Consider the following 56572-nt stretch of genomic DNA (forward strand, 5'->3'; position numbering starts at 1 on the left):
GACCAGGCCCGACGGCCCCGCGATACGCGGGAGCCGTCGGTCCGAGGGGTCACGAAGCGGGTTCGCTCCGGAACCGGAGAGGGGGGACAAGGTCTCAGCCCTCCGAGGGGGCGAGGCGCTCCAGCTCCGCCTCGGTCGACTTGAGCAGGTCGTTCCAGGACGCCTCGAACTTCTCGACGCCCTCGTCCTCCAGCAGCTGCACCACGTCGTCGTACGAGATGCCGAGCTTCTCGACCGCGTCGAGTTCCGCGCGGGCCTGCTCGTAGGTGCCGGCGATGGTGTTGCCGGTGATCCCGCCGTGGTCGTCGGTGGCCTGCAGGGTGGCCTCCGGCATGGTGTTCACCGTGTTCGGCGCCACCAGGTCGTCGACGTACAGGGTGTCCTTGTACGCCGGGTCCTTCACGCCGGTCGAGGCCCACAGCGGACGCTGCTTGTTGGCGCCCGCGCGCTCCAGCGCCGTCCAGCGGTCGCCCGCGAAGACCTCCTCGTACGCCTGGTAGGCGAGCCGGGCGTTGGCGAGGGCCGCCTTGCCGCGCGCGGCCTTGGCCTCGTCGGTGCCCAGCGCGTCCAGGCGCTTGTCGATCTCGGTGTCCACGCGGGACACGAAGAAGGACGCCACCGAGTGGATCAGGGAGAGGTCGAGGCCCTTCTCACGGGCCTTCTCCAGACCCGCCAGATAGGCGTCCATGACCTCGCGGTAGCGCTCCAGCGAGAAGATCAGCGTGACGTTGACGCTGATGCCGTTGCCGATGACCTCGGTGATCGCCGGCAGACCCGCCCGGGTCGCCGGGATCTTGATCAGGGTGTTGGGGCGGTCGACCAGCCAGGCCAGCTGCTTGGCCTCGGCGACCGTCGCCCGGGTCTCGTGCGCCAGGCGCGGGTCGACCTCGATGGACACCCGGCCGTCCTGGCCGCCGGTGGCCTCGTAGACCGGGCGCAGGATGTCGGCGGCGTCCCGGACGTCCGCCGTCGTGATCATGCGGATGGCCTCGTCGACGGTGACCTTGCGGGCCGCGAGGTCGGCGAGCTGCTGCTCGTAGCCGTCACCGCCGCTGATCGCCTTCTGGAAGATCGACGGGTTGGTGGTGACGCCCACGACGTGCTGCTGGTCGATCAGCTCGGCGAGGTTGCCCGAGGTGATCCGCTTGCGCGACAGGTCGTCCAGCCAGATCGCGACGCCTTCTTCGGAGAGGCGCTTCAGTGCGTCTGTCATGGAAAATGCATCTCCTACGTGTCGTGTATGGGCGTCAGCGCTGGGCGCCGGCGAGGGATTCCCGCGCCTTCGCGGCCACGTTCTCGGCAGTGAAGCCGTACTCGCGGAAGAGGACCTTGCCGTCGGCCGAAGCACCGAAGTGCTCCAGGGAAACGATGCGGCCGGCGTCCCCGACGTACTTGTGCCAGGTCAGACCGATACCGGCCTCGACCGAGACACGGGCCTTCACCGACGGCGGCAGGACGTCGTCCCGGTACGCCTGGTCCTGCTCCTCGAACCACTCCACGGACGGCATGGAGACCACCCGGGTCGGCACGCCGTCGGCCTCGAGCTGCTCGCGCGCCTCGACGGCGACGTGCACCTCGGAACCGGTCGCGATCAGGATCACCTCGGGCGCCCCGGTGGACGCCTCGAACAGGACGTAACCGCCCTTGGCGGTGTCCTCGTTGGGCTCGTACGTCGGCACACCCTGGCGGGTCAGCGCCAGACCGTGCGGGGCGCCCTTGCCGAAGACCTTGGTCCAGCGCCGCAGGATCTCGCGCCAGGCGATCGCGGTCTCGTTGGCGTCGGCCGGGCGGACCACGTTCAGGCCCGGGATGGCGCGCAGCGAGGCGAGGTGCTCGATCGGCTGGTGGGTGGGGCCGTCCTCGCCGAGACCGATGGAGTCGTGGGTCCACACGTAGGTCACCGGCAGGTGCATCAGCGCGGACAGGCGTACGGCGTTGCGCATGTAGTCGGAGAACACGAGGAACGTGCCGCCGTAGATGCGGGTGTTGCCGTGCAGCGCGATGCCGTTCATCTCCGCGGCCATGGAGTGCTCGCGGATGCCGAAGTGGATCGTGCGGCCGTAGGGGTTCGCCTCGGGCAGCGGGTTGTCCGCGGGCAGGAACGACGACGTCTTGTCGATCGTGGTGTTGTTGGAGCCCGCGAGGTCGGCCGAGCCGCCCCACAGCTCCGGGATCACCGCGCCGAGGGTCTGGAGCACCTTGCCGGACGCGGCACGGGTGGCGACGCCCTTGCCGGGCTCGAAGACCGGGAGCTTCTCCTCCCAGCCGGCCGGCAGCTCGCCCGCGGCGATGCGGTCGAACTCGGCGGCGCGCTCGGCGTTGTTGTCGCGCCAGAGCTGGAAGGACTTCTCCCACTCGGCCTTCGCCTGGGCGCCGCGCTCCAGGGCGCCGCGGGTGTGGGCGATGACCTCGTCGGCGACCTCGAAGGTCTGCTCCGGGTCGAAGCCCAGGACGCGCTTGGTGGCCGCGACCTCGTCGTCACCGAGCGCCGAGCCGTGCGCGGCCTCGGTGTTCTGCGCGTTGGGGGCGGGCCAGGCGATGATCGAGCGCATCGCGATGAAGGACGGCTTGTCCGTCACCTGCTTCGCGGCCTCGATCGCGTTGTACAGGGCGTGCGGGTCGAGGTCGCCGTCCGGCTTGGGGGCGACCCGCTGCACGTGCCAGCCGTACGCCTCGTAGCGCTTGACCGTGTCCTCGGAGACGGCCGTCTCGGTGTCGCCCTCGATCGAGATGTGGTTGTCGTCCCACAGCAGGACCAGGTTGCCGAGCTTCTGGTGGCCGGCCATCGAGGACGCCTCGGCGGAGATGCCCTCCTGGAGGCAGCCGTCACCCGCGATGACGTACACGAAGTGGTCGAAGGGCGACTCGCCCTGAGCGGCCTCGGGGTCGAACAGACCGCGCTCGTAGCGGGCGGCCATCGCCATGCCCACCGCGTTGGCGACACCCTGGCCCAGCGGGCCCGTCGTCGTCTCCACGCCCGTGGTGTGACCGTACTCGGGGTGACCCGGGGTCTTCGAACCCCACGTACGGAAGCTCTTCAGGTCGTCCAGCTCCAGGCCGAAACCGGCCAGGTACAGCTGGGTGTAGAGGGTCAGGGACGAATGGCCCGCGGACAGCACGAAGCGGTCGCGGCCGACCCAGTCGGCGTCCGCCGGGTCGTGCCGCATCACCTTCTGGAAGAGGGTGTAGGCGGCGGGGGCCAGGCTCATCGCCGTACCGGGATGGCCGTTGCCGACCTTCTGTACGGCATCGGCGGCCAGGACGCGGGCGGTGTCCACGGCCCGCTGGTCCCATTCGGTCCACTCGAGGTCTGTGGTGGTCGGCTTGGTGCTCACCCTGGGTCAGGGCTCCTCTCCACATGTCGAATACCGGCTTCTTCGGGCGCGCGCCCACCGGCTGCCGGGGCACTGGATGTGCACCGGCCGCTGTCGAGCCTACCCCCGTAAGGACGTGCGTTTTTTCGAGTCATTCCAGACTGCCGGGCCGTGCCGGGATCCGCCTCCCGACTGGCCCGTTCCGCATTCAGCACATGAATACGGAGCCGCTCATCTGACTGCTCAATCGAGCCTCAGTGCGACCTTTGAGCGACCGCCGGGCCGACCCCTCGCGCCGCTGGTGGCGGGCCCCTCCCAACACGACCCCACCCCCACGAAGGCCGGGGTATGGGCAACGTCTACAGTGGCGTGGTACGCGTGAGCCTTTACCCGCCATTCACATCGGGAGGCTCGCTGGGAGTCTCTGTCAGGGGTGTGCGTGACGGCCGTTGAATCCCGTCCAGTGGGGATCGTCGGGACGAGCCAGAGCCCGAGCCGGCGGCCGTTCGGGGCCCGGGTCAAGGCGTTCGTGGCGCTGACCAAGCCGCGGATCATCGAGCTGCTGCTGATCACCACCGTTCCGGTGATGTTCCTGGCGCAGCAGGGTGTGCCCGACCTCGGCCTGGTGCTCCTGACCTGCCTCGGCGGCTATCTGTCCGCGGGTGGCGCCAACGCGCTGAACATGTACATCGACCGTGACATCGACGCGCTGATGGACCGCACCTCGCAGCGTCCGCTGGTGACCGGGATGGTCAGCCCGCGTGAATGTCTCGCCTTCGGTATCACCCTCGCGGTGGTGTCCACGCTGTTGTTCGGGCTGACCGTCAACTGGCTGTCGGCCTGGCTCGCCCTCGGCGCGCTCCTCTTCTACGTCGTCGTCTACACGATGATCCTCAAGCGCCGTACCTCGCAGAACATCGTGTGGGGCGGCATCGCCGGCTGCATGCCGGTCCTGATCGGCTGGTCCTCGGTCACGAACTCCCTGTCGTGGGCGCCGGTCGTCCTCTTCCTCGTCATGTTCTTCTGGACGCCGCCGCACTACTGGCCGCTGTCCATGAAGGTGAAGGACGACTACGCGCGCGTGGGCGTGCCGATGCTGCCGGTCATCGCCTCCAACAAGGTGGTCGCCAAGCAGATCGTGATCTACAGCTGGGTGATGGTCGCCGTCTCGCTCGCGCTCACCCCGCTGGGCTACACCGGCTGGTTCTACACCGCGGTCGCGCTGGTGGCGGGCGGCTGGTGGCTCTGGGAGGCGCACGCCCTGCACGCCCGTGCCAAGGCCGAGGTCCGCGGCGCCAAGCTGAAGGAGATGCGGCTGTTCCACTGGTCCATCACCTATGTGTCGCTGCTGTTCGTGGCGGTGGCCGTGGACCCCTTCCTGCGGTAGTTCCCCCGCTCCGTACGGCATGCCGGCCGGGGTGCGTGGTCAAGGCCACGCACCCCGGCCGTCGCCGTTCGATCTACCCGTCGGTAGCATCCTGGCCATGGCAGACACGCAGCAGGTTGACGCGAAGGACGGGCGCCGGGTCGCCCGGCTGGCGAAGCAGATCGGCGCCTTCTCCCGGCAGCACGGCGGGGCCGAGGGCCAGGTCGCGTACATCGGGGAGCGCGGCGCCCGGATCGTGCTCGTCGGCGAGGACGGCGGCTGGGGCGACCTCGTGGCCCCCTCCGTCGAGATCGCCCGGAAGGCCGTGGAGAAGGCCGGGATCACGGTCCACGAGTCCTTCGACGGGGAGTTCGCGGCGAAGGTGACGACCGGCCCGTACGAATGGACCCGCATGGCCGGAATCCAGCTCGGCGGTCCGAAGAACGGCTGAAGCCGCCCCGCCAGCAACACCTGACACCCGGTTCACCCGTTAGGACCTGAAGGAGTACGCGGTCCGCCTCACGGGAGTCCCGATGATCGAAACGCCGTCCTTGGTGGACCAGTACTGCCACGGCGTCCTGAGAACGGAACTGGGCCTCGGCACGTTCGAGGCCCAGTTGGCCCGCACCGAGGGCCCGCCCGCCCCGGGCACGACGCTGTTCGACACCCAGACCGGGTTCGCCGTACGCCGTTGGTGCCCCCCGCTGCTGGGCCTGGAACCGCACTGTGCGCCCGCCCGCTATCTCGCCCGCCGCCGTGAACTCGGCGTACTGGAAACGGGCCGGCGGCTGCTGCGCGGCAGCGGCATCACCACGTACCTCGTGGACACCGGGCTGCCCGGCGACCTCACCGGACCCGGTGAGCTGGGCTCCGCGGGAGCCGCCGAGGCCCGCGAGATCGTACGCCTGGAACTCCTCGCCGAGCAGGTCGCCGACACCTCCGGCACCGTCGAGTCCTTTCTCGCCAACCTCGCCGAGTCGGTCCACGGGGCCGCCGCCGAGGCCGTCGCCTTCACCTCCGTCGCGGGCGTCCGGCACGGCCTGGCGCTCGCGCCCGAACCGCCCGGGCCCGGAGAGGTGCGCGGCGCCGCGGGCCGCTGGCTGGCCGGACGCCGGGTCGGCGGCGAGCTGAGCGACCCGGTGCTGCTGCGGCACCTGCTGTGGATCGCCGTCGCCTCCGGCCTGCCGCTCCAGCTGCACGCGGGGCTCGGCGAGAGCGGCCTGCGCATCGACCGCACCGATCCCGTGCTCCTGACGGACTTCGTGCGCGCCACGGCCGGCCTGGGCACGGACCTCGTACTGCTGCACGCCTACCCCTACCACCGGCACGCCGCCCACCTGGCCGGGGTCTTCCCGCATGTGTACGCCGACTCCGGTGCCGCGCTGGTGCGCACCGGTGCCCGGGCCGCGAACGTCCTCGCGGAGACCCTGGAACTGGCTCCCTTCGGCAAGATCCTCTTCTCCAGCGGGGGGCAGCGGCTGCCCGAGCTCCACGTGGTCGGCGCCCGCCTCTTCCGCGAGGCGCTGGCCCGGGTGCTGGGCGGCTGGGTCGCCGAGGGCGCCTGGTCCCTGACGGACGCCCAGCGCGTGGCGGGCCTGATCGCGGCGGGCAACGCACGACGGGTGTACGGGCTGGACTGAGACGCACAGACTGGGCGCATGACACGCCGTACGGACGCCTTACTGGACCGTTTCCTCGCCGGGCTCGCGGCGCTGGACCCCACCGCCGTCTGGGCCCACGGTTCGCTCGCCGGGGGCGACTACCAGGAGGGCCGCAGCGATCTGGACCTGGTCGCGGTCCTGGCGGGGCCCGTCACACCGCGCGCGGTGTGGGCCCTGGCCCGGCTGCACGCCCGGCTGCGCGGCGAGCCGCTCGCCCCGCTGCTGCACTGCACCTATCTCACCCCCGGCACGGCGGCCGGACCTGAGCGGCGACACCTCACCTGGGCGCACGGCGAACTGTTCCGGCGGCCGGTCACCCCCGTGACCCGGCGTGAACTGCACGACTTCGGCCGGGTCCTGCGAGGGCGGGCGCCGCGCGCGGTCCTCCCGCCCGTACCTGACCGTGAACTCGACGACTTCGTCGTCCGTGACCAGCGGGAGTTCTGGCGGCCCCACGTGGACCGGGCGGCGCTGTGGCGGCAGGACGTCTGGGTCGACCTGGGCCTGCTGACCTTCGCCCGGGCCACCGCCGTCCTGCGGGACGGCCGGCTGATCTCCAAGCGGGAGGCGCTGGACCTGCTGCCCGGCCTCGGGGCGCCCGCCGAGGTCGTCGAGGACATCGCCGCGCGCCGCTACGACGACCGGCGCGCCGCCCCGCCCGGGGCGGCCTGGACCGAGCGCAGGGCGGGGCTGACCCGCGCCTGGCTGGCCCCCGCGATCGACGCTCTGGTGACGGCGTACCGCTGACCCGGGCGTCGGGCGTCGGGCGTCAGGCGCGGGACCCGGCCGTCACCTCGGCCGCGGGCTCCGGCAGCCGGACCGCCGGCCCGGGGCGTTCGCGCAGGGCCAGCAGCACGCGCAGGACCGCGATCCACACCAGCGCCGAGCCGAACATGTGCAGGCCGACCAGCACCTCGGGAAGGTTCGTGAAGTACTGGACGTAACCGATCACGCCCTGGGCGAGCAGGACCAGGAACAGGTCCCGGGTGCGGTCCAGGGGGCCCTTGGGGGAGTCGACCGCCTTGAGGACGAACCACAGGGCGAAGGTCAGCGACACCACGATCCAGGCCAGCACGGCGTGCACCTTGCTGACCGTCTCCCAGTCGAGCGGCATCCGCGCGACCTCGCTGGAGTCGCCCGCGTGCGGGCCCGCGCCGGTCACCACCGTGCCGACCAGGATCAGCAGCACCGAGGCCGCGACCAGGAACCACACCAGCTGCCGGACGGCCCCGCCGACCAGCGGACGGGGCTCCCCGTCGCCCTCGCGCGTGCGCTGCCACATCACCGTGGCCACCGCGATCAGGGCCGACGTGGCCACGAAGTGCGCGGCGACCGTGTACGGGTTGAGGCCCACGAGGACCACGATCCCGCCGAGCACCGCGTTGCTCATCACGATCCAGAACTGCGCCCAGCCCAGCCGGGTCAGCCCCCGGCGGTGGGGCGCGGTGGAGCGCGCGGCGATGATCGCCCAGCCGACGGCCGCGCACAGCACGTACGTCAGCATGCGGTTGCCGAACTCGATGGCGCCGTGCAGGCCCATCTCGCTGGTCGCCGTGAGCGAGTCGGTGGTGCACTTGGGCCAGGTCGGGCAGCCGAGACCGGAGCCCGTGAGCCGTACGGCACCACCGGTGACCACGATGAGCACCGACATCACGAGGGCGCTGAGGGCCGCGCGCTCGACCGTCCGGGGTTCCGGGGTCCAGCGGGCGGCGATGAAGGCGAGCGGGTTGCGCACGGCCGCGAGGGCGTCGGCGCGGGTCACGTTTGGCACGCCGTCCATCGTAGGGGGCCGCTTGTGCACGCTTTCACGAGGGGTCCCCGCAGGTCCCCGGCCGGTCCCGGGGTGACCGGCCGGTTACTCCCGGCGGCAGAACCGGCCGGCTGCTCCCGGCGGAAGCGGCCGGCTACTCCCAGCGGAAGAACCGCCCCGCCGCCGCGAGCCCCACGACGGCCCACACCGCGAGGATCCCCAGATCGCCCCAGGGCATCCCGGCGCCGTGCTGGAGGACGTCCCGCAGGCCGTCGGAGAGGGCCGTGATCGGCAGCAGGCCGAGTACGTCCTGGGCCGCGGGCGGAAACTTGTCCAGCGGGACGATGACCCCGCCGCCCACCAGCAGCAGCAGGAAGACCAGGTTGGCCGCGGCCAGGGTCGCCTCCGCCTTCAGCGTGCCGGCCATCAGCAGACCGAGGCCCGAGAAGGCGGCCGTGCCCAGCACCAGGAGCAGCAGGACCGCGAGCGGGCCGCCCTGCGGGTCCCAGCCGAGCGCGAGGGCGATCGCCGTCAGCAGGATCACCTGGAGAACCTCGGTGACCAGCACCGACGCGGTCTTCGCGGTCATCAGCGCCCAGCGCGGGAGCGGAGAGGACGCCAGCCGCTTCAGGACGCCGTAGCGGCGCTCGAAGCCGGTCGCGATGGCCTGGCCGGTGAAGGCCGTGGACATGACCGCGAGCGCCAGGATGCCCGGGGCCAGGAAGTCCACCGCCTCGCCCGCGCCCGTGTCCACGATGTCCACGCTGCTGAACAGGGCCAGCAGCAGCGTCGGGATCACGACGGTGAGCAGCAGCTGCTCGCCGTTGCGCAGGAGCATCTTCGTCTCCAGCGCCGCCTGGGCCGCGATCATGCGGGCCAGGGGCGCCGCGCCCGGCCGGGGGGTGTAGGTACCGGTGGCGGTCACGCGCGCAGCTCCTTGCCGGTCAGCTCCAGAAAGACGTCTTCGAGGGTGTGCCGCTCCACCGAGATCCGGTCCGGCATCACCCCGTGCTGCGCGCACCACGAGGTGACCGTCGCCAGCAGCTGCGGGTCGACCTTGCCCGTCACCCGGTACGAGCCCGGGGTCAGCTCGGCGGCCGCGCTGTCGGCGGGCAGGGCCTTGAGCAGGGAGTTCACATCGAGACCGGGGCGGCCGATGAAGCGCAGGGTGTTCTCGGCGCCGCCGCGGCACAGCGCGTCCGGGGAGCCCTTGGCGATGACCCGGCCGCCGTCGATGATCGCCACGTCGTCGGCCAGTTGCTCGGCCTCGTCCATGTGGTGCGTGGTGAGGACGACCGAGACGCCGTCCGTGCGCAGGTCGCGGACCAGGTCCCAGGTGGCGCGGCGGGCCTGCGGGTCGAGACCGGCGGTGGGCTCGTCGAGGAACACCAGCTCCGGGCGGCCGACCACGGCCATCGCCAGCGCGAGGCGCTGCTGCTGGCCGCCGGACAGCCGCCGGTACGTCGTCCGGCCGCAGGAGCCGAGGCCGAGCCGCTCGATCAGGGCGTCCACGTCCAGCGGGTGGGCGTGCAGCTTCGCCACGTGCCGCAGCATCTCGTCGGCCCGCGCGCCGGAGTAGACGCCCCCGGACTGGAGCATCACCCCGATCCGGGGGCGCAGCTCGGCGGCCTGCCGGACGGGGTCGAGGCCGAGGACGCGCACGGTGCCGGAGTCCGGCCTGCGGTACCCCTCGCAGGTCTCGACGGTGGTCGTCTTCCCCGCGCCGTTGGGGCCGAGGACGGCGGTGACGCCCGCCCGTGCCGTCAGGTCCAGGCCGTCCACGGCGGTTTTCGTCCCGTACCGCTTCACCAGGGCCTGGACCAGGACGACGGGCTCAGTTCGCATGGCTCAAGAGTCTAGGTTCGCGTGACGGCGCTCCGACCGGCGGGTGCGGGAACCGGCCACCTGTGGGGGACCACCGGGGGTACTACGGGGGCTACGGGGCTCATGGGGCCTCCTGCGCCCCGGTCGGCGGTGTCCGACGGGCGGGGCGGGCAGACGGCGGTTCCTCCGCCCGTGACCGGTGCAGCGGCAGCCACCGCCGCGCGTAGGCCACGGCGTCCGCGACCGGGAACAGCCGCGCGTCGGCGGCGCCCACCGTCCCCCGTACGACCGGCCGGTCCCGTTCGAAGTCGTGGCCCAGCTCGTCGAAGCGGTCGGAGAGGATCGACACCTCGGTGACGACCTCCCAGCCGCCGCCGGGCGCGGGCCGGCCCACCTCGACGAGCGGGGACTCGATCCGGTACTCGGCCAGGTGGAAGCTGGTGCAGGTGTCGTATCCGGCGCCCAGCAGCAGCACCCGTGCGCCCCGCTCCTCCAGCCGGGCCAGCGGGCTGTGCTCGCCGAGCCGGCAGTCGGGGGCGTGGCCGTCGAGGATCTCCGCCGCGCGTGGGCCGAGCGCCGCGAACGACGTCTGGGGGTGCGCGCTGCGCAGGGCGCCGGGCCAGGTGCGGACGGTCTCGGGGATCACCCCGACGCCCCGGGTCGGGGTGACGAGGGGGTCGTAGGCGGGCATGGTGGCGCGGATCGTCTCCCACCACTCGCGCGGCACCGGCGGACTGCCCCACACCGCCGGGTCGGACAGGTCGCCCGACTGGGTGGGGACGACGAGGGTGCCGTGCGGGCCGAGGGCGTCGAGCAGGCCCTGGACGACCGCGACGGCGCCTCCGCAGACCCAGCCGAGTGAGCTGAGGGAGGAATGGACGAGGAGTGTTTCTCCCGGTTCGACACCCAGGGTCCGCAGCTCGGCCGCGAGGGTCTCGCGGGTGACAAGTGGGCCGGTGGGAGGGGGTGTGGGCATGGTTCCGCAGTGTCCCTGCCAGGCGCCTCGCAGGCCAGTGGATTACTTGCCTTCCTGATCGATCAAAGATCGTTTCCGCAGGTCAGATTAGGTATGCCTAAGTGACGCAGGGCACCGTCCCGCCGTCCGGTCGCGGCTTGCCTGCCTCTGAGGAATTACGCAACAATGGCGTTGTGAAAAACGTCGGCGAGGCTCGGGTGACCCCCGCGGGGGCGCCTCAGGACGAGCTCGCGACCGGAGAGCGCTCGACGCGCAACCGGGTCGCGCGCTCCATCCTGGACCACGGGCCGTCGACCGTGACCGAGCTGGCCGGGCGACTGGGGCTCACCCCCGCCGCCGTCCGCCGCCACCTCGACGCGCTGGTCGCCGACGACGTCGTTCAGGCCCGCGAGCAGCGGGTGTACGGAGCACGGACCCGCGGGCGCCCCGCCAAGGTCTTCGCCCTCACCGACTGCGGCCGGGACGCCTTCGACCAGTCCTACGACACGCTCGCCGCGGACGCCCTGCGCTGGATCCAGGAGCGCTTCGGCGGGGACGAGGCGGTCGTCGCCTTCGCCCGCGCGCGGATCGCCGAACAGGCCGCCGCGTACCGCGCGGCGATCGAGGCCGCGGAACCCGAGGAGCGCACCGAGGCCCTGGCCAGGGCCCTGAGTGCCGACGGGTACGCTGCAACGGCGCGCAGCGCGCCCCTCCCGCAGCACGGCGAGCAGCTCTGCCAGCACCACTGCCCCGTGGCGCATGTCGCCGAGAAGTTCCCGCAGCTCTGCGAGGCGGAGACCGAGATCTTCTCCCAGCTGCTCGGCACACACGTCCAGCGGCTGGCGACCATCGCCCACGGCGACGGCGTCTGCACGACGTTCATCCCCAAAGTTTCATCGACCACCCACAACACATCTGCAAGCACCGCCGGGAGGAACCCCGCATGACGCTCCCCATCGAGGAGACTGCCCACCCCGAGCTCGAGGGTCTGGGCAACTACGAATATGGCTGGGCCGACTCGGACGTGGCCGGTGCCTCTGCCAAGCGCGGCATCAACGAGGATGTCGTCAAGGACATCTCCGCCAAGAAGTCCGAGCCGGAGTGGATGACCAAGCTCCGCCTCAAGGGCCTGCGCCTGTTCGAGAAGAAGCCCATGCCGAACTGGGGCTCCGACCTCTCCGGCATCGACTTCGACAACATCAAGTACTTCGTGCGGTCCACGGAGAAGCAGGCGGAGTCCTGGGAGGACCTGCCCGAGGACATCAAGAACACCTACGACAAGCTGGGCATCCCGGAGGCCGAGAAGCAGCGCCTCGTGGCCGGTGTCGCCGCCCAGTACGAGTCCGAGGTCGTCTATCACCAGATCCGTGAGGACCTGGAGGAGCAGGGCGTCATCTTCCTCGACACCGACACCGCGCTGAAGGAGCACCCGGAGCTCTTCAAGGAGTACTTCGGCACCGTCATCCCGGTCGGCGACAACAAGTTCGCGTCGCTGAACACCGCGGTGTGGTCCGGCGGCTCCTTCATCTACGTGCCGAAGGGCGTGCACGTCGAGATCCCGCTCCAGGCCTACTTCCGGATCAACACCGAGAACATGGGCCAGTTCGAGCGGACCCTGATCATCGTCGACGAGGGTGCCTACGTGCACTACGTCGAGGGTTGTACGGCCCCGATCTACAAGTCGGACTCGCTGCACAGCGCCGTGGTCGAGATCATCGTCAAGAAGAACGCCCGCTGCCGCTACACGACCATCCAGAACTGGTCGAACAACGTCTACAACCTGGTCACCAAGCGCGCCGTCGCCTACGAGGGCGCGACCATGGAGTGGATCGACGGCAACATCGGCTCCAAGGTGACGATGAAGTACCCGGCCGTCTACCTGATGGGCGAGCACGCCAAGGGCGAGACCCTCTCCATCGCCTTCGCGGGCGAGGGCCAGCACCAGGACGCCGGCTCCAAGATGGTCCACATGGCGCCGAACACCTCGTCCAACATCGTGTCGAAGTCCGTGGCGCGCGGTGGCGGCCGCACCTCCTACCGCGGTCTCGTCGAGATCGGCGAGGGCGCCCACGGCTCGAAGTCCAACGTGCTGTGCGACGCGCTGCTCGTGGACACCATCTCGCGCTCCGACACGTACCCCTACGTGGACGTCCGCGAGGACGACGTGTCCATGGGCCACGAGGCGACCGTCTCCAAGGTCTCCGAGGACCAGCTCTTCTACCTGATGAGCCGCGGTCTGAGCGAGTTCGAGGCGATGGCCATGATCGTGCGTGGCTTCGTCGAGCCCATCGCGAAGGAGCTGCCGATGGAGTACGCGCTGGAGCTCAACCGGCTGATCGAGCTGCAGATGGAAGGCGCGGTCGGCTAACCACCGCTCCGTCCCCCATCAAGCCCCTTACGTAACGGAAAGCGAGCATTACGACAGCCATGGCTGAGGCTCAGAACGCCCCCACTCTCGGATCCGCTCGAGCGGGGGGACCCCCACCCGCGGGGTCGACCACCGCGGGCGCGATCGCGGTCGCCGCAGAGTCGACCGTCGCCACGCGCATGAGCGCGCCCCCGTCCTTCGACGTGGCGGACTTCCCGGTTCCGCACGGCCGCGAGGAGGAGTGGCGGTTCACTCCGCTGGAGCGCCTGCGCGGGCTGCACGACGGCACCGCCGTCGCCACCGGCGGCGGACTCAAGGTCGCCGTCGACGCCCCCGAGGGCGTCGTCGTCGAGACCGTCGACCGCGACGACGCCCGCCTCGGCCGGGCCGGCACCCCCGTGGACCGGATCGCCGCCCAGGCCTACTCCGCCTTCGAGAAGGCCGGCGTGATCACCGTCCCCAAGGAGACGGTCCTCACCGAGCCGATCCGGGTCGCCGTGCACGGCGAGGGCGGCACCGCCTTCGCCCACCAGGTGATCGAGCTGGGCGCCTTCGCCGAGGCCGTCGTCGTCATCGACCACACCGGTGACGCCGTGCTCGCCGCCAACGTCGACTACGTCCTGGGCGACGGCGCCAAGCTCACCGTCGTCTCCGTCCAGGACTGGGACGACAAGGCCGTGCACGTGGCCCAGCACAACGCCCTCGTCGGCCGCGACGCCACCTTCAAGTCCGTCGTGGTCACCTTCGGCGGCGACCTCGTACGCCTGCACCCGCGCGTGGCCTACGCCGGCACCGGCGGCGAGGCCGAGCTGTTCGGCCTCTACTTCACCGACGCCGGCCAGCACCAGGAGCACCGCCTGCTGGTCGACCACAACGTCCCGCACTGCAAGTCCAACGTCGTGTACAAGGGCGCCCTCCAGGGCGAGGACGCGCACGCCGTGTGGATCGGTGACGTGCTGATCGAGGCCAAGGCCGAGGGCACCGACACCTACGAGATGAACCGCAACCTGGTCCTCACGGACGGCGCGCGCGTCGACTCGGTGCCGAACCTGGAGATCGAGACCGGCGAGATCGTCGGCGCCGGCCACGCCTCCGCCACCGGCCGCTTCGACGACGAGCAGCTCTTCTACCTGATGGCCCGCGGCATCCCGGCCGACGAGGCCCGCCGCCTGGTGGTCCGCGGCTTCTTCGCCGAACTGGTCCAGCAGATCGGTGTCGACGACATCGAGGAGCGCCTGATCGCCAGGATCGAGACCGAGCTGGAGACCGTGTCAGGATCGGGTCGATGACCTTCGTACGCGCCTGTGGCCTGAGCGAGCTGGAGGAGGACACCCCGAAAAGGGTGGAACTCGACGGCACGCCGGTCTCGGTCGTGCAGACCGAGGGGGAGGTGTTCGCCATCCACGACATCTGCTCCCACGCGAACGTCTCGCTCTCCGAGGGCGAGGTGGAGGACTGCCAGATCGAGTGCTGGCTGCACGGCTCCGCGTTCGACCTGCGCACCGGCAAACCGTCCGGCCTTCCCGCGACGCGCCCCGTCCCCGTTTACCCCGTAAAGATCGAAGGGGACGACGTGCTCGTCTCCCTCACCCAGGAGTCCTGAGGCCACCATGGCAACGCTTGAAATCCGAGACCTGCACGTCACCGTCGAGGCCGACAACGCCACGAAGGAGATCCTCAAGGGCGTCGACCTGACCGTGAAGCAGGGCGAGACGCACGCCATCATGGGCCCCAACGGCTCCGGCAAGTCGACCCTCGCCTACTCCCTCGCGGGTCACCCGAAGTACACGATCACCGGCGGCACCGTGCTGCTCGACGGCGAGGACGTCCTGGAGATGTCCGTCGACGAGCGCGCCCGCGCGGGCCTGTTCCTGGCGATGCAGTACCCGGTCGAGGTCCCCGGCGTCTCGGTCTCCAACTTCCTGCGCACCTCCGCCACCGCCATCCGCGGCGAGGCCCCCAAGCTGCGTACCTGGGTGAAGGAGGTCAAGGAGGCCATGGCGCGGCTGAACATGGACCCCTCCTTCGCCGAGCGCAACGTCAACGAGGGCTTCTCCGGCGGTGAGAAGAAGCGCCACGAGATCCTTCAGCTGGAGCTGCTGAAGCCGAAGGTCGCGATCCTCGACGAGACCGACTCCGGCCTGGACGTCGACGCCCTGCGCATCGTCTCCGAGGGTGTCAACCGCGTCCGCGAGACAGGCGAGGTGGGCACCCTGCTCATCACGCACTACACGCGCATCCTGCGCTACATCAAGCCCGACTTCGTCCACGTCTTCTCCGGCGGCCGTATCGTCGAGTCCGGTGGCGCCGAGCTCGCGGACAAGCTGGAGAACGAGGGCTACGAGGCTTACACGAAGGGTGGCGTATCCGCGTGACACAGCTGCCGGGCCTCCTCGACACCGAGGCGCTCCGCAAGGACTTCCCGATCCTCGACCGGGTCCTGCACGACGGCAAGAAGCTCGTGTACCTGGACAACGCGGCGACCTCGCAGACGCCGCGCCAGGTCATCGACGTGCTCTCCGAGTACTACGAGCAGCACAACGCCAATGTCCACCGCGGCGTGCACGTTCTCGCCGAGGAGGCCACGGCGCTGTACGAGGGCGCGCGTGACAAGGTCGCGGAGTTCATCAACGCGCCCAGCCGCGACGAGGTGATCTTCACCAAGAACGCGTCGGAGTCGCTGAACCTCGTGGCGAACATGCTGGGCTGGGCCGACGAGCCCTACCGTGTGGACTCCGATACCGAGATCGTCATCACCGAGATGGAGCACCACTCCAACATCGTGCCGTGGCAGCTGCTCGCGCAGCGCACCGGCGCGAAGCTGAAGTGGTTCGGCCTCACGGACGACGGCCGTCTCGACCTCTCCGACATCGAGCAGGTCATCACGGAGAAGACGAAGATCGTCTCCTTCGTGCTGGTGTCGAACATCCTCGGCACGGTCAACCCGGTCGAGGCGATAGTCCGCCGTGCCCAGGAGGTCGGCGCGCTGGTCTGCATCGACGCCTCCCAGGCCGCTCCCCACATGCCGATGGACGTCCAGGCCCTCCAGGCCGACTTCGTGGCCTTCACCGGCCACAAGATGTGCGGCCCGACCGGCATCGGCGTCCTGTGGGGCCGCCAGGAGCTGCTCGAGGACCTGCCGCCGTTCCTCGGCGGCGGCGAGATGATCGAGACCGTGTCGATGCACTCCTCGACCTACGCGCCCGCCCCCCACAAGTTCGAGGCGGGCACGCCCCCGATCGCCCAGGCGGTCGGGCTGGGAGCGGCGATCGACTACCTGCAGTCGATCGGCATGGACAAGATCCTCGCCCATGAGCACGCGCTCACCGAGTACGCGGTGAAGAGGCTCGGCGAGGTCCCGGACCTGCGCATCATCGGCCCGGCCACGGCCGAGGACCGCGGTGCGGCGATCTCCTTCACGCTCGGCGACATCCACCCGCACGACGTGGGCCAGGTCCTCGACGAGCAGGGCATCGCGGTCCGCGTCGGCCACCACTGCGCGCGGCCCGTCTGCCTGCGGTACGGAATTCCCGCGACCACGCGAGCGTCGTTCTATCTGTACTCCACGCCGTCCGAGATCGACGCACTGGTCGAGGGCCTGGAGCACGTACGGAACTTCTTCGGCTGAGGGGCTGGCTGAGATCGTGAAGCTGGATTCGATGTACCAGGAAGTCATCCTGGACCACTACAAGCACCCGCACGGGCGGGGCTTGCGGGATGGCGACGCCGAGGTGCACCACGTCAACCCGACCTGCGGTGACGAGATCACCCTGCGCGTGAAGTACGACGGCACGAAGATCGAGGACGTCTCGTACGAGGGCCAGGGCTGCTCGATCAGCCAGGCGAGCGCGTCCGTGCTGAACGACCTCCTGGTCGGCAAGAGCCTGTCCGAGGCGCAGCGGATCCAGGAGACCTTCCTGGAGCTGATGCAGTCCAAGGGCAGGATCGAGCCCGACGACGCGATGGAGGAGGTGCTGGAGGACGCGGTCGCGTTCGCCGGCGTCTCCAAGTACCCGGCCCGGGTCAAGTGCGCCCTCCTCAGCTGGATGGCGTGGAAGGACGCGACGGCCCAGGCCCTGGGCGGAGCCGACGCCGAAAGGAAGACGGCATGAGCGAGACCGTTGAGATGAAGCCGGCCTCTGAGGAAGAGGTCCGCGAGGCGCTGTACGACGTCGTCGACCCCGAACTGGGTATCGACGTCGTCAACCTCGGCCTGATCTACGGCATTCACATCGACGACGCGAACATCGCGACGCTCGACATGACCCTGACCTCGGCGGCCTGCCCGCTGACGGACGTCATCGAGGACCAGGCCAAGTCCGCCACGGACGGCCTCGTCAACGAGCTGCGCATCAACTGGGTCTGGATGCCGCCGTGGGGTCCCGACAAGATCACGGACGACGGCCGCGAGCAGCTGCGGGCGCTCGGCTTCAACGTCTGAGAGTCCCTCGGACCGGATCTCCGGACGACACGAGAGCGGCGGCACCCTCGGGGTGCCGCCGCTCTCGTGTGCGTGGCCGCTCGGCCCGTTGCGCGCCGCCGCTCGGCGGCCGGCGCCCGGCCGCACGGCCGTCCGTCGTCAGTCCAGCCCGGCCACGAGCCGGAACGCGGAGTCCGCCCGGTACAGATCGCTGTGCTGGTACGTCTCCAGCCGGATCTGGAAGTCCTTGTGGCGGAGGAAGCGGCCCGGGTAGTTCACCGACTCCAGCATGACCGCGCCGGAGTAGGCGGAGGAGCGGGCGCAGAAGGTGGCGTCCTGCTTGAACAGCGAGGAGCCGTCGCTGCGTTCGGAGCGCAGGACGAAGTTGCGGTGGCGCAGGTACGTCCCGTCGGCCGTGGCGAAGGAGTAACAGGCGCTGTCGGCCAGGCCCTTGACCACGGTGAAGGTGGAGTCCTGGCGGGACTCCGAGCCGCGCACGCCGTCGAGCTTGACCAGCCCGCCGCTCACATGCCAGTACCGGTCCGGGTAGTTGACCGAGCGGACCGAGCGTTCCGTGGTGGCCGGCTCGGGGTCGGTCGGTTCCCCGGCCGGCGACGCGGCGGGCGAGGCCGAGGCGCGCGGTGTCGAACTCCCCTGGGGGCGGGGCGAGGAGCTGGCCGCGGACGCGGACGGGGAAGCGCTTTCCGTTTTTTCCTCGCCCTTCCCCTTCCCGTCCGAGGTGGACGTCCCGTTCGCGGAGGGGGTGGCGAAGGAGATGAGTCCGCCGTCGGTCTCGTCGTCCGACAGGGTCCGCCCGTCACGGGACTTCGACGCCTCGTCGACGGGCTTGTCGTTGATGGCGATCGCCGTCACGCAGGACACGATGGTGGCCACGGCGAGGGCACCGGCCAGCCAGAGCCGGCGGGTTCCGGGTGCCCGGGACGTGTCCGGGGCCCAGCCGTTCTCCCAGGGCTGTTCCTGGGGAGGCCGGGACTTGTCTATTGGCATGCGCTGTTCCTCCAGCGGCGGCTCTCGTGGGCGGCCGCGGCTGCGATGGCCCGGTGTATGAACGGTGAAACAGTAGTGGAAGCCGTGGCCTACGTTCAGCCGTTTGAGTGAGCGGTTTCCATAACACTTTCGTAGCCTCGGCACCCCCTCAACGAGGGTTCGGGCGACGGGAGTCGGGGCCGGACGCACAGCGGCGCCCGGTGATGTGTACGCTCGTACACATGGGATATCTGACGCTCGCCGGAGCCATCGCCGCCGAGGTGGCCGCGACGACCGCCATGAAGTACAGCGAAGGCTTCTCCAGACTCTGGCCCAGTGTGCTGACGGCCGTCGGCTACGTCGTCTCGTTCCTGCTCCTCGCCCAGACCCTCAAGTCCGTGGGCATCGGCACGGCCTACGCGATCTGGTCCGGCGCCGGCACCGCGACGATCGCCGTCCTCGGCCTGCTCCTCTTCGGCGAGGCCCTCACCCTGACCAAGATCGCCGGCATCGTGCTGATCGTCGGCGGCGTGGTGGTGCTGAATCTCGGCGGCGCGCACTGATGCCCCGCCGCTACGATCCCGAACGCCGCCAGCGGATCATCGACGCCGCCATCCGGGTCGTCGGGGAGAAGGGCCTGGCCGGCCTCAGCCATCGCACGGTGGCCGCCGAGGCGGACGTCCCCCTCGGCTCCACCACGTACCACTTCGCCACCCTCGACGACCTCCTCGTCGCGGCGCTCCGCCAGGCCAACGAGGGCTTCGCCAAGGTCCTGACGGCCCGCGGCGGCCTCTCCTCCCCGCACGCCGACCTCCCCACCGAACTGGCCGCCCTCCTCGGCGAATGGCTGGCCGGCGACCGCACCGGCGTGGAGCTGGAGTACGAGCTGTACCTCGCCGCCCTGCGCCGCCCCGCCCTGCGCCCGGTGGCCGCCGAGTGGGCCGACGACGCGGCCGCCCTCCTCTCCCACCGCACGGACCCCCGCACGGCCAGGGCCCTGGTGGCACTCATGGACGGCATCTGCCTCCAGGTCCTCCTGACGGACACGCCGTACGACGAGGAGTACGCCCGGGAGACGCTGAGCCGGCTGATTCCGGGGGCCGCAGGGGGCTGACGGCGTGGTGCGCATGTGGCGCTGATTCCGGGGGCCGCAGGGGGCTGACGGCGTGGTGCGCATGTGCCGCTGATCCCGCGGGCCGCACGGTGCCGACCGGCGCCGCCTCCGGTGCTCCCTCCGGCCCCCTCCGGTGCTCCCTCCGGCGGCCCCCGCCTTCAGGCCCCGGGAGGGCCGCGCCCGCCCTCCCCCTGGGGGACCGCCCCACGGCCCCGCAGGGCCGCGCCCGTCTCCTGAGACGCCCCCTCCGCTGGTTAGCCTCCGCACCCTTCGTCCGGTTAGGTTGCCCTCATGACCGATACGACTGCTCCTCGCACCACCGGCGCCGCGGCCGCCGGCCTCGCCACCCTCGCCGCCGACGGCACCGTTCTCGACACCTGGTTCCCCGCGCCCGAGCTCGTCGCCGAGCCCGGCCCGTCCGGCACCGAGCGGCTGAACGCCGAGAAGGCCGTGGAACTGCTCGGCGAGGGCGCGGCGAAGGCGATCGGCCCGGACGCCCGCCGTGGTGTGGAGGTCGTAGCGGTCCGCACGGTCATCGCCTCCCTCGACGAGAAGCCGATCGACGCCCACGACGTCTATCTCCGCCTGCACCTGCTCTCCCACCGCCTGGTGAAGCCGCACGGCCAGAGCCTGGACGGCATCTTCGGGCACCTGGCCAACGTCGCCTGGACCTCGCTCGGCCCGGTCGCCGTGGACGACGTCGAGAAGGTCCGCCTGAACGCCCGCGCCGAGGGCCTGCACCTCCAGGTGACGTCCATCGACAAGTTCCCGCGCATGACGGACTACGTGGCCCCCAAGGGCGTCCGGATCGCCGACGCCGACCGGGTCCGCCTCGGCGCGCACCTCGCCGAGGGCACGACCGTCATGCACGAGGGCTTCGTGAACTTCAACGCCGGCACGCTCGGCACGTCGATGGTCGAGGGCCGTATCTCGGCCGGCGTGGTCATCGGCGACGGCTCGGACATCGGCGGCGGCGCCTCCACCATGGGCACCCTCTCCGGCGGCGGCAACGTGATCATCGCCGTCGGCGAGCGCTGCCTCATCGGCGCCGAGGCGGGCGTCGGCATCGCGCTCGGCGACGAGTGCGTGGTGGAGGCCGGCCTGTACGTCACCGCGGGCACCCGCGTGACGATGCCCGACGGCCAGATCGTCAAGGCGCGCGAACTCTCCGGCGCCTCCAACATCCTCTTCCGCCGCAACTCGGTCACCGGCACGGTCGAGGCCCGCCCGAACAACGCGGTCTGGGGCGGCCTGAACGAGATCCTGCACAGCCACAACTGACCCTGGACGACCGGAGCGCCCTCCCGCACCCGTGTGGGAGGGCGCTTGTGTGTGGACCGGCGAGTGCCGGTTCGTGCGAGGGGTCGACGAGTACAGGAAGCTGAAGGCGGCGCGTCCGCTGTAGTTGCGCGCCGCGCACCGCCGACGCTGTGCCGGCACCGAGCTCGGCGCGGTCCTGGCGGCTGACCCGAGAGGGCCACTGCCCGGCCTGTCGCCGGTGCTGTCGGACCTCGGTGTCGGCGGCCTCTTCGAGGAGACTCAGGGCGTCGTTGTGGAACCGGCGTTCGGCTTCGCGGCACGGGGCGTCGAAGAAGGCTCGTCGGGCTTCGGCGAGGCCGCAGTGCAACAGGCCCATGGTCACGAACACGGCTTCCACTCCGTGACACCCGTTGTCCTCGAGGACTGCTGGAGCGTGTCGGTGTCGCCGGTCGTCCCCCAGACGGGCCGGGCGGTTTCCCGCATGGCGGCGATACGTGCCTGCCGGTCTGCGTCGAAGCTCACCGGGACCGCCTTCCGAGGGCTCCACAGGCCATCGCCCGGTCGGCGCCCGGCGCGATCGAGTTGCCGGGTCCGGCCCGTGGAAGTCGGTCGAAGTCGGTGGGGGAGGTGAGGCATAGCAGGGGCGGGTCGGGGGCGTCACACAAGGCACAGGGGTCGGGCACAGGGTCCGTTCCCGGGGGAAGTGAAGGTGACGATGGATGCCGAAGGGCTGGAAGGTTTCCGGGACTTCGTGGACAGCAGGTCGTCCGCGCTGCTGAGGACGGCCGTCCTGCTCAGTGGCGGGGACCGGCACGCCGGTGAGGACCTGCTCCAGAACGCCCTGGCCAAGGCGGCGGGCCGCTGGCACCGCATCGACGAGCCCGAGGCGTACGTCCGGCAGGTGCTCTACCGGCAGCAGATCAGCCGCTGGCGGCTGAAGTGGCCCCGGCGGGAGGTGAGCGTCGCCGAACCCCCGGAACGGGGGGCGGCCCCCGACGACTCCGCGGCCGCCGAGCTGCGCGTCGTGATGCGCGCGGCCCTGTCGCGGCTGACCGCCCGCCAGCGCACGGTGCTGGTGCTGCGCTACTTCGAGGATCTGCCGGAGGCCGACGTGGCACGGCTCCTGGGCTGCTCCGTGGGCACCGTCCGGTCCACCACCCACCGCTCCCTGGCCCGGCTGCGCTCCCTCGCGCCGGAGCTGGCCGCCCTCGGCCCCGCGGACGTCGAGCAGCAGTCGTCCCGTGACTACTCGCCCGTGGAGGTGCGTCCGTGAACGTCGACGAACTCGTGCGTGACTCCCTGCGCGAGCAGGCCGACGCGCAGGGACCCGCGGTGCCGGGACTCGCCGACCGCGTGCTGGGTCTGCGCCGGCGCCGCCGTACCCGCAGGATCGCCTCGATCGCGGCCGCGGCCGCCGCCGTGGTGGCCGTCGCCGTGGCGGTGCCGGCGCTGGAGTCCGGCGGCACGACCGACGTGCGCCCCGCGGACGTCACCCCGCCGAACCGGATCTCCGCGCACCCGGACCAGTCCCCGCCGCGCGACCTGATCGCCGCCGGCCGGACGGCGCTGGCCGCGTACTACGCGACGACCGTCGTCCCGCGGTCGGCGGACCGGGCGGTGTCGACGCGCACCTACTGGCTGCTGAACCCGACGACGAAGAAGTATGTGAAGACCACCAAGTGGTCGTGGGTCGCCGTCGCGCCGGGCCTGCGGACCGCCGCCGTCCTGGAGCAGGAGCTGCCCGTCCGCCGGATCGGCCTGCTCGACCTGGTCAGCGGTGAGGTCAAGCGCTGGATCCCGGTCGATCACGCGGTCGGCGGCCTGGCGTTCTCCCGCGACGGGCGGGAGCTGGTGGCGACGGCCTACGACCGCAATCCCGACCTGCGGGTCAAGTCGAGCGGCTCCGAGGGGTGGCAGGCGAACATGGAGCAGTCGTCCCGCACCGGCTTCTACGTGGTGGACGTCACCTCCGGGGCGAGCTCCTGGACCGGCATCGAGGCGGGCGGCGGCGACTTCGCCGTCGGCAACAGCCGCCAGGACTTCGCCTTCAGCCGCGACGGCAGCCGCGTCTGGGCCGGAACGCCCATGCAGCCGGGCTACGAGTACTACTCCCGCCAGGGCGACCCGGTCGAGCCGCCGGCCGGCGAGAAGTACGCGCAGTGGTACGTCGATGCCGGGCTCTCGCCCGACGGGAAGCGGCTCGCCGGCGACTTCGCGGGCAAGAAGTACAAGACGTCCTCCTGGATCCTCGACCCCCGCACCGGGAAGCCGCTCACCGAGACGCACGGCCAGCAGCTGCTCGCCTGGGCCGACGACTCCTCGCTGGTCGCCTGGGACATCGGCAAGGACGGCGACGAGTTCCACCAGCGGCTGGTGCTGGTGACGCCCGGCAGCGAGAAGGTCGTGGTCCTGAGCGACTTCCGTGCCACGGGGGACGACACGCTGGGACGCTGGGAGCCGGTCTTTGCGGACCGCTGACTGGCCCTCACCGGGCGCCTCCCGCCCGACGGCGGGTCAGGCGACCAGCCGCTCGTAGGCCGCCCGCAGCCCGTCGACCGTCTCCCGGTCGGCGGGCCGCAGCGGTGCCCGGACCGGACCGGCCGGCAGACCCAGGGCGCTCAGCAGCCCCTTGGCGGTGACGGTGCCGGGCAGCCCCGAGGCCATCATCGCCTCGATCAGTTCGGTGGCCCGGCGCTGGAGCGCGGCGGCTCCGCGGGTGTCCCCGGCGTCGAACAGGTCCAGCACGGCCCGGAGCGGGCCGGGGACCACGTTCGCGACCGTGCTGACGTACCCCGCCCCGCCGACGGCGTACAGCGCGAGGTTGTGCTCGTCGCAGCCCGCGTAGTAGGCGAGCCTGGTGCGCGCGATCACCTTCTGGGCGCCGAGGAAGTCGTAGGAGCAGTCCTTGACCGCCACGATCCGCGGGTGCTCGGCGAGCCGGATCAGCGTCTCCGGTTCGATCCGGGTCCCGGTGCGGCCGGGGATGTCGTACAGCATCACCGGCAGCCCGGAGGCGTCCGCGACCTCGCGGAAGTGGGCCTCCAGGGCGTCCTGCGGGGGCCGGCTGTAGTACGGGCTGACCACCAGCACCCCGTCCGCGCCGGCCTTCTCGGCGGAGCGGGCGAGTTCCACGGTGTGCCGGGTGTCGAAGGTGCCCACGCCCGCGACGACCGTCGCCCGGTCGCCCACCGCCTCCCGTACCGCGGCGACCAGTTCGGCCTTCTCGGTGTCCGAGGTGGTCGGGGACTCGCCGGTCGTCCCGGACAGCACCAGCCCGTCGCAGCCCGCTCCGACCAGCCGCCGCGCGAGCAGTCCCGCCCCGTCGAGGTCGAGCGCGCCCCCCTCGGTGAAGGGGGTGACCATCGCGCACAGGGCGCGGCCGAAGGGCGGGGGAGCGGAGGGCGTGTGTGTCATGGGAGTAGTCTCGGCCGCCCCATTGTGAAGCTCCACTTAAATCTTCTACGAGGTATGCGTAAGGAAAGCTGAGAAGTTGCCGCGATGCGCGGGGGTCGACCACCGAACACTCTGGTCTCCTGGACAAAAAAAGTTTTCGGTGAGAGCCTGGACGCATGCTGGACGTGACCGTGATCGAGGACCCCGAGGCCGCCGCCGTCTCCCTGGACCCGACAAGGGCCAGGCTGCTGGCCGAGCTGGCCGCCGGGCCCGCCTCGGCCGCCATGCTGGCCGGCAAGGTCGGACTGCCGCGGCAGAAGGTGAACTACCACCTGAAGGCCCTGGAGCGGCACGGCCTGGTCGAGCTGGCCGGCGAGCGCCGCAAGGGCAACGTCACCGAGCGGCTGATGCGCGCGACCGCCGCGTCGTACGTGATCTCGCCGCTCGCCCTCGCCGAGGTGCAGCCGGACCCGGACCGCTTCCGGGACCAGCTCTCCGCCCGCTGGCTGCTGGCGCTCGGCGCCCGGCTGGTGCGGGACGTCGGCTCGCTGATCACCGGCGCGGCCGAGGCCCGCAAACAGCTGGCGACCTTCGCGCTGGACGGCGAGGTCCGCTTCGCCTCGGCGGCCGAACGGGCCGCCTTCCTCCAGGAGTTGACGGTCGGCGTCAGCGCGCTCATCAGCAAGTACGACGCCCCCGATGCGCAGGGCGGCCGCGATCACCGGATCGTCGTCGCCGTACACCCCACGGTCAAGGACCAGCAGACCCCCGAACCGGACCAGTAGTCGCCAGGAGCCCGCCATGTCCAAGGAATTCGAGATCACCCGTGAGTTCGAGGTCGACGCCACTCCGGACGAGGTGTGGGAGGCGGTCACGCACGGCACCGGGGCGTACCTGTGGCCGATGGATCCCCCCGAGCCCCGGGTGGGCGGCGCCGCCGCCTTCGGCTCCACCGTCACCGCCTGGGACCCGCCGCGCCACCTCACCATCCGCAGCGAGGACGTCGGGTTCTCGGTCCAGAGCGTGAACCAGCTGGAGCACGTCATCGAGGCGCGCGACGGCGGCCGGCGCGCCTGGGTGCGGTACGTGCACAGCGGTGTCTTCACCGACGACTGGGACAACCAGTACGACGGCGCCGCCAAGCACACCGACTTCTATCTGCACACGCTGCGCGAGTACCTCACGCACTTCGCGCCCCGCCCGGTGACCTTCGCCTCGCTCGACGGACCCGAGGCGTCCACCGGCGCGGACGCCTTCGCCGCGGCCGGCCGGGCCCTCGGGCTCACCGACGGCGACGCCCGGGGCGCGGAGCTGACCGTCCACGGGCCGCAGGACTTCGACGCCGTACTGGACTACCGCGACCCGTACTTCATCGGGCTGCGGACCGACTCCGCCCTCATCCGGCTCTTCGGCCGCAACCACTGGGGCGCCCCGGTCGGCATCAGCGTCCACGACTTCGCCGCGGACGCCGACGCGAAGGCGACCGAGGGCGCCTGGCGGAACTGGCTGGACAAGGTGTACAGCCAGTTCCCCTAGGACCACTAGGGACCCCTAGGACCACTAGGGACCCCTAGGACCACTAGGGACCCCTAGGACCACTAGGGACCCCTAGGATCCCTAGGGCCCCTGGACCTCTAGGGCCCCTGGACCTCTAGGGCCCCCTGGGACCTCTAGGGCCCCTGGACCTCTAGGGCCCCCTGGGACCTCTAGGGCCCCTGGACCTCTAGGGCCCCCTGGGACCCCTAGGCCCCTGGATCCCCTAGGACTTCCCAGGGCAGGTCCCCTGCCCTGCTACGGCTCGAACCGCAGCACCTGCGGGTCGTGGTCGCTGATCTGGTCGTGGAACTCCGAGTTGATGTGCACGCTGTCGTACGCGAAGTCGCACGAGCGCCGGATCGACGGGCTGACCAGGATCTGGTCCAGCACCTGCTGGTTGCCCTGGTAGTCGTAGGAGTAACGCTCGCTCCTGGGCAGCGACTTGATCGCCGACCACAGTTCGCCGTCGCCCTCCAGGATCTTCGCGGTGCCGGAGAACTCGAAGTCGTTGATGTCGCCGAGAGCGACGACGTCCGCGTTCTTCTGCACGTCGAGGATGTCCTTGACGAACGCGTTGACCAGCGTCGCCTGCTGGTGGCGCTGGGTCTCGGAGCTGCGCGCCACCGGCTGGTACTGCGCGTGCAGCGACTGGTCGCCGCCCTTGGAGTTGAAGTGGTTGGCGATCACGAAGACCGTGCGGCCGCGGAAGGCGAACTCGCCGACCAGCGGCTTGCGGCTGGCGTTCCAGGCCGCGTTCGCCGGGTCTATCCGGCCCGGGGAGACCGTCAGGGCGGCCTTGCCGCGCTCCTTGGTCACGCCCGCGGCGGTCGTCGTGTCGCCGCCGGCGCGGTCGGTGAAGGAGACCCGCTCCGGGTTGAAGAGGAACACCTGGCGGATGTTGCCGCCCGGCTCGCCGCCGTCGGTGTTGTTCGCCGGGTCGATCGAACGCCAGTCGTACCGCGGGCCGCCCGCCGCGACGATCGCGTCGATCAGCTTGGTGACCGTGACGTCGGCGGCGGTCGTGCCGTCGTTCGTCGCGCCGTTGTTGTCCTGGATCTCCTCCAGGGAGACGATGTCGGGCGACTTCAGGTTGTTCACGATCGCGGAGGCGTGCTCCTCGAACGTGGCGTCGGACGGGTCGAGGTTCTCGACGTTGTACGTCGCGACCGCCAGCTCGCCCTTCTTCTGCTTCGCGGTCGTCTCCCGCTGGAGACCGGCGCTCTTCAGCGTGCCCAGCTGGTGGGCGACGAGGGTGTAGCCGCCGTACTGGTTGTAGTCCAGCGGGCCGGTGGTGGTGCCGCCCAGCACGTCACCGACGTTCGCGACGGGGAAGTCGGCGGTCGCGCCGAGCGACTGGACCTGGAGCCGGCCGGTGTTCTGCGAGGTGTACGAGCCGTACACCGTGCCGCCGCGCCGGCTCGCGTTCTCGTGCGGCTTCACCGTGACCCACAGCTCGCTGTAGGGGTCGGTGGCGGTGACCACACGGGCGTCGGCGACCTGGACGTCCATGCCCTCCAGGGACTCGTAGTAGTCCAGGGCGTACTTCTTCGGTTGCAGCGTCAGCGCGTTGACCGAGTTGGCCGCGGCCGCGTCGCCGTCCGGGGTGTACGCGGCCGGGACCGACCGGGCGTTCACGACGGTCGGCGCGGGGACGGCGTTGCCGCTGGAGACCACGGTCACCGTGGGCTTGGTGATCTCGGTGACCGACTGGTTGCCGGAGGCGGCGCCGCCCGGGACGAACTCGGTGACGGTGCCGGACACGGTGACCGCGTCACCGACCGCGACCTTCGGGACGGAGCTGGTGAAGACGAAGACGCCTTCGCTGGTGGCCGGGTCGGCGTCCGGGTTCGGATCCTGGATCCAGAAACCTCTGGAGCCGTACGTGCGTACGCCGGTGACGATTCCGGCCACATCCGTGACCGCCTGGCCGGCGTACGGGGACATCCGGGTCGTGCCCTGGATGTCATGGATGGCCACCGCGGCCGCGTGCGCGGGCGCGGTCAGGGCGACGGTGGACGCCGCGGAGCACACGGCGGCGACGGTGAGCGCGGCGAGGCGCGCGGACTTCTTGCTCGGCAACGGGATCCCTCCGGGGACATACGTGGGTGCCGGGACGAGGGTGGTGCGGGGAACGAGGGGCCGCGACCGGTGAGACGGTGGCGACGCGCGTAGAAAATACAGTGAACACATGTCCATCGAGTTTCTACGCGCGTCAATCTCCTGTGTGCTCCGGCCACTTGTCAAGGTTTCGGCCATGTACGGCTCCTGACGGAGACATGAACCGGGCGGCATGGGGCGATATCCGTCTAGGCTGAGTGGCCCGGTGCCCGAGTGGGACACGGGCACGACGCGCCCTAGGAGAACCAGCCCATGTCAGACAGCTCCCCCCTGCCGCCCGTGCGGCTGCACCCCGAAGCGGAGCTGGCGCGCGACGCGCTGTCCACGCCGTTGCTCTCCCGGGCCGCGCGACTCGCCCGCTGGGTCGGTCCGGACACCCGGGTCGACGCCGGGGGCGGGCTCGTGGAGGAGCAGTTGCCGGCCGCCGCCGAGGCGCTCGGGCTGACCGGGGACGACGCGGCCGCCTTCGCGAGCGAGGCCTGGCGGATCGCCGTGGACGCCGGGCTCGTCGAGATCGCCGACGAGGAGGCCGGCACCGTCACGGCCGGCGAGGACCTCGCCCTGCTCACCGGCGGCGCCCCGCACGACGTCCTCGCCGTCTGGCTCGCCGCGCTGGAGACGGTCGTCGCCGACGCGGCCGTACCCGACCTCGACGAACTGATGGACGCCATGGACGAGGGCGGCGAGGTCGACTTCTCCCGGCTGGACTGGGACCCCGAGGGCGAGGCCGAGTTCCTCGACGGCGTGCTCGGCAACCTCTACCTCCTCACCGCCAACGAGGACGGCCCCGGCGACGGCCCCGTGCCGCTCCCCGCGCTCGCCGCCTCGATGATCGTCCCCGGGGACATGGGGGAGCCCACCAACGACGTCCTGGAGCAGGTCTCCGACGCGATGATGCGCCTCGACGACCAGTTCCGGCTGCTGGAGCCGATCGGCCTGGTCGCCTACCAGCCCGTCGACGAGGCGCTGCTGGCCGACCCCGAGGAGGAGCCCGCCGCGGCCCCGGTCGACGAGACCGACGTCTCCCGCTACGGCATGGTCCGCCTCACCCCGCTCGGCCTCTACGGGCTGCGCGCCCGGCTGCTGGAGTCCGGCTTCGAGGCCCCGGCGGTCGGTGAACTCGCCGACAAGGGCGCCGACGTCCTCCTCGACGGCAGCGCGGCCTACGGCCCGCGCGCCGCCCGCGCCGAGACCGAGCAGTGGCTGGACCGGCGCGAACCTCTCCCCGCCGCACGGGAGTTGCTCGCCGCCGCGCGCGGCTCCGACGCCGGGGCCCCGCTGCGCCGGCTCCGCTGCCAGGAGGCGCTCGCGCTCGTCGGCGCGCCGGCCGAACCCGCCGTGCGCGAGGTGCTCGACGACCCCGAGCTGGGCGGGCTCGCCCGGGTCTGGCTGACCGAGCTGGGCGCGGCGGACGTACCCGCTCCCTCCGAGGACCTCGTCTTCTGGCTCACCATCGACACCCTGGCCGCCCAGCTCGGCTCCGAGGGCGACTCGGAGGAGTTCCAGGCCCTCGTCGAGGGGTTGGCCGGCGGGCACAGCGGGTTCTTCGCCGCCGCCTGGCGTGTCGACCACCCCGCGACCCCGGAGGTCCTGGAGGCCATGGGCCGTCTGCACCCGGACAAGAGGATCGCGAAGGAGGCACGCAAGGCCGCCTTCAAGGCACGGTCCCAGCAGAGCGGCTGAGCCCTCCGGGGGGAGTGCGCACGGAACCGTCCCGCCCGGAACCGGCGTGCGCGCCGGGCGGACGGCCGGGGCCGGCAGCCGAAGCCGTACGGATTCACGGAATGGGGTCCCCGGAAGCCGCCCCCCGTTCAACTCCCGTTCAGGCATGGGCGGGACGGTGTCGCCGAACCGAGGCCCGCCACCCTCCACGGCACACCCACCGTCTCAGGAGACACCATGTCGCTCACCCGCAGGGACTTCGCCAGACGATCCGCGCTCACCGGTGCCGGCGTCGCACTGGCGGGCAGCGTAGGCGCCCTCGCCACCGCACCGAACGCTCTCGCGTCCACGGACACCGAGAGCGCCGAGGAGGCGGACGAGAAGTCGGCGGCCGCACACGGCGGGGTCGGCTACGGACCGCTGGTCCCCGACCCGGACGGCATCCTCGCCCTGCCCGCCGGCTTCCGGTACAAGATCATCACCTACAGCGGGCGGACGAAGCTGGAGTCGGGCGAGTTCACCCCCTCCAACCACGACGGCACCGCCACCTTCGACGGCCCGCGCGGAACCACCCTCCTCGTCAACAACCACGAGCTGAAGGGCCCGCGCGCCAACTGGACGTACCCCGTCCCGCTCACCGAGGGCCTGGTCTACGACCCGGCCGCCGCCGGTGGCTGCACCGTCGTCGAGGTGCGCCCCGACGGCCGCGTCGCCGAATGGGTCGGCATCGCGGGCACCTCCACCAACTGCGCGGGCGGCCGCACCCCTTGGGGCACCTGGCTCACCTGCGAGGAGAACTCCGACAAGGCCGGCGTCAACGGCATGACCAAGGACCACGGTTATGTCTTCGAGGTCGACCCGGCCGACCGGCGCGCCAACAAGAACCCCAAGCCGCTGAAGTTCTTCGGCCGGTACGACCACGAGGCCGTCGTCATCGACCCCAAGCGCGGCCACGCCTACCTCACCGAGGACGCCGCGACCCCCAACGGCCTGCTCTTCCGCTGGACCCCGCCGAAGGACTTCGCGTACGGCCGCGGCGCGTTCCGCGCCCTCGCCGACGACGCCGGTGTCCTCCAGGCGCCCAAGTGCTACGACTCCGGCGGCCAGTTCGTCGACGACCTCTCCCGCGCCACGAAGATCGGCACGGTGTACGGCGTCGACTGGATCGACGTCCCCGACCGCGACGCCCGCACCACCCCCGTCCGCAAGCAGTTCGCGGCCGGCGAGATCACCCGCGCCCGCAAGCTGGAGGGCATGTGGTGGGGCGACGGCGGCACCTACATCGTCTCCTCGTACGCCCGCGCCGAGAGCCCGCAGCAGCACGACGGCCAGGTCTGGTTCTACGACCCCAAGCGCCGCACCCTCACCCTGAAGGTGCTGCTCGGAGTGAACCCCGACCCCGACGCCGACGGCGCCTTCGACGGCCCCGACAACATCACCGTCTCCCCCTACGGCGGCCTCGTCATCGCCGAGGACGGCGAGGGCGTCCAGCACCTGTTCGGCGCCACCGACAGCGGCCGCACCTACCCCATCGCCCGCAACGACCTGAACATCGGCAGCGAGGAGGAGCCGGAATTCAGCGAGTTCACCGGCGTCACCTTCTCCCAGGACGGCCGCACCCTCTACGCCAACATCCAGACCCCGGGCATCATGCTGGCCATCACCGGACCCTGGAAGCGTCAGAAGCGCTGCTGACCCTCCGTCCGTCACGCCACCATCTGCCGACCGCCCCTCCGGCATCCCCGCCGGGCGGATGCCGGGGCGGGCCGTCGGGCCTACAGTGAAGTGATAGGTGGACGTGGCCGGGCCGGGCAGGGGGCACGGCGGCCGGTTCCGGATCACACGGGGGTTCATGACTCCTCACGCAGGCCATGCGGAGGTGCACATGATCGAGGGTGCGATCGTCGGTGTCGTCACCACGGCACTGACCGAGGGAGTGCGCTTCCTGTACCAGCAGGCACAGGAGCTGATCAGCGCCCGGCGGGCACGCAAGGCCACGGAGGCCACGAGGACACCACCGGAGGGCGTGTTCCTGGGGGAGGTACGTGTCGTACCGGACGACCCGTCCGTCCTCGACGACTACGCGGACACCTTCGACCAGTTGCTGTCCACGGAGAGCCTGGTCCTGCTCCAGTCGGGGCACACCGTCGATCCGGCCGACGAGGACCAGATGCTGGCGGCGGCGAGACTGCGGGCGCTCCTGGAGAACGTCACCGGCCGCCGGATCACCTTCGTGGGCGAGCCGGATCGCCCACCGTCCGGCACGCCGTTCGTCCGCGGTGAGGCCGAGGCCGACATCGTGCGCGGCGAGCAGGCCGGGGTGCGCGCCGACGAGATCGGCGACGGTGCGCGGGTGACGGGCCGCTCCACGGCGAAGGAGGTCGGCCCCGGAGCCGGGTCCTACGGTGTGCGCGCGGGGAAGATCTCCGGTTAGTCCTCCGGCGAGGCGTGCGATGAACGACACCGCGGACTTCACCGGCCGTGAGGAGCTCTTCCGCGCGGTCGCCGACTGGTGGGAAAACGGCGGTGAACGCTATTTCCTGCTCGGCGGCGGTGTGGGAACCGGCAAGACCACCGCCATGGCACGTCTGGTCTCGCGTGAAGCCCCGGTGGTGGCCGGACACTTCTGCGAGCCGGGCGACCTGTCCACCCGTAACCCGGTCGAGGCGGCCCGCTCCCTGTCCACTCAACTGGCCTCCCAGGTGGCCGGATTCACCGAGGCGCTCGTCGGCCTCGACGGGCCGCGGTCCACGACCCATGTTCAGGGCACGGGGATCACCGATGAGGTCGGGCCGGGCGGGGTGAACGCGGGAGTCTACATCGCGACCCTCGTGGTCGAGGCCCCGTCGGACGAGGCCGCCTGGCAGCGCACGGTGACGGGCCCCCTGCGCGAGCTGTCCTCCGAGGGGCTCCTGCCGCCCCTGCTCATCGCCGTGGACGCGCTGGACGAGGCCGAACTGTACGACGGACGGACGAAGCTGACCGACCTGGTGCTGGGAACGGGCAGCCGCCTTCCGCAGGTGCGCTGGCTGGTGTCCACCCGCTATCCGGAGTCCGTGGCCGGACGCCTCCCGGAACGGGACGTCCGGCGGTGGGACCTGTCGTACGGGCCCGGGGGCGCCGAGACGACGAAGGACGTGCGAGCCTTTCTCGTGAGCGAGCTGGGGCTCCGGGACGGCCCTGTGCTCGACCTGGCCGAAGGGCGTACGGGCGGCAACTTCCTGCACGCACGGCTGCTGGTGGAGACCGTCCGGGCGCGCGGCCGGCCGGAACCGGACCTGGTGGTCGCCGTCCTGGAAGACGTGCCGCCGGACCTCGACGGCAGCCAGAGCGGCTACCTCCGCCAGATCGTCGGCAGCGACGGGAAGGTGGGCTGGCTCGACGGCTACCACCCGGTCGTCTCGGCACTGGTCGCCGCCCGGGAACCCCTGGATCTGCCGACACTCGTCCGCCTCGGCGACATCCCCTCCTCGGTCGCCGTGCACGTGCTCGCGCGGATCGGCCCGTTGCTCGCCCCCGAGGGGACGCACGCCCCAGGGCAGCGGTACTCGCTCCATCACGCCCAGTTCCGCGAGTTCCTCGTCGACCCGGCCCGCGCCACGACGTGGTGGTGCGACCCGGAGGAGGCCGAGCAGCGCATCATGCGGGCCTACGACAAGCAGACCAGGGGATGGTCCCAGTGGCGCAGCCTCGACAGCTACGGCACCCGGCACCTCTACGGGCATGCACGCCGGGCGGGCTGGACAGCGGCGGACTTCGACCGGCTGGTGGTGCCCGGATACGCGGCCCGGCTGGCCGAGGAGCCCGACGCCGCCGCGGCGGTGCTGCGAGCGCTCGACGTGCCGATCGCCGTGGCCGTCGCCGAACCCGATGTCCCACGGGCGTTCTTCTGGTCCTGGACCGCGCGCCGGATCCGCGGTGCCCTGCTCGAACTCCTCGGCGTCGGCACACCGGCCTTGCTGGTCAGGGCCGGACACGAAGACCTCGCCGTCGCGAGTCTGAGCCTCACGGCGCGCACGGAACAGCACGGCGACCGCTTCGACCAGATGGTCGCGGCGCTGGCCGGGGAGAGGCTATGGGCCGATGTGCGGACGGTCATGTCCCTCGCACCGCCCTCGGAGAGACCCCGCCTGCTGCTCCGGGCGGCGGCGGTACGCGCACAGTCGGATCCGGAGGACGCGTGGACGATGGTAGGGGAGGCTCTGGCCTCCGCGTCCGGTTCCTGCCGTCACCACCTTCTCGCCGACCACCGGACGGAAGACGTGTGGACGGAGCTCGCGGCCGTGCCCGCGCTGGCCGACCGGACCAGGGAACTCGCCGACGGCCGGGCTGAGCTGCTGAACGCGGTGACCGCGGGGCTGACGCGATGGGATCCCCGACGGGCGGTGGACCTCGCTCCCGAGCTGTACCTGACCGCGCGTGGCGCCGCGTACGAGATGCTGGCCAGGTCGGACCCGGCGGAGGCCGTCCGGCTGCTGGGGCGGCTGCCCGCCGGTGACGGGAACAGGACCCGGATCCTCTACACGCTGCTGCTCGACGGGCAGCTGCCTCCCCACCTGGCTCCGCGGTGGACGGCGGACCGGGACGGGCCGGCCGATCCCGTGCGCCTGCTTCTGGCGGCCGCCCTGAGCCATGCTCCCGACGATCCGGAACTGACGTCCGCAGCACGTCGTCTCGACGAGGGGCTCTCCCCGGCAGCCGCGGCACCGGCCGGCGGCGGCGAAGGGCTCCCGGACGGGTGGGCCAGGGATCTGGCCGACCTGGATCTCGCCCCGCTGCGCCGGGATCCGGTGGCCGCGTCGATCGGGGCGGCCGTGGTGTTCCGGGCACTCCGGGCCGCATACGTGGATGACGACGGGCACGACGGGAAGGGTCCCGACGCTCATGTGGCCGGTCGTCTGGGCGCCGCGCTGGCGATTCTCGTCCCGGAGACGGCGGACCGGCTCATGGCGGCGGCGACACCTGGCGCCTCCGCGTACCGCAGCGCGTTCCTGGAGGCACTCGTCGGCCGTCTCTGCCCCGTCGATCCCGAGCGCGCGTGGAGAACGGCCGAGGAATCCCATGACGCCGGAGCCCTGCGTGCCTGGGCCCAATTCCTTCCCGCGTCACAGATCGCGGAAGGAACGCGCAAGGTGGCGCGCATCGACGCCCGGTTCAGCGGAACACGGGCCGCAATGGCCGGGCTGCTGGCCGCGAAGCTGCCCCGGGACGACGGCGACCGCGCGCGGGAACTGCTTCGGCTCACCTCGTCCCTCACCGACGGCGCCGTCTACCGGCAGGAACACACGATGCTGAGCACGGCCTTCGCCGGTGCGGCTCCCGCCGAGGACGACCTGTCCGCCGCGCTCCTGCGCCGGATCGACTTCCTGCCACCGCACCGGGCACGGACGAATCTGCCCGACCCACCCGCAGGGGGCGGGCTCCCCGCGGTCGCCGACCACGTGGCCGCGCGTGCCTCGCACACCGGGATCGCCGTGCTCGCGGCGACGGCCGCCCAGCTCTCACGGGAGGCGGAGCCGGGGCCGCGCGAGGCCGGGGAGCTGCTCCGGGCCTGTCTCGACCCGCGCCTCGTCGACACGTCGGTGTACGTTCCGGCCTGGCCCGCCGTGGCCCGGGCCGTACGGCAGGCGTACCTGTGCTGGCACGACCGTCTCCGTCACCCGCTGGACGGCTTCCTGCACACCGTCCGCCACCACCTGGACGACGGACAGACGTTCCTGACCGCGGGGCTGCTGCTCGCTTCGCTTCCCCCGCAGGACCGTGAGCGCACCGTCGACTTCGTCCAGGAACGGCTCCCCGGGGCGGGGCGTGCCCTGGAACGGGTCCTCATGGCGTACGAGGGGCATCCGCCGCCCGGGTTCTGGCAGCGCCTGATCGCCAGGGCCTCGGAGGACCGCTGGCGGCTGTGGACTGCCGAAATGGCGTTGAGGGTCCTCGCGGGCACCCGTCCGCGGGCCGCTCTCGACCTGCTGCGCGATGTGCCGGAGGACCGGCTCGCCACGGCCTTCGGCACGCGTCGGGAGGCGCTGCTCGTCGACCTTGCGCCCGCGGTCGCGAAGTCCGACCGGGATCTGGCCGTCTCCGTCGCCGACGACATGCGCCGCCGGGATCCCGAGGACGCCGCCGGGTGCCGCGCCCTGCACGCGATCGCCCTGACGGTCGCCGACGAGGACTGGGACGGCGGCCTGCGGATCAGCCGCGACATCGACTTGCCGCAGGCACGAGGGCCCGCCCTGGGCGCTCTCGCCCACGCGGCGACCGGACTCTCCTCGCCCGATGAACGGCGTCGCGCCTATACGGCGGTCGTGGAAGAGGCGGAGGCGGGCCTCGGTGCGGCAGGATGCGACCCCGTCGTCCGCCGAGGGCTCCTGACGGCCCTGTCCGCAGACCCCGAGTGGCACCCCGACGTCGTGGCCCGGCTGATCCCGAGCGGAATGGCGTATCACGACGCGTACGACGTCGGTCAACTGGCCTCGCTCGTAGAACTCGTGGCCCGCGACTCCTCCGCTCGCGACTTCGCTCCGTCCGCACTTCGATCCGCGGAATCCTTTCTCGTCGCCGCTTGGCGCCTGTAAAACCCTTCGCGCAACGCCCCGCCCCGTCCGTAGAGTCTTCTTCGTGAACGCACCTCCCGGTGCGAAGGCAGCGGCTACTTCTTTTCCCAAGAATCAGACGCCGCAGCCGAATTGATCTCGGGAGGCGCAGCATGCGGTGGGTGCCCGGTGCGCAGGCAACGGTTACTTCATTGGATCGGACGGTCGCGGGTTCGAGTCCCGTCATCGACCTCGGGTCGGTGTAGCTCAGTCGGTAGAGCATCTGGCTAAGTCCGTCGCCGACTCCTGATCTCGGGCGCCCTCCCTTTGCTGTGCCTCCCCTCGAAAAGCAGTAATCACAGTGAATTCGGGGGAATTCAGAAATGGCACGCTTCAATACGCGTATCACAAAAGCACGTCATCTCTCGCCCGTGAAGACCACCGGCCGTACGCTCCGCACCGCTCTCGGCGGCCGCGGTCACGAGCGGGACGCCCGCTCCGAACTGTTCCTGCTGGCGGTCGCGAACTTCGTCTCCCAGCGGACCTTCCACGAGTCCGGTGCCGACCGTGACGACCGCTTCACCAAGCTCGTGCGCGAACTCGCCGTCGGCGACCCGGCCTGGACGGCCGGCCTGCTCGGCTGGCTGCGCGGTCCGGGCAACCTCCGCAGTGCCGCACTGGTCGGCGCCGCCGAGTACGTGCACGCGCGGCTGGCGGCCGGCGCGACCGACGGTCCGTCGAACCGGCAGGTCGTGGACTCCGTGCTCCAGCGGCCGGACGAGCCCGGCGAACTGCTCGGCTACTGGACCACGACCTACGGCCGGGCCGTCCCCAAGCCCGTCAAGCGCGGGATCGCCGACGCCGTACGACGGCTCTACAGCAGCAAGTCGCTGCTGAAGTACGACACCGCGTCCAAGGGCTACCGCTTCGGCGACATCCTCAACCTGGTGCACGCGGCGCCGGATCCGGACAAGCCGTGGCAGGGCGAGCTGTTCCGGTACGCGCTCGACCGCCGGCACCACCCCGAGACCGCCGTGCCGCCCGCGTCGGACCGGGTGCTCGGCGCGCACCGCGAGCTGATGGAGCTGCCGGTTCAGGAGCGGCGCGCGGTCGTGACGTCGGACGGCGGCGCGGAGCGGCTCGCCGCGGCCGGGATGACCTGGGAGACGCTGGCGGGCTGGCTCCAGGGGCCGATGGACAAGGCGGCCTGGGAGGCCGTCATCCCCTCCATGGGTCCGATGGCGCTCGTCCGCAACCTGCGCAACTTCGACGAGGCCGGTGTCTCGGACGAGGTCGCCGCGCGGGTCGCGGCCCGGATCGGCGACCCGGCCGAGGTCGCACGGTCGCGGCAGTTCCCCTTCCGCTACCTCGCCGCCTACCAGCACGCGCCGTCGCTGCGCTGGGCGTACCCGCTGGAGCGGGCGCTCGGCCACTCGCTGGCCAACGTGCCCGCGCTGCCGGGCCGCACGCTGGTGCTCGTCGACCGCTCGGGCTCGATGTTCTACTCGCGGCTGTCGGACCGCTCGGAGCTGAACCGCGCCGACGCGGCGGCGATCTTCGGCACGGCGCTCGCGCTGCGGGCGGCGGACGCGGACCTCGTCGAGTTCGGTACCGGCAGCAACGCGATCGCCTTCGGCAAGGGCGAGTCGGTGCTGAAGGTCCTGGAGCGCTTCGGCGACCTGGGCGGCACCGACACGACCGAGGCGGTGCGCCGGCACTACCGCCGGCACGACCGGGTGCTGATCGTCACCGACGAGCAGTACGCGTTCAGCGCGCACGGCGACCCGACCGAGCAGGTCCCGGCGGACGTGCCGGTCTACACCTGGAACCTGGCCGGTCACCGGGCGGGGCACGGCCCGTCGGGGAAGGCGAACCGGCACACGTTCGGCGGGCTGTCGGACGCGGCGTTCCGGATGGTGCCGCTGCTGGAGGCCGCCGACGACACGCGGTGGCCGTGGGTCGCGGCCGCCTGAACCCGCGCGATCCGGGCCCGCCGCCGGTGGCCCGCACCCTCACGGGGGTGCGGGCCACCGGCGTGTCCGCACGTACTCCTGTCTCTCCCCGTGCCTGCGCTCCTCCCCGTGCCTGCGCCCGGACCCTTGCCCGCGGAGCGAACTGACATCTAACATTTCAGTTCATGGAGGCCGTGCCACGTACCTTGCTCAGGGACCGCGCCTATGCCGCGATCCGGGACGCCATCGTGACCGGGGCGATCGAGCCCGGCGCCGTGGTGCGGGACGCCGATCTCGCCGAGCGGCTCGGGCTGTCCCGGGCGCCGGTGCGGGAGGCGTTCGCCCGGCTGGTGGACGAGGGGCTGCTGGAGAGCAAGCCGCAGAGCTACACACGGGTGACGCCGGTCGTCGCCGCCGACGTACGGGACGCGGCGGCCGTGGTCGGCGCCCTGCACGAGCTGGCCACCCGGGCCGCGGTGCCCCGGCTGTTCGCGGCGGACGTCGAGGGGATGCGCGCGGCCAACGAGCGGTTCGCCGCGGCCGTGGCCGCCGGGGACGTGGACGCCGCCCTGCGCGCCGACGACGAACTGCACGACGTCCTCGTCCGGGCCGCCGCCAACCGCGCGGCCGCCGCCACCATCGCCCGCTACACCCCTCTCATCCGGCGGCTGGAGCGACGGCGCTTCGGCGAGGGCGGCACCTGTCGCTCGGCCGGGCTGCACGGACGGCTGATCGAGGCGTGCGCCGGCGGTGACGTGGACGAGGCGGTCCGGGTCACGGCGGAGATCTGGCGCACCCTGGCCGACCTGGCCGACACCGACTGAGCCAAGGAGGCTCCATGTCCCGCTCCCTCTCCTCGTACGAGCGCTACCCCCTGCTCTTCGGCCCCTCGCCGGTCCACCCGATGCAGCGGCTCACCGCGCACCTCGGCGGCGCCGCCCTGTGGGCCAAGCGGGAGGACTGCAACTCCGGGATCGCGTACGGCGGCAACAAGACCCGCAAGCTGGAGTACCTGGTCGCCGACGCGCTCGCGCAGGGCTGCGACACGCTCGTCTCGATCGGCGGGGTGCAGTCCAACCACACCCGCCAGGTCGCCGCCGTCGCCGCCCGCGCCGGGATGAAGTGCGTGCTGGTGCAGGAGAGCTGGGTGGAGTGGCCCGACTCCGTGTACGACAAGGTCGGCAACATCCTGATCAGCCGGCTCGCCGGCGCCGATGTACGGCTGGTGCGGGCCGGGTTCGGGATCGGGTTCAAGGAGAGCTGGGAGCAGGCGCTGCGCGAGGTCGAGGAGTCGGGCGGCAAGCCGTACGCCATCCCCGCCGGGGCCTCCGACCATCCGCTGGGCGGGCTCGGGTTCGCCGGGTGGGCGTACGAGGTCGTCGAGCAGGAGCGCGAACTGGGCGTCTTCTTCGACACCGTGATCGTGTGCTCGGTGACCGGTTCGACGCAGGCCGGCATGGTCGCCGGGTTCGCGGCGCTGGAGGAGGCGGGCGGCCGGCCCCGGCGCGTGATCGGCATCGACGCCTCCGCGAAGCCCACCGAGACCCGGGAGCAGATCGCCCGCATCGCCGACCGTACCGGCCGGCTCATCGGCGTCGAGAGCGAGCTGACGGTCGACGACATCGAGCTGGACGAGCGCTACCACGCGGGTGTCTACGGCGTCCCGGACGACACCACCCTGGAGGCGATGCGGCTCGCCGCCCGGACCGAGGGCATGGTCACCGACCCCGTCTACGAGGGGAAGTCGATGGCCGGACTCGTCGACCTGGTCGCACGAGGTGAGATCGACGCCGCGTCCACGGTGCTGTACGCGCACCTGGGCGGGCAGCCGGCGCTGAACGCGTACAGCGCGGTGATCTGAGCCGGAGATCGCGATCCGTTGACGAGATCTGGCTTCTCCGGGCGAACTGGTGGAGCATGCGGGCAGCACAGCCCGCAGGGACGAGCGTCCCCGGTTCGCAAGGAGTGACGGGATGACGCAGGTCAGGCCCATGCGCGCGGATGCCCGCCGCAACTATGAGCGGTTGCTGACGGCTGCCGCCGAGGCCTTCGGCGAGCATGGGGAGGGCGCCTCCCTCGACGACATCGCCAAGCGGGCGGGGGTCGGCTCCGGCACCCTGTACCGGCACTTTCCGACCAGGCGGGCGCTGCTGGAGGCGGCCTACCTCGACCGGATCGAGGCGCTGGCCGCGCGGGCCGACGTCCTGAGGGCGGAGCTGCCGGCGGGCGAGGCACTGGTGGCGTGGCTCGACGAGCTGTGCGTCGGCACGATCGAGGTGCGGGGCATGAAGTCGCTGCTGGGGTCCGCCGTGACGGACGGGGGCGGAGCGGCGGCGACGGCGTGCGGGACCCGGATGACGGGCGCGGCGGCACGGCTGGTCGACGCGGCCCAGCGCACGGGGGTGCTGCGGGGCGATGTCGACGCCGTCGACGTGCTGCGGCTGGCGCACGGCGTGGCCACGGCGTCGGAACTGGGCCAGGGCGACGTGACGCTGATCCGGCGGTATGTGGGACTGCTGATGGAGGGACTGCGGGCCTAGCGCTGCCAAGGTGGCTCGCAGCTGCGGAGCTCGGTGGTCCGCAGCCACGGAGCTCGGGGGTCCGTGGCTGCGGAGCACGCGTGCCCGGGGGCGGGCGGAGGTGTGGTCAGAGCGCCTGCGCGGCCGGCTTCACCATGTTGCGGACCGTCCTGGCCTTGACGAACTCTCCCATCGCCGTCATCTCCCATTCGCCCGAGAACTGACGGATCAGCTTGGCCATCATCACGCCGGTCTGGGGTTCGGCGCCGGTGAGGTCGAAGCGGACCAGTTCCTCGTCCGTGGTGGCGTCGAGAAGACGGCAGTAGGCCTTGGCGACCTCGGTGAACTTCTGTCCGGAGAAGGAGTTCACGGTGAAGACCAGGCCGCTGACCTCCTGCGGGAGACGGCCGAGGTCCACGACGATCACCTCGTCGTCGCCCCCGCCCTCGCCGGTGAGGTTGTCCCCGGAGTGCTTGATCGCGCCGCCCACGATGGACAGCTTGCCGAAGTAGCAGCTGTCGATGTGATTGCGCTGGGGACCGTAGGCGATGACGGACGCGTCCAGGTCGATGTCCCGGCCGCCGTACGCGGGCTCCCAGCCGAGGCCCATCTTGACCTGGGACAGCAGCGGGCGGCCACCCTTGACGAGGGACACGGTCTGGTTCTTCTGGAGGCTGACGCGGCCCTTGTCCAGGTTGATCTTCCCGGTGCCGGGGGCGGGCGGGGGCGGCGTCTGGGGCATCGGCGGGGCGGCCGGGGCCGCCGCCTGCGCCGCGGGCGCGGGGGCGGCCACCGGAGCGGCGGGCGCGGCCGGCTCCTCCACCGTCACCCCGAAGTCCGTCGCGATGCCGGCCAGGCCGTTGGCGTAGCCCTGGCCGACCGCCCGGGCCTTCCAGGCGCCGTTGCGCAGGTAGATCTCCACGACCACCAGGGCGGTCTCGGCGCCGAGCTGCGGGGGTGTGAAGGTGGCCAGGACGCTGTTGTCGTCGGCGCCGCGGATGGTGGCCGTCGGTTCGACGCCCTGGAAGGACTGACCCGCGGCGTCCGGGCTCGCGGTGACGACGATCTTCTCGATGCCCGCGGGGACCGCGGCCGTGTCGACGGTGATCGCGTCCGGCGCCGTACCGCCGCCGGAGCGGTACGTCACGCCGGGGCCGGCGGGCTGGTTGTAGAAGATGAAGTCGTCGTCGGAGCGCACCTTGCCGTCGGCGGTGAGCAGCAGGCCCGAAACGTCGAGCCGCACGGGGGCGGAGACGTCCACCGTCACGCGGGTGACGGGGAGAGGGATGTTCGAGCCGGGGGTCATAGCTGTCATGCCGGGTGAACGAACGAGACCACTTTGCCGTTCCCTTACCTGCGCCCGAATGGGGCGGGCGTGGGTAAGGGCCGGCGCCGGGGCGGTCAGACGCGGATGACCTGGGGTCCGAGCAGGGAGTAGCGGTGGGCCTCGGCCGAGGGGAGCAGGGTGCTGGTCACGATCGCCTCCAGCGCGCCGATGTCGGCGAACCGGCAGAAGCTGACCGCGCCGAACTTGGTGTGCACGCCCGCGAAGACCACCCGCCGGGAGGCCCGTACGGCCTGCGCCTTCACCTCGCCCACGGCCGGGTCGGGCGTGGTCAGGCCGTGTTCGCGGGAGATGCCGTTGGCGCCGATGTAGGCGAGGTCGACGACGAAGCCGGCCAGCATCTTCGTCGTCCAGTGGTCGACCGTGGCCAGGGTTCCGGAGCGGACCCGGCCGCCGAGGAGCAGCACGGAGACGTTCTCGGCGCCGGCGAGCGCGCCCGCCACGGGCAGGGACGCGGTGACCACGGTCAGCGGCCGGCCGGCGGGCAGTGCCTCGGCGATGAGCTGCGGGGTGAAGCCCTCGTCGACGAAGACCGTCTCGGCGTCCCCGAGCAGTCCGGCGGCCGCGGCGGCGATCCGGCGTTTCTCGGGGACGTGGCTGGTGGCGCGGAAGGCGAGCGTGGTCTCGAAACCGGCGCTCTCCACGGGGTAGGCGCCGCCGTGCGTGCGGCGCACCAGGCCGTGGTCCTCCAGGGCGCGCAGATCCCGTCGTACGGTCTCCCGGGCCACGCCCAGTTCGGCGGCGAGCACGGCGACGTCCACCGAGCCGGTGGCGCGTGCGGCGTGCACGATCGCGCGCTGGCGTTCCTCCGCCGTTCTCGGGGGCATCTGCGCACCTCGCTTCCTCGCCCGTTCGGGCCCGGTGGGGCCCATGGGGGAAGTCTTGCAGCGGGTGCGCGGCGGTGACCAGGCCTGTTCCGGGCCCGGTGCTGCCCGGTCGGGTCCGTTCGGATGCCCGTCCGCGCCGCTCCGGGGCCGTCAGTACGGCCAGATCGGCGGGTCGCTGACGAAGTGGCCGCCCAGGTGGGCGTGCGCGATGTTCTCCGGGTCCAGCTCGCCGTGCTCGGCGATCAGCTTCTCGGCGTACGGCTCGGAGTCGTCCTGCGGCTCGTAGCCGAGCGCGCGTGCCGACGACAGGTCCCACCACAGGCGGGTGTTGGCGGAGGAGCCGTGGACGACGGTGTGTCCGACGTTCTCGGCGGTCAGGGCCGCGTGCAGGAGGCGGGCGCCGTCGGCCGGGCTCATCCACACCGACAGCATCCGCACGCTGGTGGGTTCGGCGAAGCAGGAGCCGATGCGCACCGACACCGTCTCCAGACCGTGCTTGTCCCAGTAGAGCTGGGCGAGGTCCTCGCCGAAGGACTTGGACAGGCCGTAGAAGGTGTCCGGGCGGTGCGGGGTGTCGACCGGGATCAGCACGCTCGGATCAAGAGGCGTGTCGCCCTGGGGCCGGGGGGTGAAGCCGACCGCGTGGTTGGAGGAGGCGAAGACGATCCGTCCGACGCCTTCCTCACGGGCGGCCTCGTACAGGTGGTAGGTGCCTTCGATGTTGGCCTTGAGGATCTTCTCGAAGGGGGCTTCCAGGGAGATGCCCGCGAGGTGGATGATCGCGTCGACGCCCCGGACCGCCTCCCGGACGGCCTCCCGGTCGGCGAGGTCCGCGGTGATCGCGTCCGGCTCGCCCTCGACCGGGCGCAGGTCGAACAGGCGCAGCTCGTAGCCGTACGCGGGGAGCAGCTCTCGCATCAGGGTGCCGAGGCCGCCGGCGGCGCCGGTGAGCAGGACGGTGCGGGGAGCGGGCATCCTCGGGTCTCCTTGGAGTCGACGGCCGGACCGTCGGCCGTGTGCACGGATGCGTGCACGGCCGCATCCATGGACGCTATTCACATGCATGGACACGCTAGGGATCTCCCGCGCCCCTCGTCAAGTGTGCCGGGGACCTGGCAGTTCCGCTCGTAAGGTGCCGCGTCCGAGCTTGACCGGGGCAGAAAGGGCTTCATAGGGTGAGCCTGTTCAGAAATGTGGACACCGGTCAGATGAACGCACGCGTCGTCCTAGGGAGAGCCGTGACGTCAGCCCCGCTCGCCGCCCGCCTCCAGGTCCCCAGCGGACCGCTGTTCTTCCCCGTCACGGCCTACGGACCCGACGGCTCCCTCGACCTCGACACCTACCGCGCGCACGTCCGCGGCGGGGTCGAGGCCGGCGCGGCGGCGGTCTTCGCCTGCTGCGGCACCGGGGAGTTCCACGCGCTGACACCGGAGGAGTTCGAGGCCTGCGTACGGGCCGCGGTGGCGGAGACCGCCGGCCGGGTGCCGGTCGTGGCGGGTGCCGGCTACGGGACCGCCCTCGCCGTGCGCTACGCGCGGCTCGCCGAGGCCGCCGGGGCGGACGGACTCCTCGCGATGCCGCCGTACCTGGTCGTCGCCGCCCAGGAGGGCCTGCTGCGGCACTACCGCGAGCTGGCCGCCGCGACCTCCCTGCCGGTGATCGTCTACCAGCGCGACAACGCCGTTTTCACCCCGGAGACCGTCGTCGGACTCGCCCGGACCGAGGGGATCGTCGGCCTCAAGGACGGCCTCGGCGACCTCGACCTGATGCAGCGGATCGTCAGCGCCGTGCGCACCGAGGTCCCCGGCGACTTCCTCTACTTCAACGGCCTGCCGACCGCCGAGCAGACCCAGCTCGCCTACCGCGCGCTCGGCGTCACGCTCTACTCCTCCGCCGTGTTCTGCTTCGCCCCCGAGATCGCCCTCGCCTTCCACCGGGCGCTCGCCACCGGCGACGACACCACCGTCCACCGCCTCCTCGACGGCTTCTACCGGCCGTTCGTCGAACTGCGGGCCCAGGGTCGCGGGTACGCCGTGGCCCTCGTCAAGGCCGGCGTCCGGCTGCGCGGGCTCGATGTGGGCGAAGTCCGCCCGCCGCTGAGCGAACCGAGCGAGGATCACGTCAAACAGCTCGCTCAGCTGATCGAGCGCGGCCACGCGCTCCTGGAGGAGGCACGGTGAAGGCGTCGGCGTTCGTCTACCCCTGGGACGTCAACGGCGATCCCGCGGCCCCGGCCAGGATCGCCGGCCTCGGCGTGGAGCAGGTGACGCTCGCCGCCGCCTACCACTCCACCCGCGCCCTCACCCCCCGCCACCCGCGCCACCGCATCGTCACCGCCGAGCACGCGGCCGTGCTGTACCCGACGGACGACCGCTGGGAGGGCCGGCAGCTGCGCCCGTACGCGGCCGGCGACTGGGCCCCGGGCGACGCCTACGGCGAGGCCGCCGCCGCGCTCGCCGAGGCCGGTCTCGAGGTGCACACCTGGGTGGTCCTCGCGCACAACTCCCGACTGGGAGCCGAACACCCGGACACCTCCGTCGTCAACGCCCACGGCGACCGCTACCCCTGGGCGCCGTGCATCGCGCAGCCCGCCACCCGCGCGTACCTCGTCGACCTCGCCGCCGAGGCCGCCGTGCGCCCCGGCGCGCGCGGCACCGAACTGGAGTCCCTCGGCTGGTACGGCCTCCAGCACCTGCACGCCCACGACAAGACCGGCGGGGTCGGCCTCGGCGACGCCGCGACGTACCTGATGGCCCTCTGCTTCTGCCCGGCCTGCCGGGCCGGGTACGGCGAGCAGGGCCTGGACGCCGACGTGCTCGCCGCCGCCGTACGGGACGCGCTGGAGCCGGTGTGGCGGGGGGCGACGGACGGCGGGGGAGGCTGGGCCGGCGTCGAGAAGCTGCTGGGGGCGGAGGGTGCGGCGGCCACGCGCGCGTGGCGCGACACCACCGCCCGCACGCTCCAGGAGACGGCGGTCCGGGCGGTCCGGGCGGCCGCCCCGGAGGGCTTCCAGGTGCTGCTGCACGCCGACCCCGTGACGCACCACGTCGGCGCCAACCCGGGGGTCGACCCCGCGCACATCCTGTCCGTCGCCGACGGGGTCGTGGTGCCGTGCGCGGGCGGGCCCGGCCTGCTGACGCCCTTCGCCGAGCAGGGACGGGACGGCGCGGTCCTCGCCGCCAACCTCGGCGTGGTGTCAGGGATGGGCGGCAGCCCGGGGACGCTCGCGTCGGACACGGCCCGCGCGCGGGAGCGGGGGGCCACGGAGATCCGGCTGTATCACGCGGGGTTGGCGTCGGACGGGGACCTCGCGGCCGTACGGGAGGCGCTGGCCGCGCGCTGAGCGAGCGGCACGGTCGCCGCCAGCAGCCCCAGACCGCCGAGGAGCAGCAGCGGCGGCAGCTTCACCGCATCGACCAGGCCCGCCCCGGCCGCCAGCCCGATCACGTTCGGTGCGAACAGCAGGGTGTCGGCGGTGCCGCTCACCCGGCCCAGCAGCGGCCCCGGCGCCTCCTGCTGCACGGCCGTCAGCGCGGCGATCAGCACACAGGGCAGCCCCGCCCCGATCGCCGCGCCGCACACCAGCGCCACCGCGTCGAGGGGGATCGCGCGGGCGGCGACCGCGACGGCCGTGAGGGCGATCCCGCACGCGGCGAACCGGCGCTCCCCCAGCCGCCGCAGCGCGGGCCCCGAGACCAGCCCGACCGCGACCGAACCGGCGCCCTGCGCGGCGTACAGCGCGCCGGTGTACGCGGGGGAGTGGCCGAGGCGCTCGACGACCGCGTAGATCAGCGCCCCGTTGAACCCGGCGCACAGCATGACCGCACCGCCCGCCAGGACCAGCGGGCGCAGCCGGGGATGCCCCCACAGGAAGCGGGTGCCCTCCGCGGTCCGCTCCCGCAGACCGAGCGCCGACGGCGCCGGCCGTTCCTCACGCACCCGCAGGCACGCGTACAGCCCCGCCGCGCACACGAAGCTCGCCGCGTCCAGCAGGGCCACGCTGGGGCCGCCGTACGCCGCGTAGACGCCGGCGCCGGCCAGGGGGGCGAGCAGCTTCATGCCCTCGACGGCCGTGGTGCGCAGCCCGTTGAAGTCGCCGAGCAGCTCCGGGGCCACGGCGGCGGCGACGAGCGCGGACTTGGCCGCCTCGTGCACGACGGCGGCGGCGCCGTACAGGAACAGCACGGTGAGCAGCAGCCACAGCCGGCCGGGGGAGTCGACGGTGACCAGGGTGGGCAGCAGGGCCGCCGGGAGCAGGTTGAGCGCGATCATCAGGGGGCGGCGGCGGGTCAGGTCGGCGAGGGTGCCCAGGGCCGGGCCGGCCAGGGTGGGGGCCCACAGGGCGAGCACGCACAGCGCCGCGAGGCCGTTCGAGCCGGTGAGGTCCTTGACCCACACACCGGAGGCCAGCCACAGCGCGGAGGTGCCGAACCCGGAGACCACCAGGGCGGCCAGGCAGAGCGCCGCGTCCCGGTCCCGCAGGACGCGCACCACGGTCCAATTCGGTGTCATGCCAGGTCATCATGGGTCTGAGGCGGGGGCCGCGGCATCGGGCATCCGCCCTATCCGTGGACCCGGCGCGCTCCGTCCCGCGCCCGTGCGATGAGTTTCCGGGCCGCCGCCGGTCCACCTCATATGACCGACACCGACACCACGACCCTTCTCGACCTCGGACCGCAGACCCGGATCCTGGCGCGCCTCGCGGACGGCGTGCGCGAGGACCGGCTCACGGACGGCACCCCCTGCCCCGCGTACGCCGTGCGCAACCTGCTCGGCCATCTGTCCGGCCTCGCCCTCGCCTTCCGTGACGCCGGCCGCAAGGACCTGGGCGTCACCACCGACACCAGCCCGCAGACGGCCCTGCCGGACATCGGGCCCGGCTGGCGCGCGGAACTGCCCGTACTCCTCGACGAACTCGCCGCCGCCTGGCGCGACCCGGCCGCCTGGACCGGCATGACCCGCGCGGGCGGCGTCGACCTGCCCGGCGCGGTCGCCGGTGCCGTCGCCGTCGACGAACTGGTCGTTCACGGCTGGGACCTGGCCCGGGCCACCGGCCAGACGTACGCGCCGGACCCGGCCGCGCTGCGGGCGTGCCACGACTTCCTGCTGGCGTCCGTCGACGACCCCGGCCGCGGCAGCATCTTCGGGCCCGTCGTCCCGGTGCCGGCGGACGCGCCGCTGCTCGACCGGGCGATCGGGCTGAGCGGGCGCGACCCGGGCTGGACGCCCGGTCCGCGGACCCCGTGAGCGGGCCCGCCGGTCTGTGGACCCCGTGAGCGGGCCCCGTCGTTCCGCGGGCCCCGTGAGTGGGCCCGCCGGTCCGCGGACCCTGCGAGTGGGCCCGTCGTTCCGCGGACCCCGTGAGCGGGCCCGTCGTCCCGATGCCGCCCCGCGTGCCGCTGCCCGAGCGGGCGGTCGGGCAGCGCGGCCACGACCCCGGGCCGGACGCCACGGCTGGGGACGCCGTGGGTCCGGCCCGGCCGGAACCCGGGCCGGACGTTCCGCTCGCGGACCCCGTGAGTCCGGCGGGGGCCGGTGAGTCCGGGCGGGGGCCGGTGAGTCCGGGCGGGGCCCGGTGAGCCCGGCAGGGTCGGCGAGTCCGGCAGGGGCCGGTGAGTCGGGGCGGACCCCGTGAGTCCGGCAGGGACCCGCGAGCCCGGCAGGGGCCGGTGAGTCCGGCAGGGACCCGTGAGCCCGGCGGGGCGAGCGGGCCAGCCGCCGTACACGACCCGGTCGGCCGGGCGTAGACCGGCGTAATCACGGCGCGTCCGGCAGGGGCGAAACGTACGCTCCCCACCATGCCCCTCAGCCTCACCGTCCTCGGTACCGCCTCCCCGCACCCCGGTCCCGGCCGTCCCTGCTCCGGCTATCTGCTGCGCGGGGCGGGGGCCGAGGTGTGGGTGGACGCGGGACCGGGAACGTTCGCGGAGTTGCAGCGGCACACGGATCCGGAGCGGCTCACGGCCATCTGGATCTCCCATCTCCACGCCGACCACAGCGCCGATCTCCTCGCCGCCGCCTACGCGTTCGCCTTCGGCGGGCTCACCCCGCCGGTCCCGGTCCCGGTGTACGCGCCCCTGGACTGCGCCCGGCGCCTCGCGGGCTTCTTCGGGCGTCCCGACGTACGGTTCCTCAGCGGCGTCTTCGACTTCCGCGCCCTACATGACGGCCACACCGTCCGGCACTGGAACCTGCGGCTCACCTCCCGCGCGGTCACCCACGACACCGAGGCCTACGGGCTGCGCGCCGAGTGCCAGGGCAGCGTTCTCGCCTACTCGGGGGACAGCGGGCCGTGCGACGCGCTCACCGAACTCGCCTCCGGGGCGGATCTGTTCCTGTGCGAGGCCGACATCGACAGCCATCGCGAGAGCGAAGGGTCGCAAGCGGTGCATCTGACCCCGGAGGACGCCGGTGACGCGGCCCGCAAGGCGGGCGTGCGCGAACTGTTCGTCACCCATGTCGGACCCACGCTCACCCGCGAGGCGGCGACCGCCCGCGCCGCGGCGGCCTTCGGCGGGCCGACCCGCACGGCACGCGAGGGCGAGACCATCCCCCTCTGACCGCGCGCACGCCCCGTCCGGCCGTGTCCCGCCCGGCGCCGCGGGCGCAGTAATCACGACTTCCTCTGTCAGAAGCATTGACGAAACACAGGCGCCCTCCTACCTTCAACCGCGTCGTACTTCGTACGTCATATATGAGACGCGATACGTGAGATCCGATACGTGAGATCCGAGAGGCGCGCATGACCTCTGTGCCCACGCCGATCCCCTCCCGCACGCAGTACGTGCTGGAGGAGATCAAACGCCGCATCCTCACCGGGCGGCTGACGCCGGGTCAGGCCCTGGTGGAGACCGAGCTGGCCGCGCAGTTCGGGGTGTCCAAGACCCCGGTGCGCGAGGCGCTCAAGACCCTGGCCGGCACCGGACTGGTCGTCATGAGCCAGTACAAGGGCGTCACGGTGCGCATGGTGGACGCGGACATGGCGCGCGAGGTCTACGACGTGCGGCTGCTCCTCGAACCCGAGGCGCTCAAGCGGGCCGTCCGCCGCGGTGCCTCCCTCGACGCGGCCCGGGACGCGCTGACCCGGGCCGACGACGCGACCGACACCGCCGAACGCTCCCTGGCCAACCGGGAGTTCCACCGCGCCCTGTACCTGCCGTGCGGCAACCCGCTGCTCGGCCGGATGCTCGACGAGGTCCGCGACCAGGCCGCCCTGGTCTCCGCCGTCGCCTGGGCCGCCTCGCCCTCCTGGGAGCGGGAGGCCGGTGAGCACCGGGAGATCCTGCGGCTCGCCCTGGCCGGCGACGCGGACGGCGCGGCCCGCGCCCTGCACGCCCACATCGCGTCCTTCGTGCACCGGGCGTTCCCCGAGACCGCCACGGAGAACCAGACAGAGGAAGGTCAGGAATGAGCAGCGTGGCGTTCGAGACCCAGCGTGCGGCCCTGGCCGACGTGGTGGCCATCCCGGTGACCCCGTTCGCCGAGGACGGCACCGTCGACGGGGCCGCCCACCGGGCCCTGCTGCGCCGGCTGCTCGACGGCGGGATCACCACCCTCACCCCGAACGGCAACACCGGCGAGTTCTACGCCCTCACCCCCGAGGAGCGCCGCCTGGTCACGGAGCTGACCGTCGACGAGGCCGGCGGCCGGGCGGTGATCCTGGTCGGCGTCGGGCACGACGTGCCCACCGCCGTCGCCTCCGCCCGGCACGCCCGGGAGCTGGGCGCCCGGATGGTGATGGTCCACCAGCCCGTCCACCCCTATGTCTCGCAGCGCGGCTGGGTCGACTACCACCGGGCCATCGCCGAGTCCGTGCCCGAGCTGGGCGTCGTCCCGTACATCCGCAACGCGCAGCTGCACGGCGAGCGGCTCGCCGAACTCGCCGACGTCTGCCCCAACGTCATCGGCGTGAAGTACGCCGTCCCGGACGCCTCCCGCTTCGCCGGCTTCGCGCGGGACGCCGGCCTGGAGCGCTTCGTCTGGGTCGCCGGTCTTGCCGAGCCCTACGCCCCCTCCTACTTCTCCGCGGGTGCCACCGGCTTCACCTCGGGGCTGGTGAACGTCGCCCCGGCCGTTTCGCTGAACATGATCGAAGCGCTTCGATCGGGGGACTATCCAGGGGCGATGAAGGTCTGGGAGCAGATCCGCCGCTTCGAGGAGCTGCGGGCCGCGAACGGCTCCGCCAACAATGTCACCGTCGTCAAGGAAGCCCTTGCCTCCCTTGGGCTGTGCCGCCGAGACGTCCGCCCGCCGAGCAGACGGCTGCCCGAGGACGAGCGCGCCGAGGTCGCCGCCATCGCCGCCGGATGGTCCATATGAAGCGCTTCGACGAAGATGCCGACGGCACGCAGTCCGGCCGCACCGCCGGCCCCGACCGTGCCGGCTCCGACCGTGCTGGCTCCGACCGTGCCGGCTCCGGCCGCCCCGATTCGGGCCGCCCCGATTCGGGCCGCCCGGTGAGGCGTCCCGAGGACCTCCGGAGCCACCAGTGGTACGGCACCGACGGTCTGCGCTCCTTCAGCCACCGCGCCCGCACCCGCCAGCTCGGCTATCTCCCCGAGGAGCACCTCGGCAAGCCGGTCGTCGCGATCCTCAACACCTGGTCCGACATCAACCCCTGTCATGTGCATCTTCGCGATCGTGCCCAGGCGGTCAAGCGGGGCGTGTGGCAGGCGGGCGGCTTCCCCCTGGAGTTCCCGGTCTCCACGCTCAGCGAGACCTTCCAGAAGCCGACCCCGATGCTCTACCGCAACCTGCTCGCCATGGAGACCGAGGAGCTGCTGCGCTCCTACCCGGTCGACGGGGCCGTCCTGATGGGCGGCTGCGACAAGACCACCCCCGCGCTGCTCATGGGCGCGGCCAGCGTCGACCTGCCGACCGTGTTCGTGCCGGCCGGGCCCATGCTGCCGGGCCATTGGCGCAACGAGGTCCTCGGCTCCGGCACCGACATGTGGAAGTACTGGGACGACAAGCGTGCCGGCCTCATCGGCGACTGCGAGCTGGCCGAGCTGGAGAACGGCCTCGCCCGCTCACCGGGGCACTGCATGACGATGGGTACGGCGTCCACGCTGACCGCCGCCGCCGAGGCGCTCGGCGTCACGGTCCCGGGCGCGTCGAGCATCCCGGCCGTCGACTCCGGGCACGACCGGATGGCGGCCGCCGCGGGGATCGCGATCGTCGGACTGGTCCACCGCGACCGCAGGCTCTCCGACATCCTCACCCGTGATGCCTTCGAGGACGCGGTGACGACCGTGCTCGGCCTCGGCGGCTCGACCAACGCCGTGATCCATCTGATCGCGATGGCCGGGCGCGCGGGCGTCACGCTCACCCTCGACGACTTCGACCGCATCGCCCGCACGGTCCCCGTCCTCGCCAACGTCCGCCCCGGCGGCCAGAAGTACCTCATGGAGGACTTCCACTTCGCCGGCGGCCTGCCCGGCTTCCTCTCCCGGATCCCGGACCTGCTCCACCTGGACCGGCCGACCGTCTCGTACGACACCCTGCGCGAGCAGCTCGCCCCGGCCCGGGTGCACCACGACGACGTCATCAGGCCCCGGGACAACCCGGTCGCGAGCGAGGGCGGAGTCGCCGTGCTGCGCGGCAACCTCTGCCCGGACGGCGCCGTCATCAAGCACATCGCCGCCGAACCGCACCTGCTCAAGCACACCGGACCCGCGGTCGTCTTCGACGACTACCGGACCATGCAGCGGACCATCAACGACCCGGAACTGGGCATCACCGCCGACAGCGTGCTGGTGCTGCGCAACGCGGGGCCCAAGGGCGGGCCGGGCATGCCCGAGTACGGCATGCTCCCCCTGCCCGACCATCTGCTCAGGCAGGGCGTGCGGGACATGGTCCGGATCTCCGACGCCCGGATGAGCGGGACGAGCTACGGCACGTGCGTGCTGCACGTGGCGCCGGAGTCGTACATCGGCGGCCCGCTGGCCCTCGTGCGCACCGGGGACGTGATCACCCTGGACGTCGAGGCCCGCAGCCTCCATCTCCACGTGGACGACGCGGAGCTGGAGCGGCGCAGGGCGGCCTGGACCCCGCCGCCCACCCGCTACGAGCGCGGCTACGGCGCGCTCTACAACGAGCAGATCACCCAGGCCGACACCGGCTGCGACTTCGAGTTCCTGGCCCGCCCGGGCAAGGTCGCCGACCCGTACGCGGGCTGAACCACCGCACCACCCCAGGCACGGCCAAGAACGCGCCACGCACACCGAGAAAGCGCTTCCCGCACGACGCGCGACGCCTGTACGACGCACCGAGCACAACCCACGACGCACCAAGCACGACGCACGACGCACCAAGCACGACGCACGACGCACCAAGCACGACGCACGCACGACGTAACCGAGAACGGAGAACAGTCATGGCCCAAGCCGCAGCCGTGGCGAAAGCGCCCGCGCCACCCCGGCGGCGCCGTGCCTCCGCCACGCCCCGCAGGCTTCCGTACCTGCTGATCGCGCCGGCGGCCCTGCTGATGGTGGGCTTCATCGCCTACCCGGTGATCAGCGTCTTCTACTACAGCCTCCAGAACTACAACCCCACCAAGCCCTGGCGGAACGGATACGCGGGCTTCGACAACTTCGTCCACGCCTTCACCGACGACCCGCAGTTCTGGGACACGCTGACCTTCAGCGCCCAGTGGGTCTTCGTCGAGGTCGGGTTGCAGCTGCTGTTCGGTCTGGCGCTGGCGCTGATCGTCAACCAGACCTTCGTCGGACGGGCGTTGGGCCGCGCCCTCGTCTTCTCCCCGTGGGCCGTCTCCGGCGTACTGACGTCGGTGATCTGGGTACTGCTCTACAACTCCCAGACCGGCATCACCCGATACCTCGCGGACGTGGGCATCGGCTCCTACGGCACCAGCTGGCTGTCGGACACCGCCACCGTCTTCCCGGCGGCGATCGTCGCCGACCTGTGGCGTGGTGTCCCCTTCTTCGCGATCCTCATCCTCGCCGACCTCCAGTCCGTCTCGAAGGACCTGTACGAGGCCGCCGAGGTCGACGGGGCGAGCCGGCTGAAGCAGTTCTGGCACATCACCCTGCCCCATCTGAAGGACGCCATCGTCCTGTCCACGCTGCTGCGCGCGGTGTGGGAGTTCAACAACGTCGACCTGCTCTACACGCTGACCAACGGCGGCCCGGCGGGGGAGACCACCACCCTGCCGCTCTACATCGCCAACACGTCCGTCGACGCCCACAACTTCGGTTACGCGTCCGCTCTCACCACGGTGGCGTTCGTGATCCTGCTCGTCTGCTCGATGGTCTATCTGCGGCTCAGCAAGTTCGGAGGTGAAGGCAAGTGATCACCAAGGAGGCCACCGAGGTCGCGCCCGCTCCCGCGCCCGTGACGCCCGCGGCCGAGCAGCGGCCGCGCAGGAAGCAGCGGGCCTGGGACGAGGCTCCCCGCTGGCAGATCTACGTCCCGCTGTCGATCTACCTGCTCTTCACCCTGATCCCGTTCTACTGGATCCTGCTCTTCGCGCTCCGCCGGCCGGGCTCCACCTCGCTGGTGCCCTGGCCGATGACCTTCGAGCACTTCGAGAAGGTCTGGAACGACCGTGACTTCGGCGTCTACTTCCAGAACAGCGTGCTCACCGGCCTCGCCACCCTGGTGCTCACCACCGTCGTCGCGCTGGCCGGCGGCTATGCCCTCGCCCGCTTCGACTTCAGGATCAAGCGCGGCTTCATGATCGCCCTGCTGTGCACCCAGTTCGTGCCGGGCGCGCTGCTCCTGGTCCCGCTCTTCCAGATCTTCGCCGAGCTGAAGATGATCAACTCCCTGGCGAGTGTGATCATCGCCGAGACGGTCTTCCAGCTGCCCCTGTCGATGATCCTGATCAGCGGCTTCATCAGGAACGTGCCGTACTCCCTGGAGGAGGCCGCCTGGGTCGACGGCTGCAACCGGTTCACGGCGTTCCGGATCGTGGTCCTGCCGCTGCTGCGGCCCGGACTGATCGCCGTCGGCTCCTTCGCCTTCGTGCACGCCTGGAACCACTTCCTGTTCGCCCTGATGTTCCTGTCCGACCAGAGCAAGCAGACGATCCCGGTCGGCCTCAACACCCTGATGAGCTCGGACAGCGTCGACCTGGGGGCCCTGGCCGCGGGCGGCATCATCGCCGCCGTCCCGGTCGTGATCGTCTTCGCCTTCATCCAGAAGTGGCTGATCACCGGCTTCAGCGCGGGGGCGGTGAAGGGATGAGCCTCCGCCGCCCCACCGCCATCGGCACCGCGCTCGCGCCGCTCCGCGTCCCCACGCACGCCGAGGCACGCGGCATCGGCCGCGACCCGCTCGCCCCGGACGACGGCCGGGCGGCGTACGGCACCGGCTTCGGCACCGGCTCGGGCTTCGGCACCGGCTCCGGCTTCGGCACCGGCTCGGGCTTCGGCACCGGCACTGGCTTCGGCACCGGTTCCGGCTTCGGCACCGCCACTGGCACCACCGGAGGCGCCGCCGCCGACGAGGACGCCGGCGACAGCGACAGCGGGCGTGATCTCACGGCCGGCGTCGGCCGGACACCTACCCTGCACGCAACGATCGACAGCGCCGCGGTGGCCGACCGCGAGCCGGCACGCGGCGCGGGCGCAGGGAGGATCCCATGAGCACAGCCGTCCCGACGGGCACCGCGTTCCCGACGACCACCGCGGTCCCCCTCGTCCTGGCGGGCGCCCGCGGCCACGGCCGCTGGCACCTGGAGAACATTCGCCGGCTCCAGGACAAGGGCATCGTGCGGCTGGCGGGCATCTGCGAGCTGACCCCGCTGACCCCCGCCGAGATCCCCGAGGGCCTGGGCACACCCGAGCAGTCCGCCGACTTCGGCGCGCTCCTCGACTCCACCGGCGCCCGGATCGCGGTCGTCTGCACCCCGATCCCGACCCACACCGACCTGGCCCTGACGGCGGCCGCACGCGGTGTGCACCTCCTCCTGGAGAAGCCGCCCGCCCCGTCCTACGCCGAGTTCCGCCGGATGGCCGACGGGGTCGCCGAGGCGGGCGTCGTCTGCCAGATCGGCTTCCAGTCGCTGGGCTCGCACGCCGTCCCCGCGATCCGCGAGCTGATCGCGCAGGGGGCGGTCGGCGAGATCGCCGGGGTCGGCGGCGCCGGGGCCTGGGCGCGCCCGGAGTCCTACTACCGGCGGGCACCCTGGGCGGGCAAGCGGCGGCTGAACGGCGTCGACGTGATCGACGGCGCCCTCACCAACCCGCTTGCCCACGCCGTCGCCACCGCCCTCGCCCTCGCCGGGGCCACCCGTGCCGAGGACGTCACCGGCATCGAGACCGAGCTGGCGCACGCCAACGCCATCGAGTCCGACGACACCTCCTGCGTCCGGATCACCACCGCCGGCGGCCGTCCGGTCGTGGTGGCCGCGACCCTGTGCGCCGAGGACCCCGACGACCCGTACGTCGTGGTGCACGGCGACCGGGGCCGGATCACCTACTGGTACAAGCAGGACCGTGTCCTGCTCCAGCGCGCCGGCCACGGCCCCGAGGAGCTGGAGTACGGCCGTACCGACCTGCTGGAGAACCTGGTCGAGCACCTCGCCGACGGCACCGCGCTGCTGGTCCCGCCGGCCGCGACCGAGGCGTTCATGCGGGTCGTCGAGGCGATCCGGACCGCCCCCGACCCGGTGACCCTGCCCGACGACGCCTGGCACCTGCTGCC

52 protein-coding genes (1 of these 52 cut by a window edge) are annotated in these 56572 nt (G+C 72.0%); 38 read left to right on the forward strand and 14 right to left on the reverse strand.

From position 1 onward, the window contains the following. Positions 1-94: 94 nt before the first annotated feature. Together tal and tkt are read right to left on the reverse strand one after the other, a co-directional pair. A complete protein-coding gene (gene tal / locus IE275_RS32620; RefSeq protein WP_189715865.1) occupies positions 95-1213 on the reverse strand; it encodes a transaldolase in 1119 nt (372 codons plus the stop codon). A 34-nt stretch (positions 1214-1247) separates the two neighbouring features. Further along, the gene (gene tkt, locus IE275_RS32625; protein ID WP_189715867.1) at positions 1248-3335 is read right to left on the reverse strand and encodes a transketolase; all 2088 of its coding nucleotides are present in this window, start codon (positions 3333-3335) and stop codon (positions 1248-1250) included. Positions 3336-3747: 412 nt separating this feature from the next. Between tkt and IE275_RS32630 the strand changes: the two genes are divergently transcribed. From IE275_RS32630 to IE275_RS32645, 4 genes are all read left to right on the forward strand, one after another. After that, on the forward strand, positions 3748-4701 hold the full coding sequence (locus IE275_RS32630; RefSeq protein ID WP_189715869.1) for a heme o synthase: 954 nt from the start codon (positions 3748-3750) through the stop codon (positions 4699-4701). A 97-nt stretch (positions 4702-4798) separates the two neighbouring features. Further along, positions 4799-5131, forward strand: a complete 333-nt coding sequence (locus IE275_RS32635) for a hypothetical protein (RefSeq protein WP_189715871.1) — start codon at positions 4799-4801, stop codon at positions 5129-5131. Positions 5132-5213: 82 nt separating this feature from the next. Then, a complete protein-coding gene (locus tag IE275_RS32640) occupies positions 5214-6320 on the forward strand; it encodes an amidohydrolase family protein (protein WP_189715873.1) in 1107 nt (368 codons plus the stop codon). Positions 6321-6338: 18 nt separating this feature from the next. Next, complete coding sequence (locus IE275_RS32645) at positions 6339-7088, forward strand: nucleotidyltransferase domain-containing protein (RefSeq protein WP_189715875.1); 750 nt, start codon at positions 6339-6341, stop codon at positions 7086-7088. A gap of 22 nt (positions 7089-7110) precedes the next feature. Here the strand turns inward: IE275_RS32645 and IE275_RS32650 are convergent, their stop codons facing one another. From IE275_RS32650 to IE275_RS32665, 4 genes are all read right to left on the reverse strand, one after another. Further along, complete coding sequence (locus IE275_RS32650) at positions 7111-8121, reverse strand: COX15/CtaA family protein (RefSeq protein ID WP_189715877.1); 1011 nt, start codon at positions 8119-8121, stop codon at positions 7111-7113. Positions 8122-8245: 124 nt separating this feature from the next. Beyond that, positions 8246-9016, reverse strand: coding sequence for an ABC transporter permease (locus IE275_RS32655; RefSeq protein WP_189715879.1), 771 nt, complete (start codon positions 9014-9016; stop codon positions 8246-8248). Continuing rightward, complete coding sequence (locus IE275_RS32660) at positions 9013-9936, reverse strand: ABC transporter ATP-binding protein (protein WP_189715881.1); 924 nt, start codon at positions 9934-9936, stop codon at positions 9013-9015. Before IE275_RS32660 ends, IE275_RS32655 begins: the two co-directional genes overlap by 4 nt. A gap of 100 nt (positions 9937-10036) precedes the next feature. Further along, a complete protein-coding gene (locus tag IE275_RS32665) occupies positions 10037-10891 on the reverse strand; it encodes an AAC(3) family N-acetyltransferase (protein WP_189715883.1) in 855 nt (284 codons plus the stop codon). A gap of 173 nt (positions 10892-11064) precedes the next feature. On the opposite strand from IE275_RS32665, the gene IE275_RS32670 reads away from it, so the two are divergent. The 8 genes from IE275_RS32670 to IE275_RS32705 are packed head-to-tail and all read left to right on the forward strand — an operon-like array spanning position 11065 to position 17679. Continuing rightward, complete coding sequence (locus IE275_RS32670; RefSeq protein ID WP_189715885.1) at positions 11065-11817, forward strand: helix-turn-helix transcriptional regulator; 753 nt, start codon at positions 11065-11067, stop codon at positions 11815-11817. Further along, positions 11814-13238, forward strand: a complete 1425-nt coding sequence (sufB, locus tag IE275_RS32675) for a Fe-S cluster assembly protein SufB (RefSeq protein ID WP_189715887.1) — start codon at positions 11814-11816, stop codon at positions 13236-13238. Before IE275_RS32670 ends, sufB begins: the two co-directional genes overlap by 4 nt. 59 nt (positions 13239-13297) lie before the next feature. Beyond that, a complete protein-coding gene (gene sufD, locus IE275_RS32680; protein WP_229870780.1) occupies positions 13298-14527 on the forward strand; it encodes a Fe-S cluster assembly protein SufD in 1230 nt (409 codons plus the stop codon). Further along, the gene (locus tag IE275_RS32685) at positions 14524-14841 is read left to right on the forward strand and encodes a non-heme iron oxygenase ferredoxin subunit (RefSeq protein ID WP_152167939.1); all 318 of its coding nucleotides are present in this window, start codon (positions 14524-14526) and stop codon (positions 14839-14841) included. The genes sufD and IE275_RS32685 overlap by 4 nt, the downstream gene beginning before the upstream one ends. A gap of 7 nt (positions 14842-14848) precedes the next feature. Next, positions 14849-15613: a Fe-S cluster assembly ATPase SufC gene (gene sufC, locus IE275_RS32690; RefSeq protein ID WP_189715889.1), complete on the forward strand. Its 765-nt coding sequence runs from the start codon at positions 14849-14851 to the stop codon at positions 15611-15613. Next, on the forward strand, positions 15610-16866 hold the full coding sequence (locus IE275_RS32695; RefSeq protein WP_189715891.1) for a cysteine desulfurase: 1257 nt from the start codon (positions 15610-15612) through the stop codon (positions 16864-16866). Before sufC ends, IE275_RS32695 begins: the two co-directional genes overlap by 4 nt. A gap of 16 nt (positions 16867-16882) precedes the next feature. Next, positions 16883-17350 (forward strand): Fe-S cluster assembly sulfur transfer protein SufU, encoded by a 468-nt coding sequence (gene sufU / locus IE275_RS32700; protein WP_189715893.1) that lies wholly within the window; start codon positions 16883-16885, stop codon positions 17348-17350. Then, positions 17347-17679, forward strand: coding sequence for a metal-sulfur cluster assembly factor (locus IE275_RS32705; RefSeq protein WP_102911749.1), 333 nt, complete (start codon positions 17347-17349; stop codon positions 17677-17679). The genes sufU and IE275_RS32705 overlap by 4 nt, the downstream gene beginning before the upstream one ends. Positions 17680-17817: 138 nt before the next feature. Here IE275_RS32705 and IE275_RS32710 read toward each other — a convergent pair whose 3' ends face one another. Continuing rightward, a complete protein-coding gene (locus IE275_RS32710; protein WP_189715895.1) occupies positions 17818-18666 on the reverse strand; it encodes an AbfB domain-containing protein in 849 nt (282 codons plus the stop codon). A 221-nt stretch (positions 18667-18887) separates the two neighbouring features. Here IE275_RS32710 and IE275_RS32715 point away from each other — a divergent pair, with 221 nt between their 5' ends. The 3 genes from IE275_RS32715 to dapD all read left to right on the forward strand — a co-directional run bounded on the left by IE275_RS32715 (position 18888) and on the right by dapD (position 21040). Beyond that, on the forward strand, positions 18888-19208 hold the full coding sequence (locus IE275_RS32715; RefSeq protein ID WP_189715897.1) for a DMT family transporter: 321 nt from the start codon (positions 18888-18890) through the stop codon (positions 19206-19208). Continuing rightward, positions 19208-19759, forward strand: a complete 552-nt coding sequence (locus tag IE275_RS32720) for a TetR/AcrR family transcriptional regulator (RefSeq protein WP_189715899.1) — start codon at positions 19208-19210, stop codon at positions 19757-19759. The genes IE275_RS32715 and IE275_RS32720 overlap by 1 nt, the downstream gene beginning before the upstream one ends. Positions 19760-20050: 291 nt before the next feature. Further along, a complete protein-coding gene (dapD, locus tag IE275_RS32725; RefSeq protein ID WP_189715901.1) occupies positions 20051-21040 on the forward strand; it encodes a 2,3,4,5-tetrahydropyridine-2,6-dicarboxylate N-succinyltransferase in 990 nt (329 codons plus the stop codon). Between the two features lie 357 nt (positions 21041-21397). On the opposite strand, the gene IE275_RS32730 is transcribed toward dapD, so the two are convergent. After that, the gene (locus tag IE275_RS32730) at positions 21398-21541 is read right to left on the reverse strand and encodes a hypothetical protein (protein ID WP_189715903.1); all 144 of its coding nucleotides are present in this window, start codon (positions 21539-21541) and stop codon (positions 21398-21400) included. 193 nt (positions 21542-21734) lie between these two features. On the opposite strand from IE275_RS32730, the gene IE275_RS32735 reads away from it, so the two are divergent. After that, on the forward strand, positions 21735-22292 hold the full coding sequence (locus IE275_RS32735; protein WP_189715905.1) for a SigE family RNA polymerase sigma factor: 558 nt from the start codon (positions 21735-21737) through the stop codon (positions 22290-22292). Further along, a complete protein-coding gene (locus IE275_RS32740) occupies positions 22289-23497 on the forward strand; it encodes a WD40 repeat domain-containing protein (protein WP_189715907.1) in 1209 nt (402 codons plus the stop codon). The genes IE275_RS32735 and IE275_RS32740 overlap by 4 nt, the downstream gene beginning before the upstream one ends. A gap of 36 nt (positions 23498-23533) precedes the next feature. On the opposite strand, the gene dapA is transcribed toward IE275_RS32740, so the two are convergent. Next, positions 23534-24433, reverse strand: a complete 900-nt coding sequence (dapA, locus tag IE275_RS32745) for a 4-hydroxy-tetrahydrodipicolinate synthase (RefSeq protein WP_189715909.1) — start codon at positions 24431-24433, stop codon at positions 23534-23536. A 155-nt stretch (positions 24434-24588) separates the two neighbouring features. Here dapA and IE275_RS32750 point away from each other — a divergent pair, with 155 nt between their 5' ends. Then, positions 24589-25197 carry an ArsR/SmtB family transcription factor gene (locus IE275_RS32750; RefSeq protein ID WP_189715911.1) on the forward strand — a complete coding sequence of 203 codons (609 nt, stop codon included), beginning with the start codon at positions 24589-24591 and terminating at the stop codon, positions 25195-25197. A gap of 16 nt (positions 25198-25213) precedes the next feature. Further along, positions 25214-25948 (forward strand): SRPBCC family protein, encoded by a 735-nt coding sequence (locus IE275_RS32755; protein ID WP_189715913.1) that lies wholly within the window; start codon positions 25214-25216, stop codon positions 25946-25948. Positions 25949-26203: 255 nt separating this feature from the next. Here the strand turns inward: IE275_RS32755 and IE275_RS32760 are convergent, their stop codons facing one another. Then, positions 26204-28027, reverse strand: a complete 1824-nt coding sequence (locus tag IE275_RS32760; protein ID WP_189715915.1) for a DUF8508 domain-containing protein — start codon at positions 28025-28027, stop codon at positions 26204-26206. Positions 28028-28318: 291 nt separating this feature from the next. On the opposite strand from IE275_RS32760, the gene IE275_RS32765 reads away from it, so the two are divergent. From IE275_RS32765 to IE275_RS32800, 8 genes are all read left to right on the forward strand, one after another. After that, positions 28319-29749 carry a hypothetical protein gene (locus tag IE275_RS32765; protein WP_189715916.1) on the forward strand — a complete coding sequence of 477 codons (1431 nt, stop codon included), beginning with the start codon at positions 28319-28321 and terminating at the stop codon, positions 29747-29749. A 216-nt stretch (positions 29750-29965) separates the two neighbouring features. Further along, on the forward strand, positions 29966-31423 hold the full coding sequence (locus IE275_RS32770; RefSeq protein WP_189715917.1) for an alkaline phosphatase PhoX: 1458 nt from the start codon (positions 29966-29968) through the stop codon (positions 31421-31423). A gap of 157 nt (positions 31424-31580) precedes the next feature. Further along, entirely contained in the window at positions 31581-32162 is a 582-nt protein-coding gene (locus tag IE275_RS32775) for a hypothetical protein (RefSeq protein ID WP_189715918.1), read from the forward strand. 19 nt (positions 32163-32181) lie between these two features. Continuing rightward, a complete protein-coding gene (locus IE275_RS32780) occupies positions 32182-36303 on the forward strand; it encodes a P-loop domain-containing protein (protein WP_189715919.1) in 4122 nt (1373 codons plus the stop codon). Positions 36304-36644: 341 nt separating this feature from the next. Beyond that, positions 36645-38234, forward strand: a complete 1590-nt coding sequence (locus IE275_RS32785; protein WP_189715920.1) for a TROVE domain-containing protein — start codon at positions 36645-36647, stop codon at positions 38232-38234. Between the two features lie 164 nt (positions 38235-38398). Beyond that, a complete protein-coding gene (locus IE275_RS32790; protein WP_189715921.1) occupies positions 38399-39037 on the forward strand; it encodes a GntR family transcriptional regulator in 639 nt (212 codons plus the stop codon). Between the two features lie 14 nt (positions 39038-39051). Next, positions 39052-40074, forward strand: coding sequence for a 1-aminocyclopropane-1-carboxylate deaminase (locus IE275_RS32795; protein ID WP_189715923.1), 1023 nt, complete (start codon positions 39052-39054; stop codon positions 40072-40074). Positions 40075-40186: 112 nt separating this feature from the next. Then, positions 40187-40753 carry a TetR/AcrR family transcriptional regulator gene (locus IE275_RS32800; RefSeq protein ID WP_189715925.1) on the forward strand — a complete coding sequence of 189 codons (567 nt, stop codon included), beginning with the start codon at positions 40187-40189 and terminating at the stop codon, positions 40751-40753. Positions 40754-40859: 106 nt separating this feature from the next. Here IE275_RS32800 and IE275_RS32805 read toward each other — a convergent pair whose 3' ends face one another. From IE275_RS32805 to IE275_RS32815, 3 genes are all read right to left on the reverse strand, one after another. Continuing rightward, positions 40860-42038 (reverse strand): TerD family protein, encoded by a 1179-nt coding sequence (locus tag IE275_RS32805; protein ID WP_189716176.1) that lies wholly within the window; start codon positions 42036-42038, stop codon positions 40860-40862. Positions 42039-42133: 95 nt separating this feature from the next. After that, positions 42134-42904, reverse strand: a complete 771-nt coding sequence (locus IE275_RS32810) for a DeoR/GlpR family DNA-binding transcription regulator (RefSeq protein WP_189715927.1) — start codon at positions 42902-42904, stop codon at positions 42134-42136. Positions 42905-43054: 150 nt separating this feature from the next. Then, the gene (locus tag IE275_RS32815) at positions 43055-43879 is read right to left on the reverse strand and encodes an NAD-dependent epimerase/dehydratase family protein (RefSeq protein WP_189715929.1); all 825 of its coding nucleotides are present in this window, start codon (positions 43877-43879) and stop codon (positions 43055-43057) included. Positions 43880-44142: 263 nt separating this feature from the next. Here IE275_RS32815 and IE275_RS32820 point away from each other — a divergent pair, with 263 nt between their 5' ends. Further along, positions 44143-45084 carry a 5-dehydro-4-deoxyglucarate dehydratase gene (locus IE275_RS32820; protein WP_189715931.1) on the forward strand — a complete coding sequence of 314 codons (942 nt, stop codon included), beginning with the start codon at positions 44143-44145 and terminating at the stop codon, positions 45082-45084. Next, positions 45081-46247 (forward strand): hypothetical protein, encoded by a 1167-nt coding sequence (locus tag IE275_RS32825; protein ID WP_189715932.1) that lies wholly within the window; start codon positions 45081-45083, stop codon positions 46245-46247. Before IE275_RS32820 ends, IE275_RS32825 begins: the two co-directional genes overlap by 4 nt. Here IE275_RS32825 and IE275_RS32830 read toward each other — a convergent pair. After that, a complete protein-coding gene (locus IE275_RS32830) occupies positions 46184-47416 on the reverse strand; it encodes an MFS transporter (protein WP_189715933.1) in 1233 nt (410 codons plus the stop codon). The genes IE275_RS32825 and IE275_RS32830 overlap by 64 nt on opposite strands. Positions 47417-47539: 123 nt before the next feature. On the opposite strand from IE275_RS32830, the gene IE275_RS32835 reads away from it, so the two are divergent. The 9 genes from IE275_RS32835 to IE275_RS32875 form a co-directional block, all read left to right on the forward strand. Beyond that, a complete protein-coding gene (locus tag IE275_RS32835; RefSeq protein ID WP_189715934.1) occupies positions 47540-48151 on the forward strand; it encodes a TIGR03086 family metal-binding protein in 612 nt (203 codons plus the stop codon). Between the two features lie 551 nt (positions 48152-48702). After that, positions 48703-49464 carry an MBL fold metallo-hydrolase gene (locus IE275_RS32840; RefSeq protein ID WP_189715935.1) on the forward strand — a complete coding sequence of 254 codons (762 nt, stop codon included), beginning with the start codon at positions 48703-48705 and terminating at the stop codon, positions 49462-49464. A gap of 182 nt (positions 49465-49646) precedes the next feature. Beyond that, positions 49647-50315 carry a GntR family transcriptional regulator gene (locus IE275_RS32845; RefSeq protein ID WP_189715936.1) on the forward strand — a complete coding sequence of 223 codons (669 nt, stop codon included), beginning with the start codon at positions 49647-49649 and terminating at the stop codon, positions 50313-50315. Further along, positions 50312-51223, forward strand: coding sequence for a dihydrodipicolinate synthase family protein (locus tag IE275_RS32850; RefSeq protein WP_189715938.1), 912 nt, complete (start codon positions 50312-50314; stop codon positions 51221-51223). The genes IE275_RS32845 and IE275_RS32850 overlap by 4 nt, the downstream gene beginning before the upstream one ends. Then, entirely contained in the window at positions 51220-53082 is a 1863-nt protein-coding gene (gene araD, locus IE275_RS32855; protein WP_229870781.1) for an L-arabinonate dehydratase, read from the forward strand. Before IE275_RS32850 ends, araD begins: the two co-directional genes overlap by 4 nt. 197 nt (positions 53083-53279) lie before the next feature. Then, complete coding sequence (locus IE275_RS32860; RefSeq protein ID WP_189715939.1) at positions 53280-54215, forward strand: carbohydrate ABC transporter permease; 936 nt, start codon at positions 53280-53282, stop codon at positions 54213-54215. After that, positions 54212-55111 (forward strand): carbohydrate ABC transporter permease, encoded by a 900-nt coding sequence (locus IE275_RS32865; RefSeq protein ID WP_189715940.1) that lies wholly within the window; start codon positions 54212-54214, stop codon positions 55109-55111. The genes IE275_RS32860 and IE275_RS32865 overlap by 4 nt, the downstream gene beginning before the upstream one ends. Further along, a complete protein-coding gene (locus IE275_RS47120) occupies positions 55108-55512 on the forward strand; it encodes a hypothetical protein (protein ID WP_308435721.1) in 405 nt (134 codons plus the stop codon). The genes IE275_RS32865 and IE275_RS47120 overlap by 4 nt, the downstream gene beginning before the upstream one ends. Continuing rightward, a protein-coding gene (locus tag IE275_RS32875) for a Gfo/Idh/MocA family protein (RefSeq protein WP_189715941.1) crosses the window boundary here: on the forward strand, positions 55509-56572 show its 5' portion. 133 nt of this gene lie beyond the right edge of the window; only the first 1064 of its 1197 coding nucleotides appear in the window; its start codon is at positions 55509-55511; its stop codon lies off the right edge, out of view. Before IE275_RS47120 ends, IE275_RS32875 begins: the two co-directional genes overlap by 4 nt.

The sequence above is a fragment of the Streptomyces phaeofaciens genome (assembly GCF_014648915.1).
In the GTDB taxonomy this organism is placed as follows: domain Bacteria; phylum Actinomycetota; class Actinomycetes; order Streptomycetales; family Streptomycetaceae; genus Streptomyces; species Streptomyces phaeofaciens.

Coding starts and splice junctions, on each gene's coding strand:
- tal (WP_189715865.1), bottom strand. CDS start 1,213: ATGACAGACGCACTGAAGCGCCTCTCCGAAGAAGGCGTCGCGATCTGG.
- IE275_RS32635 (WP_189715871.1), top strand. CDS start 4,799: ATGGCAGACACGCAGCAGGTTGACGCGAAGGACGGGCGCCGGGTCGCC.
- IE275_RS32640 (WP_189715873.1), top strand. CDS start 5,214: ATGATCGAAACGCCGTCCTTGGTGGACCAGTACTGCCACGGCGTCCTG.
- IE275_RS32645 (WP_189715875.1), top strand. CDS start 6,339: ATGACACGCCGTACGGACGCCTTACTGGACCGTTTCCTCGCCGGGCTC.
- IE275_RS32650 (WP_189715877.1), bottom strand. CDS start 8,121: ATGGACGGCGTGCCAAACGTGACCCGCGCCGACGCCCTCGCGGCCGTG.
- IE275_RS32660 (WP_189715881.1), bottom strand. CDS start 9,936: ATGCGAACTGAGCCCGTCGTCCTGGTCCAGGCCCTGGTGAAGCGGTAC.
- IE275_RS32665 (WP_189715883.1), bottom strand. CDS start 10,891: ATGCCCACACCCCCTCCCACCGGCCCACTTGTCACCCGCGAGACCCTC.
- sufB (WP_189715887.1), top strand. CDS start 11,814: ATGACGCTCCCCATCGAGGAGACTGCCCACCCCGAGCTCGAGGGTCTG.
- sufD (WP_229870780.1), top strand. CDS start 13,298: ATGGCTGAGGCTCAGAACGCCCCCACTCTCGGATCCGCTCGAGCGGGG.
- IE275_RS32685 (WP_152167939.1), top strand. CDS start 14,524: ATGACCTTCGTACGCGCCTGTGGCCTGAGCGAGCTGGAGGAGGACACC.
- sufC (WP_189715889.1), top strand. CDS start 14,849: ATGGCAACGCTTGAAATCCGAGACCTGCACGTCACCGTCGAGGCCGAC.
- IE275_RS32705 (WP_102911749.1), top strand. CDS start 17,347: ATGAGCGAGACCGTTGAGATGAAGCCGGCCTCTGAGGAAGAGGTCCGC.
- IE275_RS32710 (WP_189715895.1), bottom strand. CDS start 18,666: ATGCCAATAGACAAGTCCCGGCCTCCCCAGGAACAGCCCTGGGAGAAC.
- IE275_RS32715 (WP_189715897.1), top strand. CDS start 18,888: ATGGGATATCTGACGCTCGCCGGAGCCATCGCCGCCGAGGTGGCCGCG.
- IE275_RS32720 (WP_189715899.1), top strand. CDS start 19,208: ATGCCCCGCCGCTACGATCCCGAACGCCGCCAGCGGATCATCGACGCC.
- dapD (WP_189715901.1), top strand. CDS start 20,051: ATGACCGATACGACTGCTCCTCGCACCACCGGCGCCGCGGCCGCCGGC.
- IE275_RS32735 (WP_189715905.1), top strand. CDS start 21,735: ATGGATGCCGAAGGGCTGGAAGGTTTCCGGGACTTCGTGGACAGCAGG.
- dapA (WP_189715909.1), bottom strand. CDS start 24,433: ATGACACACACGCCCTCCGCTCCCCCGCCCTTCGGCCGCGCCCTGTGC.
- IE275_RS32750 (WP_189715911.1), top strand. CDS start 24,589: ATGCTGGACGTGACCGTGATCGAGGACCCCGAGGCCGCCGCCGTCTCC.
- IE275_RS32755 (WP_189715913.1), top strand. CDS start 25,214: ATGTCCAAGGAATTCGAGATCACCCGTGAGTTCGAGGTCGACGCCACT.
- IE275_RS32765 (WP_189715916.1), top strand. CDS start 28,319: ATGTCAGACAGCTCCCCCCTGCCGCCCGTGCGGCTGCACCCCGAAGCG.
- IE275_RS32770 (WP_189715917.1), top strand. CDS start 29,966: ATGTCGCTCACCCGCAGGGACTTCGCCAGACGATCCGCGCTCACCGGT.
- IE275_RS32775 (WP_189715918.1), top strand. CDS start 31,581: ATGACTCCTCACGCAGGCCATGCGGAGGTGCACATGATCGAGGGTGCG.
- IE275_RS32780 (WP_189715919.1), top strand. CDS start 32,182: ATGAACGACACCGCGGACTTCACCGGCCGTGAGGAGCTCTTCCGCGCG.
- IE275_RS32785 (WP_189715920.1), top strand. CDS start 36,645: ATGGCACGCTTCAATACGCGTATCACAAAAGCACGTCATCTCTCGCCC.
- IE275_RS32790 (WP_189715921.1), top strand. CDS start 38,399: ATGGAGGCCGTGCCACGTACCTTGCTCAGGGACCGCGCCTATGCCGCG.
- IE275_RS32795 (WP_189715923.1), top strand. CDS start 39,052: ATGTCCCGCTCCCTCTCCTCGTACGAGCGCTACCCCCTGCTCTTCGGC.
- IE275_RS32800 (WP_189715925.1), top strand. CDS start 40,187: ATGACGCAGGTCAGGCCCATGCGCGCGGATGCCCGCCGCAACTATGAG.
- IE275_RS32805 (WP_189716176.1), bottom strand. CDS start 42,038: ATGACCCCCGGCTCGAACATCCCTCTCCCCGTCACCCGCGTGACGGTG.
- IE275_RS32810 (WP_189715927.1), bottom strand. CDS start 42,904: ATGCCCCCGAGAACGGCGGAGGAACGCCAGCGCGCGATCGTGCACGCC.
- IE275_RS32815 (WP_189715929.1), bottom strand. CDS start 43,879: ATGCCCGCTCCCCGCACCGTCCTGCTCACCGGCGCCGCCGGCGGCCTC.
- IE275_RS32830 (WP_189715933.1), bottom strand. CDS start 47,416: ATGACACCGAATTGGACCGTGGTGCGCGTCCTGCGGGACCGGGACGCG.
- IE275_RS32835 (WP_189715934.1), top strand. CDS start 47,540: ATGACCGACACCGACACCACGACCCTTCTCGACCTCGGACCGCAGACC.
- IE275_RS32840 (WP_189715935.1), top strand. CDS start 48,703: ATGCCCCTCAGCCTCACCGTCCTCGGTACCGCCTCCCCGCACCCCGGT.
- IE275_RS32845 (WP_189715936.1), top strand. CDS start 49,647: ATGACCTCTGTGCCCACGCCGATCCCCTCCCGCACGCAGTACGTGCTG.
- IE275_RS32850 (WP_189715938.1), top strand. CDS start 50,312: ATGAGCAGCGTGGCGTTCGAGACCCAGCGTGCGGCCCTGGCCGACGTG.
- araD (WP_229870781.1), top strand. CDS start 51,220: ATGAAGCGCTTCGACGAAGATGCCGACGGCACGCAGTCCGGCCGCACC.
- IE275_RS32860 (WP_189715939.1), top strand. CDS start 53,280: ATGGCCCAAGCCGCAGCCGTGGCGAAAGCGCCCGCGCCACCCCGGCGG.
- IE275_RS47120 (WP_308435721.1), top strand. CDS start 55,108: ATGAGCCTCCGCCGCCCCACCGCCATCGGCACCGCGCTCGCGCCGCTC.